We start from the raw sequence: 55834 nt of genomic DNA on the forward strand, positions 1-55834 counted from the left end.
CCTGGACGGACACGGACTTCATCGCCTCGGCCAGGAGCGCGTCCGGGGACACCTCGGGCGCGGGCGCTGTCACGGGTTCCACCGATGCCTCCTCGACGGCGCTCGGCGACGCCGATGCCGCGGAGGACGACGATACGAGGTCCGGGCCGGCGTGCGCCTGGGCGTTCACGTACACGGTCGCGGCCGCCGTACCGCCCACGAGAACGACGGAGGCCAGCGCGGTGCAGACGAACGGCCTGCGCCGGGACGGGCGGGCGCGACGGCGGATGGCTCTGTCCAGGTCCATTCCGTGATGCTGGGCGCCGGGCCTGTGCCCGTGGTTAGACCCGTGTGAAATGTGTGTCAGGGACGGCTGAGAATCCCATGAGACCTGTCAACCCGAGGTTTCCGGGGCCGCACAAGCGCAGCAGCATCCCCCCGATAGGGTCGGGGACCGTGGCGAACAAGAACATTCCCGACCCCGGCTTCTCCGACGACGACGGATCCGCCGATCCCCGGCTGACCGCGGCACTCGCCGCCTGGGCCGAGGACCGCACCGCCGTACGGCCGGTGCTGGAGGCGCTCAAGGGCGCCCGGCTGCTCGTGCCCGTCGTGGCCGTCCTCGGCGAGGTCGAGGAGGACGGGAACGGACTGCGCCACGAGAAGACCAGCGACATGGCCGTCCCCACCCTCAAGGCGGGGGGCCGCACCGCCCTGCCCGCCTTCACGTCCACGGAGTCACTGGCCCGCTGGGACCCCGAGGCCCGCCCCGTCGCCGTACCCCTGCACCAGGCCCTGCAGGCCGCCGCACACGAGAAGGCCGACACCGTCGTCCTCGACCTGGCGGGCCCGGTGCCCTACGAGCTGACCGGTTCCGCGCTCCTCGCGCTCGCCGAGGGGCGGACGGACACGGATCCCCTCGCGGACCCGGCCGTCACCGAAGCCGTACGCGCAGCCGTCGCGGCGGAGTCGGGGGTGCTCCGGGCTCATCTCGGCCCCGGGCAGGCGGACGGCACGCTGGCGCTCGTACTGGATCCGTCCGCGCCCGCGGCCGAGACCGCCCGCGCGCTCGCCGGACGGCTCGCCGCCGACGAGACACTGCGGAGGCGCCTGGTGCGCGGCCTCGACCTGGCGCTCCTGCCGCCCGGGGCGACGCCGCCGGGCGCACCCCTGTACGTACGGCAGTAGGGAGCCCCGCGCAGGTCAGCCGTAGACCGGGCCGGTGTACTTCTCGCCCGGGCCCTGGCCCGGCTCGTCCGGGACGGTCGAGGCCTCGCGGAAGGCGAGCTGGAGCGACTTGAGACCGTCGCGCAGCGGTGCCGCGTGGAAGGAGCTGATCTCGGTGGCGCTCGCGTCGAGCAGCCCGGCGAGCGCGTGCACGAGCTTGCGCGCCTCGTCCAGGTCCTTGTGCTCGTCGGTCTCCCCTTCTTCTTGCGGGGCCAGGCCGAGCTTCACGGCGGCGGCGCTCATCAGGTTGACGGCGACCGTCACGATCACCTCGACCGCCGGGACCTCGGCGATGTCGCGGGTCATGGTGTCGTAGTCGGGCGTCTGGGGAGGGGTGTCACTCATGAACCCCACGATAGGTCCCGGACGCGATCAGGCCCCAGCAGGCCTCGGTTAGCCGTTGTACGTCCGAGCTGCTAACCTTGTGTAACGACCGGCCGGACACTTACATGCCCGGCCCACAAGTGGAGGCTCCGATCTCCCACCTGACTGTCCTCCGGGACGGCGGGTCACCCGGTCAGGCGGTCACCATCGTTCCGTACGGACGATGGAGTCGCCCGAAGTGCGCCCCGCGGATCACCGCGGCGGTGCTCCGGTAATCCTTGGAGCCCCGCCTGTGTCCCGTCCGGGGCATTTTTCATGCCCTGCGGCGGTTGGTCCAACTGTCATCAGAGACATACGCGGCTGTCCGCCAGACCGCCGTGTGGTGCTACCGAGGAGGATCCATCAGCACCGAGCCCCGCATCAACGACCGGATTCGCGTTCCCGAGGTGCGACTCGTCGGGCCCAGCGGCGAGCAGGTCGGGATCGTTCCGCTTGCCAAGGCCCTGGAGCTTGCGCAGGAGTACGACCTCGACCTGGTCGAGGTGGCGGCGAGCGCTCGCCCGCCCGTCTGCAAGCTCATGGACTACGGGAAGTTCAAGTACGAGTCGGCCATGAAGGCCCGTGAGGCGCGCAAGAACCAGGCGCACACGGTCATCAAGGAAATGAAGCTCCGGCCGAAGATCGACCCGCACGACTACGACACCAAAAAGGGTCACGTCGTCCGGTTCCTCAAGCAGGGCGACAAGGTCAAGATCACGATCATGTTCCGTGGTCGCGAGCAGTCCAGGCCGGAGCTCGGCTACAGACTGCTGCAGCGGCTCGCGACGGACGTCGAGGACCTCGGGTTCATCGAGTCGAACCCGAAGCAGGACGGCCGAAACATGATCATGGTTCTCGGCCCGCACAAGAAGAAGACCGAGGCGATGGCCGAGGCCCGTGAGGCCCAGGCGGCTCGCAAGGCGGAAGCGAAGGCCAACCCGGGCAAGTCGCAGAACCACGCGGGCGACGACATCCCGGAGACCGACGAGGTCGACGAGACCGACGAGGTCGACGCCGAGACCGCCGAGGCTCCGGCCCAGGCGTCCGCCGAGGTCTAGATCCCAGGGCGAACGCCCCGGGAGCCCGGGACGAGAGTCCGGGGAGTCCCGGGACAACCGTCCAGGGATGTCAACCGATACGTATGACGTTCCACCGTGCCCGGTTTGACGACCGGGCACCGGAGCGCCACTGACGAGGAGAGAACGGCGCTATGCCGAAGAACAAGTCGCACAGCGGTGCCAGCAAGCGCTTCAAGATCACCGGCTCCGGCAAGGTGCTCCGCGAGCGTGCCGGCAAGCGCCACCTGCTCGAGCACAAGTCGTCCCGCCTGACGCGCCGCCTCACCGGCAACGCCGAGATGGCCCCGGGCGACGCCAAGAAGATCAAGAAGCTTCTCGGCAAGTGACGTATCGGCGCCTGATCGTCCGATCGCCGCGCGCCGTACGTCAGGACCGGGACCCCATCGATTTCGGGCCGTGTGAGTCCCACCACGGCCCCGCTGCAAGGAGTTAACAAGTGGCACGCGTCAAGCGGGCAGTCAACGCCCACAAGAAGCGCCGGGCGATTCTCGAGGCCGCCAAGGGCTACCGCGGTCAGCGCTCGCGCCTGTACCGCAAGGCCAAGGAGCAGGTCACCCACTCCCTGGTCTACAACTACAACGACCGCAAGAAGCGCAAGGGCGACTTCCGTCGGCTGTGGATCCAGCGCATCAACGCCGCTGCCCGCGCCAACGGCATCACCTACAACCGCTTCATCCAGGGTCTGAACGCGGCGAACATCGAGGTCGACCGCAAGATCCTCGCCGAGCTGGCCGTCAACGACGCGGGCGCGTTCACCGCGCTCGTCGAGGTCGCCCAGAAGGCGCTGCCGTCGGACGTCAACGCGCCCAGGGCTGCCGCCTGAGCCGTGCGTCGAGCCGGTCAACCGGACCCGTAGGCCCTCGGCCTACGGGTCCGGTTGCGTCTGTCGCCGTCCGTTGTCCTCCGTCTGCCGGTGGTGGTGGGTTGCTCGCGCAGTTCCCCGCGCCCCTGAGGTCCCCTCCCCAAAGGTGAGTCGCATGGTTGCCGCCCCTGAACCGATCTCCCCCAAGTCGCCCCGCGTCTCCGCCGCCCGGCGGCTCGGCAGGCGGAACTTCCGAGGGAAGGAGCGGCTGTTCCTCGCGGAGGGACCGCAGGCCGTGCGGGAGGCGGCGGCGCATCGTCCCGGCGGGACCGCCACACTGGTCGAGCTGTTCGCCACCGTCGAGGCCGCCGAGCGGTACGCCGACATCGTCGCGGACGCCCAGGACGCCGGCGCACGCGTGCACCTCGCCGCCGAGGACGTGATCGCCGACATCTCGACGACGGTCACACCGCAGGGCCTGGTCGGCGTCTGCCGCTTCCTGGACACCCCCTTCGAGGAGATCCTCAGGGCGAGGCCCAAGCTCGTCGCCGTACTCGCGCACGTGCGCGATCCCGGGAACGCCGGCACCGTGCTGCGGTGCGCGGACGCCGCCGGCGCCGAGGCCGTCGTACTGACCGACGCCTCCGTGGACCTCTACAACCCCAAGGCCGTACGGGCTTCGGTGGGTTCCCTGTTCCATCTGCCCGTCGCCGTCGGTGTGCCCGTCGAGCGAGCGGTGCGGGGCCTCAAGGACGCCGGTGTACGGATCCTGGCCGCGGACGGCGCCGGGGAGGACGACCTCGACGACGAGCTGGACAAGGGGACCATGGGCGGGCCGACCGCCTGGGTGTTCGGGAACGAGGCGTGGGGGCTTCCGGAGGAGACGCGCGCACTGACCGACGCCGTCGTGCGCGTACCCATCCACGGAAAAGCCGAGAGCCTGAACCTCGCCACCGCCGCGGCCGTATGTCTCTACGCGTCCGCCCGTGCACAGCGCGGCTCCGGAGGGTGCCGCTCCGTCACCGAGAGCTAGTAGGGTGACCTGCTCGGGGCCCACTGCCAGACGAGAGGTGGGATACGGGGATGAGTGTCGGCACGAGCGGTGCGCACCAGGCACCGCCAGCACGGGATGTGCGCGGTACGCCCGCGTCCCGGCGCGGTGACGCCGTCGAACCCGTGGCCGAGCACGAAGCCGGTCCGGGAACGGGCCTGCTCGCCGGCCTCGGAGCCGGTCTCGGCATCGACCCCGACGACCTCCCCGACGGACTCGTCATCGCCGACGAGCGCGGGCGCGTGATCTGCTTCAACGCCGCCGCGGTCCGGATCGCCGCCGTGTCCGCCGCCGACGCGCTCGGACGCCCGCTTGAACGGGCCCTCCCGTTGGAGGACCTCGAAGGGCGCGGGTGGTGGCAGGTGACCGACCCGTACGGCGGTCTCGCCATCCGGGTCGGACAGCCCGAGCGGAATCTGCTGCTCCCCGGCGGCCGCGAAGTGCTCGTCACCGCGAGGTACGTGCGCACGCACCCCACCGGCCCCGTCCAGCGCGTCGTCGTCTCGCTGCGTGACACCGAGGCCCGCCGCCGCACCGAGCGCAGCCACGCCGAGCTGATCGCCACCGTCGCCCACGAACTGCGCTCCCCGCTCACCTCCGTCAAGGGCTTCACGGCCACCCTGCTGGCCAAGTGGGAGCGTTTCACCGACGACCAGAAGAAACTCATGCTGGAGACGGTCGACGCCGACGCCAACCGCGTCACCCGGCTCATCGCCGAGCTGCTCGACATCTCACGGATCGACTCCGGGCGGCTCGAAGTGCGCCGCCAGCCCGTCGACATGGGCGCCGCCGTCGGCCGGCACATCCAGGCCTACGTCGCCTCCGGCCAGTCGGCCGACCGCTTCCTGGTGCGCATCGAGCATCCGCTGCCCGCCCTGTGGGCCGACCCCGACAAGGTCGACCAGGTCCTCAGCAACCTGATCGAAAACGCGGTGCGCCACGGCGAGGGAACGGTCACAATCGACGTCACGCCGTCGGCTTCCCCGCGTGAGGGGGAGGACGGCAGGAACGCGGCCACGTCGGTCACGGTGAGCGACGAGGGCACCGGCATCCCGGAGGAGTCCATGAAGCGCGTCTTCACCCGCTTCTGGCGGGGCAGCAAGCGCGGCGGGACGGGCCTCGGGCTCTACATCGTCAAGGGCATCGTCGAGGCCCACGGCGGCACCATCACGGTCGGCCGGGCCCCCGGCGGCGGCGCCGAGTTCCGATTTACGTTGCCCGTGAGCACCCCGGCGTACCTGCTGTAACGCCGACGAGGGCCCGCGGGCGCAGTCACCCCTCTCACCCCCGTTAGACTCGGCCTTTGGCACCTTTGCGTCCCCGTTTCATGTTTCAGGGACGATGCGCGTCCCCCGAGTCGGGACGGGGACCATCAGCCAGCCAACCGGAAGCACGGGAAGAGATGTCGGCACCGAACAAGTCGTACGACCCTGTAGAGGTCGAGGCCCTGAAACCGGAAGAGATCGAGCGCATGCGGGACGAGGCGCTCGCCGCCTTCGCGGCCGCCGGTGACCTCGACGCCCTCCAGGAGGCCAAGATCGCCCACACCGGCGGCACCTCCCCGCTGTCCCTCGCCAACCGCGAGATCGGCGCCCTGCCCCCGCACGCCAAGGCCGCCGCCGGCAAGCTCGTCGGCCAGGCCCGCGGCGCGGTGAACAAGGCGCTGGCCGGCCGGCAGGCCGAGCTGGAGGCCGACCGCGACGCCCGGGTCCTTGTCGAGGAGGCGGTGGACGTCACGCTGCCGTACGACCGCGTCCCGGCCGGCGCCCGGCACCCGCTGACCACGATGATGGAGCGGGTCGCGGACGTCTTCGTGTCCATGGGATACGAGATCGCCGAGGGCCCCGAGGTCGAGGCGGAGTGGTTCAACTTCGACGCCCTCAACTTCACGCCCGACCACCCGGCCCGGCAGATGCAGGACACCTTCTTCGTCCAGGGCCCCGAGGGCACCCAGGGCGACGAGTCCGGTGTCGTACTGCGCACGCACACCTCGCCCGTGCAGGCCCGCGCCATGCTCGACCGCGAGCCGCCGGTCTACGTCGTCTGCCCCGGGCGGGTGTTCCGCACCGACGAGCTGGACGCCACGCACACCCCGGTCTTCCACCAGATCGAGCTCCTCGCCGTCGACGAGGGTCTGACCATGGCCGACCTCAAGGGCACCCTCGACCACATGGTCCAGTCGCTCTTCGGCGCCGGCATGAAGACCCGGCTGCGTCCGAACTACTTCCCCTTCACCGAGCCGTCCGCCGAGATGGACATGCTCTGCTACGTCTGCAAGGGCGAGTCCGTCGGCAACCCCGACCGCCCCTGCCGGACCTGCTCCAGCGAGGGCTGGATCGAGCTGGGCGGCTGCGGCATGGTCAACCCGCGGGTGCTGACCGCCTGCGGCGTGGACCCGGAGAAGTACAGCGGATTCGCCTTCGGGTTCGGCATCGAGCGGATGCTGATGTTCCGCCACAGCGTCGAGGACATGCGAGACATGGTCGAGGGCGACGTCCGGTTCACCCGGCCGTTCGGGATGGAGATCTGATGCGGGTCCCGCTTTCTTGGCTGCGGGAGTACGTCGACCTGCCGGCGACTCAGACCGGGCGCGACGTCCAGGCCAAGCTCATTTCGGCAGGCCTCGAGGTCGAGACCGTCGAGCAGCTCGGCGCCGACCTCAAGGGCCCCCTCGTCGTCGGCCAGGTGCTGACCATCGAGGAACTGACGGAGTTCAAGAAGCCCATTCGCTTCTGCACCGTCGACGTCGGCACCGCCAACGGCACCGGTGAGCCCCAGGAGATCGTCTGCGGCGCCCGTAACTTCGCCGTCGGCGACAAGGTCGTCGTGGTCCTGCCGGGCGCCGTCCTGCCCGGCAACTTCGCGATCGCCGCCCGCAAGACGTACGGCAGGACCTCGCACGGCATGATCTGCTCCGGCGACGAGCTGGGCATGGGCGACGACGGCAGCGGCGGCATCATCGTCCTGCCGCCCGAGGTGGAGGTCGCCGCCGACGCCGTCGAGCTGCTCCAGCTCGTCGACGAGGTCCTCGACATCGCCGTCACGCCCGACCGGGGCTACGCGCTCTCGCTGCGCGGTGTGGCTCGCGAGGCCGCCATCGCGTACGGGCTGCCGCTGCGCGACCCGGCGCTGCTCGACGTACCGGCGCCGAACGCCTTCGGCTATCCGGTGCAGGTCTCCGACCCGTTCGGCTGCGACCGGTTCACCGCGCGCACGGTGACGGGGCTCGACCCCGAGGCCCGCTCCCCGATCTGGCTCCAGCGCCGCCTCCAGAAGGCGGGCATGCGCCCGATCTCGCTCGCCGTCGACATCACCAACTACGTGATGCTGGAGCTGGGCCAGCCGCTGCACGCGTACGACCGCACCCGCGTCCAGGGCGCGATCGGCGTGCGCCGGGCCGAGCAGGGCGAGAAGTTCACCACCCTCGACGGCGTCAAGCGCACGCTGGACGCCGAGGACCTGGTGATCACCGACGACCGTGGTCCGATCGGCCTCGCGGGCGTCATGGGCGGCGCGAACAGCGAGATCGACGACACCGAGGGCACCACCACCGAGGTCGTCATCGAGGCCGCGCACTTCGACGCGCTGTCCATCGCCCGCACCGCCCGCCGGCACAAGCTGGCCTCCGAGGCGTCCAAGCGCTTCGAGCGCGGCGTCGACCCGCAGGCCGCGTCCGCCGCGGCCCAGCGGACCGTCGACCTGCTCGTGATCCTCGCGGGCGGCACCGCCGACGCCGGGGTCACCGAGGTCATCGCGCCCTCCGCGCCCCACACCATCGCCATCCCGGCGAACCACCCGGACAAGGTGGCCGGGGTCGACTACGGCCGCGAGACCGTCGTACGCCGTCTCCAGGAGGTCGGCTGCGACGTCTATGGAAATTCTGCCGCGTGGAACGGGTCGTTGAGGGGTGGTGGTCGGGAGACGGGCGGGAAGGATGAGCTGATCGTCACCGTGCCGTCCTGGCGGCCCGACCTGACCGACCCGAACGACCTGGCGGAGGAGGTCATCCGCCTGGAGGGCTACGAGAACCTGCCCTCCACGCTGCCGAAGCCCCCGGCGGGTCTGGGCCTGACCGAGCGGCAGCGGCTGCACCGCCGCGTCGGACGTGTGCTGGCCGGCGCCGGATACGTCGAGGCGCCGAACTACCCGTTCATCGGCGAGCACGTCTTCGATCAGCTCGCGCTGGCCGCCGACGACCCGAAGCGCAGGGTCGTCAAGCTGGTCAACCCGCTCTCCGACGAGGAGCCCGCGCTCCGTACGACGCTGCTGCCGGGCCTGCTCGGCGCGCTGCGCCGCAACGACGGCCGTGGCAGCCACGACCTCGCGCTCTTCGAGACCGGCCTGGTCTTCCACCCGCGCGAGCAACTGCGCGTCGCAGGGCGGCTGCCGGTCGACCGCCGTCCCACCGACGAGGAGATCGCGTCGCTCACCGCCGCGCTCCCCGCCCAGCCCCGGCACGCCGCCGTCGTCCTCGCGGGCGCCCGCGAGCAGGCCGGCTGGTGGGGCAAGGGGCGCCCGGCCGACTGGGCCGACGCGATCGAGGCGGCGCGCTCGCTGGCCCGCGAGGCCGGGACCGAACTCCTGGTCCGCGCCGGGCAGTACGGGCCGTGGCACCCCGGCCGCTGTGCCGAGCTCGCCGTCGTCGTCGACGGTGCGGACCAGGTCGTCGGGTACGCCGGTGAGCTGCACCCCGGTGTCCTGAAGACGCTGGGACTGCCCGCGCGCACCAGCGCGATGGAGCTGGACCTGGACGTGCTGGAACAGGCGAGTACCGGCGTCCCGAAGGGTCCGAAGATCTCCACCTTCCCGGTGGCGACGCAGGACGTGGCGCTGGTCGTCGACCGGTCCGTGCCGCACGTGGACGTCGAGGCGGCGCTGCGCGAGGGCGCGGGCGAACTGCTGGAGTCCATCCGGCTCTTCGACGTCTACGAGAACAGCGAGCAGCTCGGCGAGGGCAGGAAGTCCCTGGCGTACGCGCTGCGCTTCCGTGCCGCGGACCGGACGCTGACCGTCGACGAGGCCTCCCGGGCCCGTGACGCGGCGGTCGCGCTGGCCACCGAGCGGACCGGGGCGGTCCTGCGCGGCGCCTGACCTCCCACATGAGGGCAGTTGAGGGGTACATCCGGAGCACTGGATGTACCCCTCACTCCTTCGAGTGACAAGTCCGGGCGATCTGACCCGATCGGGGCATGCGGTCGACAGAATCGGACCGGCCTCGCGCAGGCCCTCTGCGCTGGCAGGGCCTATTGGGGGGCCGATCGGCATGATTCAGATCAAGGCTGGTGGGGCTGCTCCCTGTAGGGCGACGCCCCGTACGCACGGGCGGGTGCTGGCCAGGGCGGTGCGCGGCGGAAGCCTTCGGCCGGTCAGGAGGCGCGGCCTTCGGCTCGGCCTCGGCAGGGCGGTACGACGGGTCGGCCCTCCGCCGCTGCGCAGGGCGCTGAGCATGGGGCTGCCCACCGTCTGGGGGGCGATGGCGGTCACGTACAAACTGACGTGCCCACTCGCCCAGGAGGACGGGTTCAGGGCCCGGATCGTCACCTGCGCGGTGTTCTTCGCGGTCGGAACGGGGCTGATACTCCATGTCAGAACAGCGTTGCTGCGGGAGCTGCGGCAGATCCGCAAGGTCGCGGGCGCCGCGCAGAACGTGCTGCTGCGGCCGCTGCCGCCGCGGATCGACGGGCTGAACGTCGCCGCGGCACAGCTGTCCGCGGATCGCGGCGCGATAGTCGGCGGCGACCTGTACGAGGTGATCGCCACCGAACACGGCGTACGGGTCGTCATGGGCGACGTCCGCGGGCACGGTCTCGGAGCCATCGCGACCGTCGCCGCCGTCCTCGGCAGTTTCCGCGAGGCCGCGCACGACGAGCCCGAACTCGGCCGTGTACTGAGCAGACTCGATCGGGCGCTGGCCAGGCACTTACGTGAGCGGGCCCGAGCCGAGCACCCTTCGTCCGGCCTCGACCCCGACGGCCCGGTCGGCGAGGAGTTCGTCACCCTGCTGCTCCTGGAGATTCGCCGCGACGGTGAGGTGTACGCCCTCAACTGCGGTCACCCGTGGCCGTATCTGCTGCGCAGCCATGTCGAGCCGGCCGGTGTGCGCGGTCATGTCGAGCGGCTGTCCTGCCTCGAACCCCTGCCCCCGCTGGGGCCGTTCCCGCTCCCGGCCGAGCTGCCCCTCATGCGCTGCGGTCAACTGCTGCCCGGCGAGGGGCTTTTCCTGCACACCGACGGTGTCGAGGACGCACGCGACTCGCGGGGCCGGTTCTTCCCGCTGCCGGCCGTCCTCACCGACGCCGTCCAGGTGCAGCCGGTCTCGCCCCAGGCCGTCCTGCGCGCGGTGTTCAGCCAAGTCCTGTGCCACACGGGCGGAACGCCGGCCGACGACATAGCACTGCTGGTGCTCCGCAACGACCGCAAACGCGTCCCGGCGCGACAGCCCCATTCCGTGATCCATCACATCACGTGAGCGCGGCCCCGCCGTGATCCGGCGGTGCCGTCCGCCCCGCCACGGAGTGTCGGGCAGGCAGCCGGGCGGACGGCGCGGGATCGGGCCGCCGCACTGTACGAGGGGGAGCCGGCGGCCCGGCCGGCCTCTTGCGAGGCACCTAAGTCAACCGGCAGTGAACGCTCCGCGACAGCGCGTGCACCGCACGGATGCGGGCACTCCGATCACACCCCGTGTGAATCAGTACGCACTACTCTGACGACACCGTCGGCACCGAGCCACCCGGGGGGCCTCCATGCAGCCCAACACTCTGCTCGACGCGATTCTCGACGAGGCGGGCATCTCGCACGCGGGACTCGCCGCCCACGTCAACCAGGCGGGCAGAGCCCGCGGTCTCGCGCTCAGGTACGAACACACCGCCGTCGCACGGTGGTTGAAGGGTCAGCGCCCGCGCGGCCAGGTGCCCGACCTGATCTGCGAGGTGCTCGCGGGCAGACTCCACCGGCCCGTCACGCTCGACGACATCGGTCTCGGCGTACCGGGCGAGCCGTCCACCCCGCACGGCACCACGCTCTCCGGTTTCGTCGAGCGGGCCACCGCCCTGTGGCGCTCCGACGAACAGCAGCGCCCGCACATCCTCGGCGCGCCCGCCGTCACCGGAACACCCGCCGTGATGCCGGTGTGGGAGTGGGAGAACCCGCCCGAGGACGTGGACGTCTCGCGCGGCGGACGCCACGACGTGAGCATGGCCGACATCGACATGCTCCGCGCGGCGCGTGCCCACTACGAGCAGATGTACCGCAAGGCGGGCGGCATCGCGACCCGCACCCGGATCGTCGGCTTCCTCAACTCCGAGACGGCGCCGCTGCTGCGCGGCAGCTACACCGACGCCACCGGACGCCAACTCCACCGCGCGACGGGCGGGTTGGTGGCCATCGCGGGCATCTGCGCCTACGACTCCGACGCGCACGGCCTGGCCCAGCGCTACTTCCACCAGGCGCTGCGCCTCGCGAAAGCCAGCGGGGACAGGGGACTTGGGGCGTACGTGATAGCTCTCCTGGTCAACCAGTCGCTCTTCATGCGACAGCACCGGCAGGCGGTCGCCTTCGCCGAGGCCGCACTGCGCGCCGCGGGCCGGCAGATCACTCCGGCGCTCGCCTCCGACCTCTACGCGATGCAGGCCAAGGCGTACGCGCATCTCGGTGACGGCAGCGGCGCGCTGTCCTGCATCCGGCGGGCCGAGCAGGCCGCCGACCGCATCCGGCGCGGTTACGAACCCGACGAGACCGGCTATGTCCAGCCGGGTCTGGTCAACGTGCAGGTGGCGGAGGCGTTGCTCAGCCTCGGCGACCTGGTGGCGGCCGGCGAGCACGCCGTGGCCGCCGTGGACAACCCGGCCCACGACCGGGGACGGGTGCACCGGCTCGCCATGCTCAGCCAGATCGAGCTGCGTCAGGGCAACGCCGACAAGGCGGTCGCCACCGCACTTCAGATGGCCGAACAGGCACGGGGGATGGAGTCCCAGCGGCTGCGCGACAGGCTGCGCGCGGTACGCGAACACCTGGTGGCCAGTGGGTGCGCTGGTACCTCCGAGGCCGCGGAACTCATCGACGGGGCACTGCGCGTACCGCTGTAGAACACCGAGCCGCCGCCGAACCGTGCGCCGCTGTGCGCCTGCTGTCAGAACCCGCCTGCTGCCATATTGCCATCTACTCGGCGGAAGGTGGCAGAACCGTGCAGTGGACGAACCAGAGCGAACAAACTGTGTATAAAAACCGCTGGTTCACAGTCAATCTCGCAGATGTGGAGCTGCCGGACGGGCGGCATCTCGACCACTTCTTAATCCGGCTGCGGCCCGTGGCCGTGGCTACCGTGGTGAACGCGGCCAACGAGGTGCTGCTCCTGTGGCGGCACCGTTTCATCACCGACAGCTGGGGATGGGAGCTCGCGGCGGGCGTCGTGGAGGACGGCGAGGACATCGCCGTCGCGGCGGCCCGCGAACTGGAGGAGGAGACCGGCTGGCGACCAGGACCCCTGCGCCATCTGATGTGCGTCGAGCCCTCGAACGGGCTCACCGACGCCCGGCACCACATCTTCTGGGCGGACGAAGGCGCGTACATCGGACACCCCGTTGACGACTTCGAGTCCGACCGTCGGGAATGGGTGCCCCTCAAGCTCGTCCCCGACATGGTCGCCCGCGGCGAGGTCCCGGCTGCCAACATGGCTGCCGCACTGCTGCTACTGCACCATCTCAGGCTCGGGCAGGACGCGGTGCCCTGATACACCCCTCGCGTCCTGGGACCTAGTGGCCCAGAGCCTGCCAGACCGCCACGGCCAGCGCGCCCACGGCCGCGACGACCGCGAGGGTGGGCAGGGGCCAGCGGGTGTGTTCGAGGGCGACGAGCCGTGCGCTCAGGTCGTCGAGATCTTTGGCGGTCTGGTCGTCGCGCTGGGTGAGCAGCGCCAGTCCGCCCTCGATGCGGGTGAGACCCACCTCGATGGACTGGCGTAACTCCGCGAGTTCCCTGGGTGCCACGGGATGCTCGGGGTTGGCGGTCACGAGTCCGCTCCTTTCCGTAGTCGTCTCAGCCGTTGACTGTGCACGGAAAGTCAACTCGCCTGGTGGACAGGTGGGGAGCGTGTGCGAGCGGCATATGCGGGCCCGGCGCTCACACGGTGTGTGAATCACGCGGGCCCGGCACCGAAAAGGGTGCCGGGCCCGCGTGCGTCTGACCGTGCGTAATCAGGGATACGTGTAGAAGCCCGAGCCCGACTTCCGGCCGAGGCGTCCGGCGTCGACCATGCGCAGGAGCAGCGGGGGAGCGGCGTACAGGGGTTCCTTGAACTCGTCGTACATCGAGAACGCGACCGAGGCCACGGTGTCCAGGCCGATCAGATCGGACAGCTTGAGCGGGCCCATCGGGTGGGCGCAGCCCAGCTCCATGCCGTTGTCGATGTCCTCGCGGCTCGCGATGCCCGACTCGAACATCCGGATCGCGGACAGGAGATAGGGGATCAGCAACGCGTTGACCACGAAGCCGGAGCGGTCCTGGGCGCGGATCGCGTGCTTGCCGAGGATCTTCTCGACGAGCGACTGCGCCCGGCTGAGGGTGCCTTCGGAAGTGGTGAGCGCCGGGATCAGCTCGACCAGCTTCTGCACCGGGGCCGGGTTGAAGAAGTGGATGCCGATGACCTGGTCGGGACGCGAGGTGGCGACGGCGAGCCTGACCAGTGGGATCGAGGAGGTGTTGGAGGCGAGGATCGCGTCCTGCCGGGTCACCACCTGGTCCAGCACCTGGAAGATCTCCGTCTTCACCTGCTCGTTCTCGACGACAGCCTCGATGACCAGGTCGCGGTCGGCGAACTCGCCGAGATCGGTGGTGAAGCTGAGCCGCGCCAGCGTCGCGTCCCGCTCCTCGTCGGAGATCTTCCCGCGCTCGGCCGCCTTGGAGAGGGAGTTGAAGAGCCTGGTGCGGCCTATCTCCAGGGCTTCACCGGTGGTCTCGGCCACCTTGACGTCAAGACCGGCGCGGGCGCACACCTCGGCAATGCCCGCTCCCATCTGGCCGCAGCCCACCACTCCGACGCGTTCGATGTCGGTCACATCGTCCCTTTCCGCTGATCATCGGGCCCGGCAGGTTCCCCGCTGCCCGGCGACTGCTCCGATCGTGCACGTTACTCCCAAGTATCGATGATCGATCGTGCGGGTCAGGCATGCTGTGCGAAGAGACGGTCCGTGACCGGGCGGATCCGCTGTGCGAGGGGTGCGGAGATGGGGCGACTGTCACGTCGGGGGTTCGCGCTGGGCGCGGCGGCGACACTGTCGGGGTTCGCGACGGCGGGCGACGCCGCGGCCGTTGGGCGCGAACCCCGCGCGGCCGGCCGCTCCGGGTCCCGCGCGGCCGCCGGCTCCGGACCCCGCGCGGTGGGGGAACTGCGCGGGATGTGGCTGGCGACGGTCTCCAACCGCGACTGGCCCTCGCGCTCCGGGCTGACCGCCGCCGAGCAGCGCGCCGGACTCCTCGCCCACCTCGACACGGCCGTCCGCCGTCGGCTCAACGCCGTGATGCTCCAGGTGCGCCCCACGGCCGACGCGCTGTGGCCCTCGCCGTACGAGCCGTGGTCCCAGTACCTCACGGGCGTCCAGGGCCGGAATCCCGGCTGGGACCCGCTGGGCACCGCGGTCACCGAGGCGCACGCGCGCGGCCTGGAACTGCACGCCTGGTTCAACCCGTACCGGATCGCGAACCACACCGACCCGACGAGGCTGGCGGCGAGTCACCCGGCCCGCCGGCACCCCGACTGGGTCGTCCCGTACGGGGGGAAGCTCTACTACAACCCCGGACTGCCCCAGGTCCGCGCCTTCGTCCAGGACGCGATGCTCGACGCGCTGCGACGGTACGAGATCGACGCCGTCCACTGGGACGACTACTTCTACCCGTATCCGGTCGCCGGGCAGGTCTTCGACGACGACGCCGCCTATGCGGAGTACGGCGGGGGCTTTCGGGACCGGGCGGCCTGGCGGCGCGACAACATCGACCGGCTGGTGCGGGAGACGGCGGCCCGCGTCAAGGAGATCCGGCCGGCGGCGCGCTTCGGGATCAGCCCCTTCGGGGTGTGGCGCAACGCGACGACCGACCCGCTCGGCTCGGCGACCCGGGCCGGCGTGCAGACGTACGACGATCTGCACGCCGACACCAGGAAGTGGGTCAGGGAGGGCTGGATCGACTACATCGTTCCGCAGCTCTACTGGAACATCGGCTTCGCCGCCGCCGACTACGCGAAGTTGCTGGCCTGGTGGGCGGGGGTCGCGGAGGGCAGTGGGGTGCGGCTGTATGTGGGGGAGGCCCTCTACAAGGCCGGTGACCCGGCGCAGCCCGCCGCCTGGCAGGACCCGGCCGAGCTGTCCCGGCATCTCACCCTCGCCCAGGATCATCCGCAGGTGTCCGGGCACGTGTTCTTCTCGGGCAAGGAGGTCGGGGCCGACCGGATCGGCGCCATGGCACGACTGGTCGCCGACCACTACGGGCGGTCGGCGCGGATCTCGCGCTGACGAGACCAGTGGTCGGCGGTGCCCGCACCCTGATGAGACCGGCTGTGGGCCCGGCACCGTGAGTGGAGCCTGCTCCGTACTGATGGCACCAGCGGTCGGTGGCGCCCCGTGCTGGTCTACCGGCCGGTGTCCCGGTGCCGGATCTCGGAGTCCGGGCCCGGCGAGCAGACTGCCTCGTGCCCGTCCTCGAAGCGCACGCGGTACGGGGGAGTGCCCTCGGCGCCCATGACCTCGACGATCTCCGCGATCCTGTCGTGCTGTCCGACGACCCGGCCGTGCTGCACCAGCTCATCGCCCTTGGTCGCGCGCATCTGAACGGCCTCCTCGTGCTGGACGGGAGTAGCGAGCGGTCCGTGGTCCCAAGTCTACGGCCGGTGCCGCCGGTTGGCCCGGTCCCCGCCTTGTCCGTCCGCGCCTTGTCCGTCCCAGCCTTGTCCGTCAGCCCCGGGCCCGCTGGGTGGCCGCGATACAGACCAGCACGGCCGCGGCCGTCAGGGGTGCGGCGGGCGTGAGGTGCTCGCCCAGGAGCAGTACCGACCACACCAGCGTGAGCAGCGGCTGCGCCAGCTGCAACTGGCTGGCCTTCGGGATCCCGATCGCCGCCATCCCGCGATACCAGACGACCAGGCCGACGAACTGCGACCCGGCCGCCACCCACAGCAGTCCCGTCACGCTGTGCGCGGTCAGGTGCACGGGCTCGTACGACAGCGCGACCAGCGCGCCCGGCACCGTGAGCGGCAGACACAGCACCAGTGCCCAGCCGATGACCTGCCAGCCGGGCATGACCCGGGCGAGCCTTCCGCCCTCGGTGTAGCCGGCCGCGCAGATCAGCAGCGCGCCGAAGAGATACGCGTCCGCGCTGGTCAGAGCGCCGCCGCTCTGCTGCACGGTGAACGCGATCACCGCGGCCGCGCCCGCGACCGCCGCCACCCAGAACATCCGCGAGGGCCGTGCCCCCGTACGCAGCGCAGAGAACAGCGCGGTGGTGAGCGGCAGCAGACCCACGACCACGGCCGCGTGGGCGGTGGTGGACGTCTCCAGTGCGAGCGTCGTCAGCAGCGGGAAGCCGAGCACGACGCCCGCGGCGACGACCGCGAGCCCCGCCCAGTGGCGCCTGACCGGCGCGGGCACCCGCAGCGCCAGCAGACAGCCGCCCGCGATGACCGCCGCCAGCACGCTGCGCACGGCCACCAGGGACCAGGGGCCGAAGCCCTCCAAGCCCCAGACGGTGGCGGGGAAGGTGAGCGAGAAGGCGGTCACTCCGAGGGCGGCCTGCAGAGTGCCGGAGCGATGGGCGGGCGCGGAGGGGGCTGGTCCGGACTCGGCCCGGGTGTCCGGGGCGGTCCGGGGAGACGTGTGAACCGCTATCGGGGTCTCGGCGGTAGCGCTATCCTCTGCTCTCATGCAAGAGCGTAGCAGTGTGACTGATCTGGCGAATCGCCTGCGACAGGAGCTGAATCACTACTCTCCTGATGGAAAGCTGCCTTCGAGCCGCGCGCTTGTCGAGCGGTTCCGGGTGAGCCCGGTGACCGTGTCGCGCGCGCTGGCGCAGCTCTCCGCCGAGGGGCTGGTCGTCACCCGGCCGGGGGCCGGCGCCTTCCGGGCGCGCCCGCGTACGCCCGCCGCGCCCGCCGGGGACACCTCCTGGCAGGAGGTCGCGCTCAGCGCGGACGCCGCGGCCGAACTCGTGCCGCGCACGGTGGACGCCTCCGGAGTGATGGTCTCGCTCGCCGCTCCGCCGCCCGGTGTCGTCGAGTTCAACGGCGGCTATCTGCACCCGTCCCTCCAGCCCGAGCGCGCGATGGGCGCGGCCCTGTCCAGGGCGGGCCGCCGCCCCGGTGTCTGGGGCCGGCCGCCCGTGGAGGGGATCCCGGAACTGCGGGAGTGGTTCGCGCGGGGGATCGGCGGCCCGATCACCGCCGCCGAGGTGCTCATCACGTCGGGCGGACAGTCCGCGCTCACCACCGCGCTGCGCGCGCTCGCGCCGCCCGGAGCGCCGGTCCTCGTCGAATCGCCCACGTATCCGGGCATGTTGGCGATCGCCCGCGCGGCCGGACTGCGGCCCGTGCCGGTGCCCGTGGACGCCGACGGGGTGAAGCCCGCCCTGCTCGCCGACGCCTTCAAGGCCACCGGCGCCCGGGTCTTCGTCTGCCAGCCGCTGTTCCAGAACCCGACCGGCGCCGTGCTCGCGCCCGCGCGGCGCGGCGAGGTGCTGCGGATCGCGCGCGAGGCAGGCGCGTTCGTCGTGGAGGACGACTTCGTACGCCGTCTCGTGCACGAGGACGCCGGACCGCTGCCGCGCCCGCTGGCCGCCGAGGACCTCGACGGAGTCGTCGTACACGTCGGCTCGCTGACCAAGGCGACCTCGCCGAGCTTCCGGGTGAGCGCGCTGGCCGCGCGAGGCCCCGTTCTGGAGCGGCTGCGCGCCATCCAGGTCGTCGACACCTTCTTCGTGCCGCGCCCGCTCCAGGAGGCCGCGCTCGAACTCGTGGGCTCGCCCGCCTGGCCCCGCCATCTGCGCGCCGTATCCGCCGAGTTGAGGTCCCGCCGCGACACGATGACCGGCGCGCTGCGGCAGAGTCTCCCCGAACTCGCCCTTCCCCACGTCCCGTCCGGCGGCTACCACCTGTGGGTGCGGCTTCCCGACGGCACGGGGGGCACCTCCCATGCTTTCGGCTCCGGGGGAGAGGCCGCCCTTGTCGCCGGCGCCCTGCGCGAGGGCGTGTCCGTCACCCCCGGCCGCCCCTACTTCAGCGCCGAACCACCCGCGGCCCACCTGCGGTTGAGCTTCGCGGCGGTCGCGGGGACCGAGGAGATCACGGAGGGGGTACGCAGACTGCGGGCGGCCTGCGACAGGGTGCTGGGCTGAAGCCATCGACTCGTCGGACCATCGAGCCGTCCTGCCGTCGAGTACCTGACTCCCTGACCCGGCGCGGCGAAAACCGCTCGACCCAGGGCGCCCTGAACTGCGACTCTCCCCGCATGACCGATACACAAGGCCTCCCCGAGGGCTACGAGATCTCCGTCGACTCCGGCCGCGTCGACGTCGGCCGCGTGCACCACTGGCTCTCCACCGACGCGTACTGGGCCCTCGGGCGCTCCCGTGAGAAGCAGGAGAGCGCGATCGCCGGGTCCCTCAACTTCGGTGTGTACGACGGGACATCGGGGGAGCAGGTGGCGTACGCCCGGGTGGTGACCGACGAGGCGACCTTCGCCTGGCTCTGCGACGTGTACGTCGACCCGGCGGCGCGGGGCAAGGGGCTGGGCACCGCACTGGTCACCGCGGTCCGCGGGCACCTCGAACCGCTCGGCGTACGCCGGGTGCTGCTCGCCACGCACGACGCGCACGGTGTATACGAGAAGCTCGGTTTCAAGGCGCTGGAACGCCCTGACCAGTGGATGGCGCTCATCCTGGGGTGACTCCGCGAGTACCCTCCGTGTCCCCTCTTGACCTGCGGAGTTCCAGGTTCGACGATCTCGGCATGCATGTTCGGGTCACGTTCGTCGCCGCCGCGCGCAGCTCCTCACTGCTCGCGGAACGCTTCGAGGACGACCGGCCGCTGGACCAGGAGGGTTGGGCGGAAGTGCAGCGTGCGGCCCCCGAGCTGGTGCCTCTCGCCGCGGCCGAGTTGCGCTACTGCGCGCCCACGCCGCGCAGTCGGGCCACCGGGGACGCGCTCGGTTACCGGCCGCTCGTCCAGCTCGCCCTGCGCGACTGCGACATGGGCCGGTGGCGGGGGCTCACGCTCGGCGAGGCGATGGCGCGTGAGCCCCAGGCCGTCGACAGCTGGCTCGCCGATCCGCGCTCCACGCCCCACGAGGGTGAGGCACTGCTGTCCTTCATCGGCCGCGTCGGCAACTGGCTCGACACCCGGCCCGCCGACGACGGCGGCCGTATAGTCGCCGTGGCCGAACCGTCGGTGGTCCGCGCCGCCCTTGTCTACGCGCTGAAGGCGCCGCCGTCGTCGTACTGGAACGTGGACGTGCGTCCTCTGTCGATGGTCACCATCACGGGCAGTGCGGGGCGCTGGAACCTGCGCTTCGAGGGGGCGTTCCCCTACGCCTCACGGGTGTAGTCCGTGGTGAGTACGAGGTCCTTGGCGGGACCCGCCACGCGCCACACGGTCCGCCAGCGGCGCGCGTCGAGGACGGTGAACTCGCCCCGGTAGAGGTCTGCCGAACAGGGATGGTCGGCGACATACCGCCCGGAGGTCAGGTCCAGGTTGTGGAAGGGGCGGCCGTCGGAGAACCGTACGTCCGCGGTGCCCGCGCCCTCTCCCGGCAGGAACCGCAAGGTCCGCTCGGCCGGCCGGGGAGCGCCCTGCCAGACGAAGGTGCCGGACTCGTGGTGCAGGAGACCGGGTAGCCGGTCGACGTCTCTCGGTGGACCGGCGTTTTCCGGTGGACCGGCGTTCTCGGGTGGACCGGCGTTCTCCGGCGGGGCGGAGCCCTCCGGCGGTCGGGAGTCTCCCAGCCGTCGGGAGTCCAGTGGTCGGGAGTCCAGTGTTCGGGTGTCCTCCAGCGGTCCGAAAACCGTCGTCCCCCTGAAGTGCCCCTCGGCGCCGTTCGCCAGATCGCGCACCGTGCGCTCCACCCGCCAGGCTCCGGTCAGATACGCCAGCAGGTCGGCCACTGGCCAGAACTCGCCCATCCTGTCCCGCTTTCCGTCACTTCCGATCCTGCGCGATCCATTGACGCGCTCTGGCCCCCTCCCTATCTTGCCGTTCGAAGTGCTGATCGCTGTCCGAGATGTCGAACAATTCAACACTACAGAGCCGCGGAGTATCCATGTCACGCACCCGCACCCGCTGGAGACTCGGACTCACGGCCACCGCCCTCCTGGTGGCCTCCGCAGTCGTCCCGGCACCCGCGAACGCCGAGGACGTCACCGACTACGCGATCACCGTGGATCCGGGGGCCAGGGGCGCCAGGATCGACGACACCATGTACGGCGTCTTCTTCGAGGACATCAACCGCGCCGCCGACGGCGGCCTGTACGCGGAGCTCGTGCAGAACCGCTCGTTCGAGTACAGCACCGCCGACAACCGCTCCTACACGCCCCTCACCTCCTGGGGCACCTCCGGCACCGCGCGGGCCGTGAACGACGACGGGCGTCTCAACGCCCGCAACCGCACCTATCTCGCCGTCGACAGCGGCTCAGAGGTCACCAACTCCGGTTACAACACCGGGATTTCCGTCGAGAGCGGCAAAGCGTACGACTTCTCGGTGTGGGCCCGCGCGGACACGAGAGCGCCGCTGACCGTGACCCTGCACGACGCCGACGGGGAGCTCGCCGAGGCCCGCCAGGTGACCGCGCGCGGCGGCTGGGCCAAGTACCGGGCGAAGTTCACCGCGACCCGCACCAGCACCACGGGCCGCCTCACCGTCGCGGCCGGGAGCCCGGTCGCGCTCGACATGATCTCGCTGCTGCCCCGGGACACCTACAAGGGGCACGGCCTGCGCAAGGATCTCGCCCGGAAGATCGCCGACCTCCAGCCGGGCTTCGTGCGCTTTCCGGGTGGCTGTCTCGTCAACACCGGCAGCATGGCCGGATATGACGAGGCGTCGGGCTACGAGCGTCAGCGGTCCTACCAGTGGAAGGACACCGTCGGTCCGGTCGAGCAGCGCGCGACGAACTCCAACTTCTGGGGCTACAACCAGAGTTATGGACTCGGCTACTACGAGTACTTCCAGTTCTCCGAGGACATCGGCGCGATGCCGCTGCCCGTCGTGCCCGCACTCGTCACCGGCTGCGGCCAGAACCGGGCCGTCGACGACGACGCCCTGCTCCAGCGGCACATCCAGGACACCCTCGACCTCATCGAGTTCGCCAACGGGCCCGTGACGAGCGAGTGGGGCAGGAAGCGCGCGGCGATGGGCCACCCGAGGTCCTTCCACCTCACCCACCTCGAGGTCGGTAACGAGGAGAACCTCCCCAACGAGTTCTTCGCCCGTTTCACGGAGTTCCGCGCCGCCATCGCGGCCGAGTACCCGGACATCACCGTCATCTCCAACTCCGGCCCGGACGACTCCGGTTCGACCTTCGACACGGCCTGGCAGCTCAACCGGGACGCCGACGTCGCCATGGTCGACGAGCACTACTACAACAGCCCGCAGTGGTTCCTCCAGAACAACGACCGCTACGACTCCTACGACAGGAACGGCCCCAAGGTCTTCCTCGGCGAGTACGCGTCGCTCGGCAACACCTTCAAGAACGCGCTCTCCGAAGCCGCCTACATGACCGGCCTGGAACGCAACGCGGACGTCGTGAAGCTCGCCTCGTACGCCCCGCTGCTGGCCAACGAGGACTATGTGCAGTGGCGCCCGGACCTGATCTGGTTCAACAACCACGCCTCATGGGGATCGGCCGACTACGCGGTGCAGAAGCTCTTCATGACCAACGTCGGCGACCGGGTGGTGCCGTCGAGTGCCACCGGCACACCGTCCGTCAGCGGACCGATCTCCGGCGCGGTCGGCCTGTCCACCTGGGCGACCACGGCGGCGTACGACGATGTCCGGGTGACCGGCGCGGACGGGACCGCGCTGCTCGCCGACGACTTCAGCGGTGACGTCTCCCGGTGGACGCACACGGGCACCGGGAGCTGGAGAGTCCAGGACGGGCAGTACGTGCAGAGCGACGAGGCCGCGACCAACACCATGGTCGAGGCGGGTGACCCGGCCTGGCACGACTACGACCTGCATGTGAAGGCCACCAAGAGGTCCGGCAGCGAGGGCTTCCTCGTCGCCTTCGGCGTCAAGGACACCGGGAACTACTACTGGTGGAACCTCGGCGGCTGGAACAACACCACCTCCGCGGTCGAACAGGCCGTGGACGGCGGCAAGTCGACGCTCGTGTCCAAGGCGGGGTCCATCGAGACGGGCCGCGCGTACGACATCGACATCGAGGTGAGGGGCCGTCAGGTGACGCTCATGCTCGACGGCCGGGAGTGGGGGAGCTTCACCGACGACAAACCCGCCGAGCCGTTCCGCCAGGTCGTCACGCGGGACGCAAGGACCGGTGACCTGATCGTCAAGGTCGTCAACGCCCAGGCGGTGGACGCCCGTACGGCGATCGACCTGGGCGGGGCGAAGGTGGGCCGCAGGGCCGCGGTGACCACGCTCCAGGCCGCGCCCGACGCCGTGAACACCGAGACGAGCACGGCGGTCGCACCCGTGAAGTCCACCTTCGACGGGGTGGCCGACAGGTTCACGTACACCTTCCCGGCGAACTCCGTGACGTTCCTGAGGATCGGGAAGAGGTGAGGGAGAGGGCGTGATCTGCGGGGGATGAGCTGAGGGGGATGAGGTGGCGGGCGGCTCAGGCTCAGGCGCAGGAGTGTGCCTGAGCCGCCCACACCCCCTCCGCGTCGTCCAGAGCTAGGAGCGGCGGCGGGGCTTGCCGCGCTTGGCACCCTTGGTTCCCCCGGAGCCGGCGCTCCGGGGGTTCTTGCCCGTCGCCTTGCCCGTGGCGGGCTTGCGCTTGGCGGCGCTGCCCTGCTCGGGGCGCTTCGCCTTCGCCTTGGCCGTGGCCTTCGGGTCGGCCGGGGCCGGTGAAGCGGTGCGTCCACGGGTGCTGTTGACCGTTCGCCCGCGGACGATCCCGATGAAGTCCTCCACCAGGTCGGTGGTCTTCTCCTCCGGCCACGACAGGGCGACGCGCGACTCGGGGGCGTCCGTGACGGGGCGGTAGGTGAGGTCCTTGCGGTGGTGCAGGCGGGCCAGTGACTGGGGGACGAGGAGGACTCCGATGCCGGCCGCCACCAGATCGACGCCGTCCTCCGTCGTGGCGGGCCGCTCGTTCGCCGGCTGCCCCGGCAGGCGCTCCCAGCCGAGGGAGTCGTCGAGGGGATGCAGCACGATGTCGTCGGCGAGATCGTCCGTGGACACCTCGTCGACGGCCGTCACGACATGGTCCCTGGGGACCATGACCACCGTCGTCTCGGTGTAGAGCGGGATCGCGCTGAGGTCCGTACGGTCGACCGGCAAGCGTACGAAACCGGCGTCCGCGCCGCCGTCCCGGAGTACGTCGAACACCTCCGAGGCGGATACCGCGACGAGCGTCAGGGGGACGTCCGGCAGTCGCTCGTGCCAGATCCGCACCCACTTCGAGGGCGTCACCCCCGGGACGTACGCGAGCCTGAAAGACGGGGATGCTTCGGAGCCGGTCACCACGCCAGGCTACCGGCCGTGGCCGGGGGCGGCGCACGGCGGTGGTCGGAAGGCGCGGGCCGAGAGGGCCGGCGGCACGGGCCGTGCACGCCGACGGTGCGGTCCCCGGCGGTGCGGGCTGCCGTGCTGGTCGGAGCCGGGTCGTACGCTCGTTACCCTTGACCCCATGACGTCGCACCAGAACACCCAGACGATGAAGCCGGCGACCGCGGCGAAGAAGCTGGGCGTGTACCTCGAGGCCACCCCCGCGGAGTTCCAGGAGGGCGTCGTCTCGCGTGCCGAACTGGTCGCGCTGCAGACCGACCCGCCTCAGTGGCTGCTCGACCTGCGGCGCGACGGCCCGCACCCGCGGCCGGTGGTCGCCGACAGGCTGGGCGTCTCCATCGCGGGCCTGGCGCGCGGCGGAGTCACCGAGGCACTCACCACGGAGCAGATCGAGGAACTGAGGTCGGAGAATCCCGAGTGGCTGCCGCGGGAGCGCGCCACCCAGGCCGAGGTCCGCAAGGAAGCGGCCCGCCTCGAGGAGAAGAAGGCCGACGAGGCCGCACAGTCCCGCGACACGCGTTCCTGACCTCCCTCGGCGCCGCGGGCTCGGCACGGGCCGACGAGGAACTCCGCAGGCGACCGGCCCGGACCCGCCTGCGGCTCAGCCGGCCTTGCGCGCCACGCCCCCGTAGAAGCCGATCTCGCGGGACCGGGCCGACGGCTCGGTGTCCGGGCGCCAGAACGGGACCTGGGCCAGGCCGGGTTCGACCAGCTCGAAGCCGTCGAAGAACCGCTCGATCTCGGCGCGGGAGCGCAGGTTGAGCGTGGCGGTGGCCTTGTTGTAGACGGCCCTGGCAGCGCTGCGGTCGGCGAAGTCACCCGTGGCGTGCGAGAGCACCAGGAAACTGCCCGCGGGCAGCGCGTCGCCGAGTGCGGCGATGACCTGGCCGGGCTTCTCCGCGTCGGTGAGGAAGTGGAGTACGGCGACCAGGAGCAGGCCGACCGGCTTGTCGAAGTCGATCACCCGGCGCACGTCGGGATGGTCCACGACGGCACGCGGGTCGCGCAGGTCGCTCAGGACGATGCTGTTCGCGCCCGAGTGACCGAGCAGCGCGTCGCCGTGCGCCTTCACGATCGGATCGTTGTCGACGTACGCGACGCGCACGTCCGGGGCCAGCTCCTGGGCAGTCTCGTGCACGTTCGGCGAGGTGGGCAGCCCGGTGCCGATGTCGAGGATCTGACGGACACCGCCGCGGACGAGGAAGCGGACGGCCCGCTGGAGGAAGGCCCGGTTCGCCCGCACGCCGATCCGGGCTTCCGGCGCCGCGGAGATCAGCTCGTCGGCGGCCCGCTGGTCCACCTCGTAGTTGTCCTTGCCGCCCAGCAGATAGTCGTAGATCCTCGCGGGATGCGGCCTGCTGGTGTCCATCTCGGGTTCGGCGCGGAAGCCGTCCTGTCTCACGCTGCTGCTCCTCTCGGCGACCACCACGGTCCCCATGCCCGTGAGCGGCTGACGACAGCTTCCCATATCAACTGCCGTGCTCATGCCCGTAGTTAACGGCGCCGACGGCACGGCCACCGATGGCGCGCCCGACCGGCAGGTGGGGCGGCCACTCCCATGGATTGCATAAACGTGCAACGAAACGTATAGTCATGCCATCTAGGAGGAGGGTTTCATGGCGGTACGTGCGGCGGTGGCCGGAGCGAGTGGGTACGCGGGCGGGGAACTGCTGCGACTGCTCCTGGCACACCCAGAGGTCGAGGTCGGCGCGCTGACCGGCAGCTCCAACGCGGGCCGACGCCTGGGCGGGCTCCAGCCGCATCTGCTGCCACTGGCCGGCCATGTCCTCCAGGAGACCACACCCGAGGTCCTCGCCGGTCACGACGTCGTCTTCCTCGCGCTGCCGCACGGGCAGTCGGCGGCCGTCGCCGAGCGGCTCGGCCCGGAGGTCCTCGTCGTCGACATGGGCGCCGACTTCCGGCTGAAGGACCCGGCCGACTGGGAGCGGTTCTACGGCTCCGCGCACGCCGGGACCTGGCCGTACGGCCTTCCCGAACTGCCGGGTGCGCGCGCCGCGCTGGAGGGGGCCAAACGCATCGCGGTGCCCGGCTGCTACCCGACGGCCGCCTCCCTGGCGCTCTTCCCGGCGTACGCCGCGGGTCTCGCGGAGAACGAGGCCGTGATCGTCGCCGCCTCCGGGACCTCGGGAGCCGGCAAGGCGCCCAAGGCGCACCTCCTCGGCAGCGAGGTGATGGGCTCCATGTCCCCGTACGGCGTCGGCGGCGGTCACCGGCACACCCCCGAGATCATCCAGAACCTCGGCGCCGCCGCGGGCGAGCCCGTCACCGTCTCCTTCACACCGACCCTCGCCCCGATGCCCCGCGGCATCCTCGCCACGTGCAGCGCCAGGGCGAAGGCCGGCGTCACCGCCGAGTCCGTCCGGGCCGTATACGAGAAGGCGTACGCGGACGAGCCGTTCGTGCACCTGCTGCCGGAGGGGCAGTGGCCCGCGACGGCGTCCGTCTACGGTTCCAACGCCGTTCAGGTACAGGTCGCCCTCGACGCCGCCGCGCACCGCATCATCGCGATCAGCGCCATCGACAACCTGACCAAGGGCACCGCGGGCGGGGCCGTGCAGAGCATGAACATCGCTCTCGGGCTCCCCGAGGAGCTGGGCCTTTCCACGATCGGAGTCGCACCTTGAGTGTCACGGCAGCGAAGGGATTCCAGGCCGCGGGCATCGCCGCCGGGATCAAGGAGAACGGCAACCCCGACCTGGCCCTCGTGGTCAACGAGGGACCCCGGACGGCCGCCGCCGGCGTCTTCACCTCCAACCGCGTGAAGGCCGCGCCGGTGCTGTGGTCGGAACAGGTCCTCAAGGGCGGCCGGGTGAGCGCCGTGGTTCTCAACTCCGGTGGCGCCAACGCCTGTACGGGTCCCAAGGGCTTCCAGGACACGCACGCCACCGCCGAGAAGGTCGCCGGCACCCTCGGGCTCAACGCGGCCGAGGTCGCCGTCGCCTCGACCGGCCTCATCGGCCTGCTGCTCCCGATGGACAAGCTGCTCAAGGGAGTTGAGACGGCGGCCACGGCACTGAGCGAGCACGGCGGCGAGAAGGCAGCCATAGCCATCAAGACCACCGACAGCGTCCACAAGACCTCCGTGGTCACCGGCGACGGCTGGACCGTCGGCGGCATGGCGAAGGGCGCCGGCATGCTCGCCCCCGGCCTCGCCACCATGCTGGTGGTCCTGACGACGGACGCGGACGTCGAGAGCGACGTACTGGACGCGGCCCTGCGCGCCGCCACCCGCACCACCTTCGACCGCGTCGACTCCGACGGCTGCATGTCGACCAACGACACCGTGCTGCTGCTCGCCTCCGGGGCGTCCGGAGTCGCCCCGGAACAGGGCGAGTTCGCGGAGGCGGTCCGCAGGGTCTGCGACGACCTCGGCCAGCAGCTCATCCGGGACGCCGAGGGTGCGAGCAAGGACATCAAGGTCGAGGTCGTGAACGCCGCGACCGAGGACGACGCCGTCGAGGTGGGCCGCTCCATCGCCCGCAACAACCTCCTCAAGTGCGCGATCCACGGCGAGGACCCCAACTGGGGACGGGTGCTTTCGGCGATCGGCACGACGAGGGCCGCCTTCGAACCGGACCGGCTCAACGTCGCCATCAACGGCGTCTGGGTGTGCAAGGACGGCGGCGTCGGCGAGGACCGCGAGCTCGTCGACATGCGCTACCGCGAGGTCCACATCGTCGCCGACCTCGCCTCCGGCGGCGAGACCGCCACGATCTGGACCAACGACCTCACCGCGGACTACGTCCACGAGAACAGCGCCTACAGCTCATGAACAACACGACGCGGAAGCACACCGCACTCCCCAAGGCCCAGATCCTCATCGAGGCGCTGCCCTGGCTGACCAGGCACCGCGGCAAGACCGTCGTCGTCAAGTTCGGCGGCAACGCGATGATCGACGAGGATCTGAAGGCCGCCTTCGCGCAGGACATCGTCTTCCTGCACCACGCCGGCCTCAGGCCCGTCGTCGTGCACGGCGGCGGCCCGCAGATCAGCGCCGCCCTCGACCGGCACGGCATCGTCAGCGAGTTCAAGGCGGGCCTGCGGGTCACGACCGAGGACGCCATGGACGTCGTACGCATGGTGCTGGCCGGACAGGTGCAGCGCGAGCTGGTCGGACTGCTCAACCAGTACGGGCCGCTCGCCGTCGGGATGACCGGCGAGGACGCGCACACCATCACCGCCACCAAGCACCAGCCCCGGATCGACGGCGAACTGGTCGACATCGGCCGGGTCGGCGAGATCACCGCGATCGACACCGGCGCCATCGAGGCGCTGCTCGCCGACGGCCGCATCCCGGTCGTCTCCTCGATCGCCCGCTCCCAGGACGACGGACATGTCTACAACGTCAATGCTGATACGGCGGCTGCGGCACTCGCTGCGGCGCTTGGCGCCGAAACCCTCATGGTCCTCACCGACGTCGAGGGCCTCTACGAGGACTGGCCCGACAGCGACGAGGTGATCAGCCGCCTCACCGCCACCCAGCTGGAGAAACTGCTGCCCGAGCTGGCCAGCGGCATGGTGCCGAAGATGGAGGGCTGTCTGCACGCCGTCCGCAACGGCGTCACCACGGCCCGGGTCATCGACGGTCGGGTACAGCACTCGATCCTGCTGGAGATCTTCACCGACGAGGGGATCGGCACGATGGTCGTGCCGGACGACACGACTCAGGGGGACGCGTGACCGGGACCAACGCAGAGCTCACCCAGCGCTGGCAGGGCTCGCTGATGGACAACTACGGCACCCCGCGGCTGCCGCTCGTCAGGGGCGAGGGCACCAGGCTGTGGGACGCCGACGGCAAGGAGTACCTCGACTTCGTCGGCGGCATCGCGGTCAACGCGCTCGGGCACGCCCACCCGGCGATCGTCGAGGCGGTCAGCAGGCAGATCGGCTCGCTCGGCCACGTATCCAACCTCTTCGTCGCGGAGCCGCCCGTCACGCTCGCCGAACGGCTGCTCCAGCTCTTCGGGCGAGAGGGCCGTGTCTACTTCTGCAACTCGGGCGCCGAGGCCAGCGAGGGCGCCTTCAAGATCGGGCGGCTGACCGGCCGCCGGCACATGGTGGCGACCCGGGGCGGCTTCCACGGCCGGACGATGGGCGCGCTCGCGCTCACCGGCCAGCCCGCCAAGCGGGACCCCTTCCTGCCGCTGCCCGGCGACGTCACCCACGTCCCGTACGGCGACGCGCAGGCCCTCGCCGAAGCGGTCACCCCGGACACCGCGCTGGTGATCATCGAGCCGATCCAGGGCGAGAGCGGCGTGGTCGTGCCCCCGGCCGGCTATCTGAAGGCCGCCCGCGCGATCACCGCCGCCACCGGCGCGCTGCTCGTCCTGGACGAGGTACAGACCGGGATCGGCCGCACCGGACACTGGTTCGCGTACCAGGCGCACGAGGGCGTGCTGCCCGACGTCGTCACGCTGGCGAAGGGCCTCGGCGGCGGGCTGCCGCTCGGCGCGACCGTCGCCTTCGGCCGGGCCGCCGAGCTGCTGAAGCCGGGCCACCACGGCACGACCTTCGGCGGCAACCCGGTCGTCTGCGCCGCCGGACTCGCCGTACTCGACACGATCGAGTCCGAAGGGCTCCTGGAGAACGTCAAGCGCGCCGGCGAGAAACTGCGGGACGGAATCGAGTCACTGGCACACCCGTTGATCGGCCATGTCCGGGGTGCGGGCCTGCTCCTGGGTATCGTGCTCACCGAGCCGCTCGCAGCCCAGGTGCAGCAGGCGGCTCAGGACGCCGGTCTGCTGGTCAACGCGCCCGCCCCCGATGTCGTACGGCTGATGCCACCGCTGAATCTCGGCGACGACGAAGTGGGCGCGTTTCTCCAGGCTTTGCCCGGAGTCCTCGACGCGGTCGACGGGGAAGGACGAGCCGGGGAATGAGACGACGATGAGTCAGGCGCAGGACCACGAGCACGCGGGACCCGCTGTACCGCAGACCCGCACCGCACGCCATCGCCGGATCGTGGACATCCTCAACCGGCAACCGGTGCGCTCGCAGAGCCAGTTGGCGAAGCTGCTCGCCGACGACGGGCTGATCGTCACTCAGGCGACGCTCTCCCGGGACCTGGATGAGCTGAACGCGGTGAAGATCCGCAACAACGACGGCGACCTCATCTACGCGGTACCGAGCGAGGGCGGCTTCCGTACGCCGCGCGTGCCGCTGGGGGAGTCGGCGAAGGAGGAGCGGATGCGGCGGCTGTCCGCGGAGCTGCTGATCTCCGCGGAGGTCTCGGCGAACCTCGTGGTGCTGCGTACCCCACCGGGGGCCGCGCAGTTCCTCGCCTCGGCGATCGACCAGGCCGAGCTGCACGACATTCTCGGGACGATCGCCGGGGACGACACGCTGCTGCTGATCAGCCGGGATCCCACGGGCGGCCAGGCGCTTGCCGATCACCTGCTGCGGTTGGCCCAGAACACGCACTGAGCTGTACGGAGGTGGGGGCGCGCCCTGGGTCTCCGGGGGTGCGCCGCCGCGGGTTTCCGGAGACCCCCAGACCCCCGCCGCGTGCCGGGGTGGTGGTTCCGTGCCCTTGCGGGAGTGCTCACCCGAGCCTTTGCGCGAGCCTGGGGGAGGGGCTCACCCGAGCCGTTGCGCGAGCCCGCCCGTGCATCTGACCTCGTTCCCCGCCGTGATGAGCAGGGCCTCCACGTCGGGGAGCGACTCCAGCCAGTCCAGCGCCTGCCGGGAACCCATCGCGAATGCCGCCGTCGCCCAGGCGTCCGCCCAGGTCAGGCTGGGGCCCACCACCGTCACGGCGACCAGGTCGGTGACCGCGGACTTGCCGGTGCGGGGGTCGACGATGTGCGTGCCGCGCTCGGCGGTGCCGGAGGTGGCCACGGCCAGTTCGTCGGCGCCGGCCGCGGAGACCACGGCCGCCAGGGAGCCCGGGCGGAGTGGATCCGCCACGCCGACCCGCCACGGCCGGTGCGGTCCGGGGACGCCGTACAGCTGGACGTCGCCGCCGCCGTTCACGCTGACGCCGCTGGCCCCGGCCGCGGCGAGGAGCCGGGCCGCCCGCTCGGTCGACCAGCCCTTCACCAGACCCGTCGGGTCCAGCCGGCCCTCGTACCTCGTGCTGAACCAGCCGTCGCTCAGCCGCTCCGCCTCGGCGCACAGGCCGAGTACCTCGGCGACCTCCGGATCGCACTCGTCCACCGTCAGCTCGCCGTCCGCGAGCCGCGAGATCTGGCTGTGCTCCCGGTAGGTGCTGAACACCTCGTCCACCCGGCGGAGTTGGACGACGGCTTCCCGCAACGCGCTCTGGACGGCCGCTGGTTCGCCGCCGCGCACGTCGAACGAGAAGACGGTGCCCATCACCTCCTCGACGTGGCGCAGGGTGGGCGGGGCCTCCGCCGGGTCAGGCACCGGCCTTGTCCAGGGCGGACTGGAGGGACTTCTTGTATCCGGCGCTGGTGTAGGTCGCTCCGGAGACCGCGTCGATGTCGGCGCTCTGGGTGGCTGCTGCCGCCAGGTTGAGCTGGGGTACTGCATTGCCGGTCACCTCCGTGCTGCGTCCGCCGCTGGGTGCCTGGATGGCCTCGGCCTTGATGATCGAGGTGCCGTTCAGGGTGAGGCGGACCTGGACGGGCCCGTACTGGGTCTTGACGACGTCGCCGTCGACCGTCTTGCCGTCCGGGTCGGGGGCCGCGGGCGACGCGGCTGTCCTGGACGGCGCGGGTGCCTTGGACGCCGCGGCGGACGGCTGCTGTGCCGGTGCGCTGTCGGCGGCCTGGTCGAGCGCCGACTGGAGGGACTTCTTGTATCCGGCGCTGGTGTAGGTCGCTCCGGAGACGGCGTCGATGTCGGCCGTGCCCGCGGCGACGGCGGCCTGGTTGAGTTTCGGTACGGCGTCCGCGGTGACCGTGGTGCTCTGGCCGCCGCTGGGCGCCTGGACGGCCTCGGCCTTGGTGACCTTGTCGCCGCTGAGGGTGAGACGGACCTGGACGGGCCCGTACTGGGTGTCGGCCACGCTTCCGGTGACCGTACGGGCCTGGGACGACTTGTCAGAGCTGCCGCCCTGCGGCGACTCCTGCCCCGCCGCCGGCGGCTGGACCGCTCCGCCCTGCGCCGAGGCGGAGGCCGGATCGGACCCCGGCTTCAGCGAGAGCAGCAGGACGATCCCGGACACGGTTGCGGCGGTTGCGAGCATGACACGCCTGAGAGGGTGGCTCTTCTTCATCGCTCCTGACTCCCGTCGCTCACATCTCGAACGACTCGTGATGGATGCGGCGGGCGGGTACTCCCGCGCCGCGCAGTGCTTCGTACACCTGCTGCGCGAAGCCGGGCGGCCCGCACATGAAGACGTCATGGCTCTCGATGTCCGGCAGTTTCCGGCGCAGGCTGTCCGCGGAGATGTCCGGGCGCTCCCCGTCGGGGCTGTTCACCGCGTACATCAGCCGGGCCCCGCGCTCCTTGGAGATGACCGCCAACTCGTCCCACAGGGCCAGGTCCTGGGTGCTGTTCGCCCGGTAGAGCAGGGTCAGGTCACCGGACGCGCCGGGCAGCGTCTCGAACAGCGCGCGCATCGGGGTGATGCCGACGCCGCCTGCCACCAGCAGAACCTTTCCGCGGCTGCGCTTGGCCGCCGTCAGCGCGCCGTACGGGCCCTCGGCCCAGACCCGGGTGCCGGGCTCCAGCTCGCGCAGCGCGGAGCTGTGGTCGCCGATCGCCTTCACGGTGATGCGCAGCATGTTGGGCCGGGGCGACGCCGACAGCGAGTACGGGTGGGAGCTGAGGCGCATTCCCGGCGCGAGGAAACGCCAGCGGAAGAACTGTCCGGCCTCGGCACCCATCCGGTGCAGCTTCCGCCCGCTGATCAGCACCGACACGATCCCCGGGGCCTCCTCGACGACCGCCTCGACCCGCATCCGGTGCCGCATGTTCAGCCGGACCGGCACGAACACCCGGTACCAGAGCACCAGCGCGGTCACCGTGCCGTACAGCGCGTACCAGGCGGTCGTCGCGGCCGGCTGGACCGCGAAGTCGTTGCCGGTGGTGAGCTGGTGCCAGAACGACAGGTACACGGCGGCGTAGGTGAGCAGGTGGATGTGGTACCAGGTGTCGTACGGCATCCTGCGGCGCACCGGGCCGATGGAGAGCAGACCGATGAGGAGCAGCAGTCCGGCGCCGATCGCGGCCTTGCCCATGTCGGGGAGCTGGTTCACCGAGTCGATGAACTGCTGCACGATGTCGGCGAATCCCCGGCCGGACTGGAGCGCGTAGCCGTACATCGTCAGGACGATGTGCGCGATGACCAGACAGAGCGTGTAGCGGCCGCTCATCGCGTGCCAGCGGGACACCCGGTCGGAGCCCACCCGGCGCTCCAGCGCGGGCACCCTGGCCATCTGGAGCACCACGAGCGCCATCAGATACCCGGCCAACAGACCGGTGATCCGGCCCGCGTTGACCATCCTGCTGGTGTGGTCCGCGATGGACGGCGTGTTGCTCCACCACAGCCAGATGACGCCGGCCGCGCCCGCCCAGACGGCGAGCAGCAGGGGGACGGCGGGGTTGCGGCGAGGGCGGATACGGCGCATGGTCTGGCGCCGCGCGGCGCGGCCACCGGCGATCGTGGACACGGTTCCTCCGTGGTCGTCCGTGGGGACGGGGCAAGGGGAGAGTCCCCCTTGGTCCAGAGGTACGTGGCGCGACCGCGGTGTGTTCAACGCCTGCCGAGTCCTGTGTGAACTGGTGGGACCGGCGGTAACCGACCGCCGCCCGGGTCCCCGACGACGCTCAGTACCGGGTGAGCGCGGTCGCCCCGCCCGCCGTGCCGATCGCGATGTGCGGAGCGCGTGCCGGATCGGCCCACGTCAGGATCCGCCGCATCGCCTCCCGCGGCACGGACACACAACCGGCGGTCGCCGCCCGCCCGTTGACGTGCAGGAAGATGCCCGCACCGCGCCCGCGCACCGGCCGCTGGTAGTTGAACCCGATGACGAGGCCGTACGCGTACTGCGTGCTGTACGAGATCAGGTGCTCGGACTCCGCGGCGCGGCAGTCGGCGGCGCGGGGCTCGGTCCACCGGTTGTAGGCGCGGGAGTCGTTGTCCTGGCACCACCAGGAGTTCTGGCGGACCCGCCGGTACGGGGTCCTGGTCCCGGCGGGCGCTGCCTCGATCCCGAACGCGTACGGAAGGCCGTACAGCCCGGTGGGTGTCGTGTTCGTCCCCTGTCTGCGGGAGCCGCCCTCGGTCAGTCCGTTGGCGCCGAAGCGCGCGGTCGAGGAACCGGCCTTCACCCAGTGTCCGTCGCGCCGGTCCCACCAGGTGACGGTCCCCGTCGTCGAGGACGTGCGGGCGGCCCGCGCGGTGATGAGCTGGGTGCCGCCGCCGGTGTCCGCCATCCGTTCCGGCAGGGGAGGCGGACCGCCCGGGGACAGACCCAGGGCGAGGAGGGACACGGACACGAGGAGCACGGCGGCACCGGGACGACGCATGGACCGGACGCTACGCGGAGGCGGCGGCCGGGGCAGCCCGGGTGGGCCGTCCAGGCGTCGTCCGCCGGGTGTGCACCGGGTCCGTCGCCGGTGCCGCCGGTGTTCCTAACTCGGCTGGACACCCAGCGGGTTCAGCAGGTCGGGGTTGCCCTCGAACGCGTAGAGCAGCAGATCGCTCATCCGGAAGGTGATCTGGTCCACGGCGAGGGTGGGACGCCATTCGGGGTCGCGGACGATGGAGTGCCGACTGCCCTCCATGGCCCGGTGGAAGACCTCGGCGACGATGCGGCCGCCGACCCCGGTCAGCCGCCCGTCGCCCCTGACCTCGGCCTCCCTGAGGATGTAGAACCACAGGGGCGTCTTCGTCCTGACGAACTCCAGGTCCTCGGGGCTCAGTCCGGCCAGCGAGGCGCCGCCGCTGCCGTGTTCGATCTCCTCCGGTGTGAGCCGGTCCTCCTCCTCCAGCTTGAGGAACTCCGCCATCTCCTGGCCGGTCGCCAGTTTGAGCATGTTGGCGCGGGTGAGATTCCGGAAAGCGAGATTCCGCTCGATGTCCGGGACGGTCGATCCCCGGGCGCCGAACGACCCCAGCGGGAGGTGCTTGAGCACGTCCACCAGCACGGTGTCGATCCGCTTGGCCAGGTTGAACTGGTCCGCGGGCCTCGTGAGCTCCTTGCGGCCGGTCTCGCTGAAGTCGAAGAGCCGGGGGAGATCGGCGATCCAGTTGGTCGGCAGACGCTCCGACCTGCCCGCGTCCGGGTTGTCGTCGTCGACGGGGAAGGGCTGGAAGTTACCGCTGGTCGCGGAGAAGACGAAGATCAGCCGGAGCGTCGCACGAGCGAGCGTGCCGGGGGCCTGACCGCTGTTGAACACGCGGTTCCACTCGTACTCCTCGCGGACCATGCTGTGGCCCAGCCGGAAGGCCGCCACCGAGAACTCGATGGGCATGGTGGGGGTGTCACCGGGCCGAAGGGCCCGGTAAGTGTCGTCCTGGGCGCCGGCGTCGTCCCCGTACTCGATCTTCGGGGCCACGTCGAGGTACCTGCGGCCGTGGTGGAAGACGTCGTCCACGATCCGGTCGTCGACGATCCGGGTCAGGTAGTCCGTGCGCAGCATCCACTGGTAGTGCTTGACGACCAGCTCGCGCGCGGTGTCGAAGAGCGCCGCGCTGTCCGTCCCCCGCGCGGCCAGGTCGCCGACCACCTTGTTGTGGAAGCGGATGAAGGCGCAGTGGATCTGGGCGACGGCGAGGTTCTCGTCGTTGCGGGGGTCGGGGATCAGGGCGGCCCGCCGCTCCCCGATCGAGGAGCCGATGCCGGCCCTGGGCAGGTCGAACCCGTCCAGTTCCCGCTGGGGTACGTCGTTGACGCCGTCCCCGGGGCCTCCCGACGAAATGGTCCGGCCGGTGCGCAGCCGGACTCCGTCGGGTCCGTAGAACTTCCGGTCCTGCGGCTTCCGCGGCCCGCGGCCGTACAGGCTGTCGAGGTCCAGGGCGGGCGAGCGGCCCTGGACGAGTTCGTCGACGGTGACGTCCTGCTCCAGGTCCCGGGCGGTGGCGTCGAGCGTCAGGTCGTGGTCGACGAACTGGCCCAGGTAGGTGAATCCCGCCGGAACGGCGGGGTGGGAGGAGTCCGGAGTCTCCCCAGCGGGTGTCATCGCCTCGGCGAGCGCCTCGCGCAGCGGCCTACCTGTCACCGTGGTCCCGGGCTCGGGGCCCAGACGGGAGAAGCGGAACCTGCGCAGTGCGGCGAGGGTCGACGGCGTCGAGGGCTCGACCGGGTCTTCGGTGCCCACCCCCGGATCGTTGAAGATCCCTTCGCCGACGACGTAGTAGGAGTTGCGGATATGGCGTTTGCTCTGCGGTTCGCGTGCGGCTCGGAACATGGATCCCCCATTTGTTCCTGGTGTTTCCCACCCAGCGGGCGGTCTGTGCCGAGCGTAAGGGCTCCGGGCGGCGGAAGGGAGAATTCCGTCAAATAGCCCAACAGCCTTTTATGACAAGAAGATCCGCAAAATGTCAGTACTCCGACATCACGTCACAGAGTGGCGCAAGGTTCCCGAGATGTGCGGGCTCAGGCTGGGGTGGGAGGCAGCGGCAGGGGCAGCCCGGGCAGGCCGTCGATGCTCGCCGCGATGTGGTCCTTCTTCTCGAAGTACGTGCTGAGGGAGGCGTCGTCCTCGCGCGCGAAGCGCCTGGCGTGCAGGTCGCGGTCCTCGTCGTACGACATGTAGGGCACCGCGTAGCCGCAGGTGTCGCGGATGTGCTCGGCCGTCACGACGACGATCGCGCGCAGGCCGTGCGAGGCCGGGTCGATGTCCGGGAAGCGGGCGAGCAGTTCCCCGAAGCGCGGGTCGTCCCGGAAGACGGGCTCACCGCGGCCGTGCACCCGGACGATGTTCGGCGGCCCCTGGAAGGCGCACCACATCAGGGTGATCCGGCCGTTCTCCCGAAGATGGGCGATCGTCTCGGCGTTGCTTCCCGCGAAGTCCAGGTAGGCCACGGTCAGTTCGTCCAGCACCGCGAAGGAGCCGGTGAGTCCCTTGGGCGAGAGGTTGACCGTGCCGGCCGCGGAGAGGGGAGCTGTCGCGGTGAAGAAGAGGGGCTGCGCCTCGATGAACGTACGAAGCCGACCGTCTATGCGCTCATAAGTCTTTCCCATGGCTAACGATTATTGACCAAGTTCCTTACTTTGTCTAAGGAATAATGCGGTCCGTGGCCGCCCCGGCCGATGTGTGGGGCGGCCACGGATCCGTCATCCGGTGTTCGTCACTTGTTGAGGGCGCAGGTCGCCAGGGACCCGAGGCCCTGCGGCTTGGCCGACGTGCGGCCGATAGCGATGGCGATGCGGTCGATGGTGGACGTCCGCTTGTCGGCCAGCGGGCCGAGGATCGCGTTCTGGACGAAGTTGGCGCCACCCTGGCCGACGGTGTTCACCAGCCGGGTGTTCGCCTCGGAGATCTGGGTGTTCAGCAGCGTGAGGTTCCGGTCGACCTCGGCCTGGGCGGAGGCGGGGATCGCGGGCAGGCTCGACGCGACGTCCGGGCAGGTGATCGTGCCGGCGGCGCCGGCCGCGGGCACGGGTGCGGCCGAGGTGGCCGGTGCGCTCGCCGGGGTGCTGGGCGTCGCGGCCGCGCCCCCGCCTGCCGCGTTCAGCGCGCACGGCGCGAGCGAGTCCAGGCCCACCGGCTTGGCGGCGGTGCGGCCGATCGCCGTGGCTATGCGGTTGATGGTCGCGACGCGCTTGTCCTTGAGGGGGCCGAGGATCGCGTTCTGGACGAAGTTGGGCCCGCCCTGTCCGACCGTGTCGACCAGCCGCTTGTTCGCCTCCGCGATCTGGGTGTTCAGAAGCGTGAGATTGCGGTCGACCTCGGCCTGGGCGGAGGCGGGGATCGCGGGCAGGCTCGGCGCGACGGCCGGGCAGTTCACCGTGCCGGGGGCGGCCTTCGTCGTGGCGTTCTGGCCGCCGCTTCTGGAGGTCTCGCCGGCCAGTGCCGAGCCGGCGATGATCGCTCCGGACAACACCACCGCGGAGGCGCCACCGATCAGGGCGATGCGGCGCTTGTGGTACTTCGGAAGAGCCCTGGACATGCGGATGCCTCACTCGGGTCAGGGGGTGGGGAGCCGCCCGGCGGTAGTCCGGGCGGTGTGTCTCTCGGCGTACGAACGCGGCGCCTGCGCTCGGGGAGAGGTACGGGTAAGCGGTTTCCCGTGTTCAAAGCGTGCTCGAAGAAGTTCGGACGTGGACGCGCCGCGGAAGCTCACGCGTGGACGCGTCACGGAAGTTCGGGCATGAGCGCATCAAAAAGGGGCCCCGTATTGACGAATCATGCAGAGTTCTGCATACTCATGCATGACAGCGGATGCAGTGTGAGGAGAAACCCGTGACCGAGCGCGTCGTACTCGCCTACTCGGGCGGCCTGGACACCTCCGTCGCCATCGGCTGGATCGCCGAGGAGACGGGCGCCGAGGTCATCGCGGTCGCCGTGGACGTCGGCCAGGGCGGCGAGGACCTGGACGTCATCCGCAAGCGCGCGCTCGCCTGCGGCGCGGTCGAGGCCGAGGTCGCGGACGCCAAGGACGAGTTCGCCGAGGAGTACTGCCTCCCGGCGATCAAGGCCAACGCCCTCTACATGGACCGCTATCCGCTGGTCTCCGCCCTCTCCCGGCCGGCGATCGTCAAGCACCTCGTCGCCGCCGCGCACAAGCACGGCGCCACCACGGTCGCGCACGGCTGCACCGGCAAGGGCAACGACCAGGTGCGCTTCGAGGCCGGCATCGTCGCCCTCGCCCCGGACCTCGACTGCATCGCCCCGGTCCGCGACTACGCGATGACCCGCGACAAGGCGATCGCGTTCTGCGAGCAGAAGCAGCTCCCCATCGCCACCTCCAAGAAGTCCCCGTACTCCATCGACCAGAACGTCTTCGGGCGGGCCGTCGAGACGGGCTTCCTGGAGGACATCTGGAACGCGCCGATCGAGGACGTCTACGAGTACACCTCGAACCCGGCGGAGCCGCGTGGGTCCGACGAGGTCGTCATCTCCTTCAAGGAGGGCGTTCCGGTCGCGATCGACGGCAGGCCCGTCAGCGTCCTCCAGGCCATCCAGCAGCTCAACGAGCGCGCCGGGGCCCAGGGCATCGGCCGTATCGACATGGTCGAGGACCGTCTCGTGGGCATCAAGTCCCGTGAGGTGTACGAGGCTCCGGGCGCGATCGCCCTGATCACCGCCCACCAGGAGCTGGAGAACGTCACCGTCGAGCGCGAACTCGCCCGCTACAAGCGGCAGGTGGAGCAGCGCTGGGGCGAACTGGTCTACGACGGCCAGTGGTTCTCCCCGCTCAAGCGCGCCCTGGACGGCTTCATCGACGAGGCGAACCAGCACGTCAACGGCGACATCCGGATGACCCTGCACGGTGGCCGCGCCGTCGTCACCGGCCGGCGCTCCGAGACCTCGCTCTACGACTTCGGCCTGGCGACGTACGACACGGGTGACACCTTCGACCAGGCCGCGGCCAAGGGTTTCATCGACATCTACAGCCTGTCGTCGAAGATCGCGGCGCGGCGTCAATCGCCGGTACAGCCCGACGCGGACCTGACGTAGGGCTCGTCCGTACTAGCCTGATGACCGCCTTCTCGCCCTTCGGTGGGGAGGCGGTGGCACATCAACAGCTTTGAGGAGCAACGCAAGTGAGCAGCAACAGCGGTGACGTACGGCTCTGGGGCGGACGTTTCGCCGACGGTCCCGCCGAGGCCCTGGCCAAGCTGTCCGCGTCGGTCCACTTCGACTGGCGCCTCGCGCCGTACGACATCGCCGGATCGCGTGCCCACGCCCGGGTGCTGCACAAGGCGGGCCTGCTCACCGAGGACGAGCTCACCCGCATGACCGCGGGCCTCGACCGGCTCGAAGCCGATGTCGCGGACGGCTCCTTCGTGGGCACCGTCGCCGACGAGGACGTCCATACGGCCCTGGAACGCGGCCTGCTGGAGCGCCTCGGCGTCGACCTCGGGGGCAAGCTCCGCGCGGGCCGCTCCCGCAACGACCAGGTCGCGACCCTCTTCCGGATGTACCTGCGCGACCACGCCCGCGTGATCGGCGGTCTGATCGCCGACCTGCAGGACGCCCTGGTCGGCCTGGCCGAGGCCCACCCCGACGTGGCGATGCCCGGCCGTACGCACCTCCAGCACGCCCAGCCGGTGCTGTTCGCGCACCACGTCCTCGCGCACGCCCAGTCCCTCTCCCGGGACGCCGAGCGGCTGCGCCAGTGGGACGAGCGCACCGCGGTCTCCCCGTACGGCTCGGGAGCCCTGGCCGGTTCCTCGCTCGGCCTCGACCCGGAGGCGGTGGCGAAGGACCTGGGCTTCGAGCACGGCAGCGTGGGCAACTCCATCGACGGCACGGCCTCCCGCGACTTCGTCGCCGAGTTCGCCTTCATCACCGCGATGATCGGGGTGAACCTCTCCCGGATCGCCGAGGAGATCATCATCTGGAACACGAAGGAGTTCTCCTTCGTCACCCTCCACGACGCGTTCTCCACGGGCTCCTCGATCATGCCGCAGAAGAAGAACCCGGACATCGCGGAGCTGGCGCGCGGCAAGAGCGGCCGCCTCATCGGCAACCTGACCGGGCTGATGGCGACCCTCAAGGCCCTCCCGCTCGCGTACAACCGCGACCTCCAGGAGGACAAGGAGCCGGTCTTCGACTCCTGCGACCAGCTCGAGGTCCTGCTCCCCGCCTTCACCGGCATGATGGCGACCCTGACCGTCAACCGTGAGCGCATGGAGGAGCTGGCCCCGGCCGGCTTCTCACTCGCCACCGACATCGCCGAGTGGCTGGTCAAGCAGGGCGTTCCGTTCCGCGTCGCGCACGAGGTCGCGGGCGAGTGCGTGAAGGCCGCCGAGGCCGACGGCGTCGAGCTGGACGGCCTCACCGACGAGCAGTTCGCGAAGATCTCGGCGCATCTGACGCCGGAGGTCCGGACCGTCCTCAACGTGCACGGCGCGCTCGCGTCCCGCGACGGTCGAGGCGGTACGGCCCCGAGCGCGGTCGCGATCCAACTGGCAGAGGTGAAGCAGGACGTGGCGGCCCAGCACGAGTGGGCCACGGCCAAGAAGAAGCGGTAGGGCAACGCCCTTCAGGGGCGCGGGGAACTGCGCGACAGGCCACAGCGATCCCGCACCCGCCGAAGCACGGTACGAACCGAGCTCTCAGGCGAAGCCAAAGGGCATCGCGGGTTACGTTGGTCGGAGCCGACCGAACGGAGCCCGCGATGCCCTTCGCCCGCCTCGCCGCAGCCACCACGCCCACTGCCCACATCGGGCTGGGCCTGGCCGCCGTGGGCCGCCCCGGCTACATCAACCTCGGCCGGGACGACGACCTCGGAGAGAACCGCGGCGTCGACACGCTGCGCACCCGCACCCACGAACTCCTCGACGCCGCCCACGCCCAGGGCGTGCGCTACTTCGACGTGGCACGCTCCTACGGCCGCGCCGAGGAGTTCCTCGCCGACTGGCTGCACGGCCGGCCCGACATCGACGACGTCGTGATCGGCAGCAAGTGGGGCTACACCTACACGGCGGGCTGGCGGATCGACGCCGAGGCGCACGAGGTCAAGGACCACGGCGTCGGCACGTACGAGAAGCAGCGCGCCGAGAGTGCCGAGCTGCTCGGCGACAGGCTCGACCTCTACCAGATCCACTCGGTGACCCCGGACAGTCCGGCCCTCACCGACAAGGAACTGCACGCCAGGCTGGCCGACGCGGCCGCCCAGGGGCTCTCGGTCGGCTTCTCCACCAGCGGGCCCGCCCAGTCCGACGCGATCCGCGCCGCGCTGGCCGTCACGGTCGACGGCGAGCCGCTCTTCCGTACCGTCCAGGCCACGTACAACGCGCTGGAGACCTCGGCCGGGCCCGCGCTCGCCGAGGCCCGCGACGCCGGACTCGCCGTGATCGTCAAGGAGGGCATGGCCAACGGACGCCTCGCCGCCGGGCACGCGCCGGGCGCGGTGCGGGACATCGCCGGGGAGACCGGGCTCGGCGCCGACGCGATCGCCCTCGCGCTCGTCCTGCGGCAGCCCTGGACCACCGTCGTCCTCTCCGGCGCGGCCACCGTCAACCAGCTCGCCTCGAACCTGCACGCGGCGGTCTTCGACCTCGACGAGGACCAGCTTGCCCGCCTCGACGCGCTGGCGGAGGAGCCGGCGGTCTACTGGGAGCGACGCGGGCAGCTGCCCTGGCACTGAGAACCTCTCCGAGTCACCGTTGGTGAGACGCACATGTTTCTGATGAGACAGAGATGTCTCATGTGGTTTATGGTTGTCTCATGGCCGTCGACCGTGAACACGTGCTGCGCAGCGCAGCCGCCCTGCTCACCCGGAAATCCACCGCCACCATGGACGAGGTCGCCAAGGCGGCCGGGATCAGCCGGGCCACGCTGCACCGCCAGTTCGCGGGGCGGGACGCGCTCGTGCGGGCCCTCGAAGCGCTCGGCATCGCGGAGTGCGAGGCCGCCCTGGACGCGGCCCGCCTCGACGAGGGGCCCGCGCGTGAGGCCGTACGCAGGCTGGTGACCGAGATCCAGCCCGCCGCCGGGCTCCTTGCCTTCCTCTACGGAGAGAACCAGCTCTGGGAAGGCGACCAGGACGACGGCTGGCTGCGGCTCGACACCCGGATCGGCGCGCTGTTCGTCCGCGGCCAGCAAGGCGGCGAGTTCCGCATCGACCTCAGCCCGGTCTGGCTCACCGAGGCGCTCTACGGGCTGATCGCCTCCTGCGCCTGGGCGGCCCAGGACGGCCGGGTCGCCGCCAACGACTTCACGCACATGATCGTCGAGCTGCTGCTCGGCGGCGCACTACGGAGAGAGGATTCATGACCAGCACCCTGCGGCCGGCATCCGTGGCGGAGGTGGAGAAGCGCCCGGGCCGCTGGCTGGCGCTCTGCGTCCTCGTCCTGGCCGTGCTGCTGGTGGCCGTCGACGCGACCGTCCTCGGCCTGGCCACCCCGTACATCAGCGAGGACCTGAAGCCGTCCGGGACGCAGCTCCTGTGGATCGGTGACGTCTACTCCTTCGTGATCGCGGGCCTGCTCGTCTCCATGGGCAGTCTCGGTGACCGCATCGGCCGCAAGAAGCTGCTGCTGATCGGCGCCACGGCGTTCGGCGCGATATCCGTGCTCAACGCCTACGCGACGACGCCCGAACTGATGATCGCGGCACGGGCGTTGCTCGGTGTCGCGGGCGCGACCCTGATGCCCGCGACGCTCGCCCTGATCCGCAACCTCTTCCACGACCCCCGCGAACGCAGCCTCGCCGTCGGCATCTGGGGTGCGACCGCCTCCGCCGGTACCGCGGTCGGCCCCGTGGTCGGCGGCTTCCTGCTCGAACACTTCTGGTGGGGTTCGGTCTTCCTGATCAACCTGCCCGTGATGGCCGTTCTCGTCCTCGTCGGCATCAAGCTGCTGCCGGAGTCCCGCACCCCGAACCCCGGCCCGTGGGACCTGACCAGTGTGGCCCTCTCCTTCGTCGGCATGATCGCCGTCGTGTACGCGGTGAAGGAGGCCGCCATGCAGGGGATCTCCTGGCAGCCGTTGGCCACGGCCCTGCTGGGCGCGGGCGCCCTGTACTGGTTCGTCCGGCGCCAACTCACGCTGCCCTCACCGCTGCTGGACATGCGGCTGTTCCGTCACCGCGGCTTCTCCGGGGCGGTGCTCGCCGACCTGTTCACCATTCTCGGCCTGTCCGGGCTGGTCTTCTTTCTCTCGCAGTACCTGCAACTCGTGCAGGGCAGGGGCCCGTTGGAGGCCGGACTCGCCGAACTGCCCGCCGCGATCGGCGCGGTGGTGGCGGGTCTGATCGCCGGTACGGTCGCGCGGCGGTTCTCGGTGCGTGCCGTGGTCTCCGGCGGCCTCGCCGGGGTCGGCCTGGCGCTCGCCGCGCTCACCCTGCTGAGCCAGTCCACCGGTTATCCGCTGCTCGGCGGCGCGCTGCTGGTCGTCGGCGTCGGCGCCGGATTCTCCTTCACCGTCACGGCCGACGTGATCCTCTCCAGTGTGCCCAAGGAGCAGGCGGGCGCCGCGTCCGCGGTGTCCGAGACGGCGTACGAACTCGGTGCCGCCCTCGGTATCGCCCTCCTCGGCTCGATCGTGACCAGCGTCTACGCGGGCTTCACCGGACCCGCCGGCACACCGGCCGAGGCCCATGAATCCCTGGGCGGCGCCGTCGAGTCGGCGGCCGAACTGCCCGCGGACACGGCGGCGGCCCTGATGGACTCGGCCCGCACCGCGTTCGTGGACGGGCTCACGCTCGCCGCGGGCATCGGAGCGGTGGTGCTGCTCGGCACGGCGGTGGCGGCCTGGTTCCTGCTGCGGGGGCAGAAGCTGGAGGAGAGTGCCGCGGAGGTGACCTCCTCCGGTCGAACGGCAGACCGGTACAGGCACTGAGCACGGGTTGGCCCTCACCTGATGGTCTCGGCTCCGTACCCGGCGTTGTCCCTCGGGCTCGCGGCTGACCACGGACCCGAGGTCCCGCCGGAGCGCCTTACGCCGCCTTGACCTTCGTCGCGTACATGTCCACGTACTCCTGGCCGGACAGCCGCATGACCTCGGTCATCACGGAGTCGGTCACGGCCCGCAGGACATAGCGGTCGCGGTCCATCCCCTCGTACCGCGAGAACTCCATCGCCTTGCCGAAGCGGACCGTGACCCGGCCCGGGCGCGGGATGCCGGAGCCGCCGGGCTGGATCTTGTCCGTGCCGATGATGGCGAACGGGACGATGGGCGCGCCGGTCATCATCGCGAGGCGGGCGATGCCCGTGCGGCCCCGGTAGAGCCGGCCGTCGGGGGAGCGGGTGCCCTCCGGGTAGATGCTGAAGACCTTGCCCTCCTCCAGCACCCGGCGGCCGGTCATCAGCGCCGCGACTCCGCCGCGCCCGCCGTCCCGGTCGACCGGGATCATGCCGCAGCCGGTGAAGAACCAGGCCATCAGGCGGCCTTTGAGGCCCTTGCCGGTGACGTACTCGTCCTTGCCGATGAAGAAGACCTGGCGGTCGCAGAACAGCGGCATGATCATCGAATCGATGAACGTGAGGTGGTTGCCGGCCAGGATCACCGGACCCTCGCCCGGAATGTTCTCCGCACCCTCCACCCGTGGGCGGAACATCAGGCGCATGATCGGTCCGAGCACTGCCTTGATGAGCGCGAAGCGGGACAACGGGCCCTCCGGTGTCAAGGGATTCGATATGAGTATGTGCAGGTGAGGACGATACTCGCGGCCCCCGGGGTAATGCACATCGGGTTCACTGACTGGATACGCACTGTTGACGTACGTTTACCTGCGGGAGCGTGCCGGTGAGCCGCCCTCAGACGGCCGGAGCGATGTGACGGAACTCGCGCGCGGCACCCGCGACCGTTCGTCGCACGGCACCCGTGACCGTCCGTCGCGCCGCATCCGGCGACCGTCGGTGGCAGTTCTCCACGCCGCCGCCGTGCGAGTACCCGGCACAGCGGGTTCGAAGCCGCAGACCGACGGGCCGTCAGCACGCTTGTCCCGTACGACACGCAGGGGCACCCGTGTGTTCCGCCGCAGGTCTCCCTCCCGTCACGCAAGGGAACTTACGATCGACCCGCTTTGACAGGCGCGGGGGCACTACAGCGGGAGTAGTCATGGGAGCGCAGGAGTCGAACGGACAGGAACGGGGCACCGCGCGGCGGACGCTGCTCGGAGCCGCGGCGCTCGGGGCGGGCGGAGCGGTCCTCGGACTGCCCACCGCGGCCCGCGCGGACGCGCGGCGGTCGGGGGGCGGCTACCGGAGCCTGCCCAAGCCGACGATCATCGGACACCGCGGGGCCAGCGGATACCGGCCGGAGCACACCTTCGGGTCCTACCAGCTGGCCCTCGACCTCGGCGCGGACGTCGTCGAGGCGGGCGACCTGGTGCCCACCAAGGACGGTCACCTCGTCTGCCGTCACGAGCCGGAGATCGGCGGCACCACGGACGTCACGGACCACCCGGAGTTCGCCGGCCGTAAGACCACGAAGAGCCTCGACGGGGTCGCCACCACCGGCTGGTTCACGGAGGACTTCACACTCGCCGAGCTGAAGACCCTGCGGGCGGTCGAGCGCATCCCCGCCAACCGGCCGCACAACACCCTCTACAACGGACGCTGGGAGATCCCCACGTTCGAGGAGGTGCTCAAGTGGCAGGACGAGCAGACCCGCAAGCGCGGCAAGCAGGTCTGGATCTACCCCGAGCTCAAGCACCCCACCTACTTCCGGGCGCTCGGCCTCGGCACCGAGGAGAGGCTCGCCAAGCTGCTGCGCAAGGCCGGCAAGGACAAGAAGAACTCGCCGGTCATCATCCAGTCCTTCGAGCCGACCAGCATCCAGCGCATGAACAAGCTCGTCGACAACCCGCTCGCGGTGCTGCTCTCCGCCGCGAACACCCGGCCCTGGGACTTCGTCGCGACCGGTGACCCGCGCACCGTCGCCGACCTCGTCACCCCCAAGGGCCTCAAGGAGATCGCCTCCTACGCCCAGGGGATCGGCCCTACGCTCGACCTGATCATCCCGAAGGACGCGAGCGGCAACTTCACCAAGCCGACCACGCTGGTCAAGGACGCGCACGCGCAGGGCCTGATCCTGCACCCCTACACGATGCGCAACGAGAACCCCTTCCTGCCGCCGGCCTACCGCAAGGGCACCGACGCGGACGCCTACGGCGACGTCTTCGGCGTCTTCAAGGTCTACTTCGAGACGGGCATCGACGGCGTCTTCACCGACAACGCCGACACCGGGGTGCTCGCCCGCGCGGACTTCGTCAACGGATGACCCCGCCACCCCGGTTGGGGTGACAGACGGCCGCCCCGGCAACCACCGCCGGGGCGGCCGCGTCGTGCCGCATATGACACAAGACATGGTTGCCACCCTGCGTCCGCTGCTCGCCGCCGAGGCCTCGGCGGAGGCATATGCGTCCGGCGCCGAACAGGGCGACCTGGAACAGGCCGTCTGGCTGCGCCTCCTGGAGCGCCTCGACACGGACGGCCCGCCTGTCGACCCCCAGGGATGGCTGCGCCGCGCGGTCCGCTCCGAGGCCCGCCGCAGCCGCCGTACGGCCCGCGTCGAACAGCCGTACGCCGCCGATCCCGTCGACGACCGCGGCACCGGCCCCGAACAGCTGGCGATGACCGCCGCCCGCCGCCGCGCCCTGCACGACGCGGTACGCCGCCTGCCCGGCCGCTGCCCGAGCCTGCTGGCGGCGCTGCTCTCGCCCAAGGACCTCACCTACCGGGAGATCGCGGGGGAGTTGGGTATCTCACAGGGCAGTCTGGGTCCGGAACGTTCCCGATGTCTGGGATGTCTGCGGCGATTGCTGACGCCGGAGGTTGCGGCCGGGGAACCACGGGGATAGGAGTGAGGACGACCGGTGGAACAGGTGAGCGGGAGGCGTGCACACATGGGCATGAGCGTGACCATCTCGGCGGCGACCACGCAGGACGCCGAGCAGATCCTCAAGCTTCAGTACCTCTGCTACCAGAGCGAGGCCGAGCTGTACGGCGACTACGGCATCGAGCCGCTCACCCAGCCGCTCGACTCCCTGAGGGCGGAGCTGGCCGGGGGCACGGTTCTGGTGGCCCGGCTCGGGGACGAGGTGGTGGCCTCGGTCCGCGGCGCCGTGGACCCCGACGGCACCGCCCGTATCAACAAGCTCATCGTCCACCCGCGCATGCAGCGCCACGGGCTGGGCGGACGGCTGCTCGCCGCGATCGAGGCCAGGCTCGGCGCGGACGGCGCGGCCAAGTCCTACGAGCTCTTCACCGGCCACCGCAGCGACCGCAACCTGCGGCTCTACCGCAAACACGGTTACGCGCAGATCTCCACGCAACGCGTGGACGAGCGGCTCACCCTGGTGACCCTGGCGAAGGGCGCCGAGGCAGGCGCCTTCGTGGCCAGCGCGTAAGCGCTCCGCTGTAGGTCCGGTGCGCTACCTGGTCCGGAGCGTCACCTGCGGGTCCGTCGTGGCCGGCCGCGCGGTTCCCCGCACCCCCTCGGAGCGCAGCCGATCCGGACCTCCCCGGCCCCGCTCAGCGGCCGGCGGTCACCGAGCGGTCGTACGGGCGGCCTTGCGGAGCCAGTACATCGCCGAGACCGGCAGCAGCACCGGGATGAACAGATAGCCCATCCCGTAGTCCGACCACACCGTGGCGTCGGGGAAGGCGGACGGCTCCACCAGCGTCCAGGTCCCGACGATCAGCACGCCCGCGAGCTCGGCGGCGCAGCACACCAGCGCCGCCCTGCGGGCCCTCTCGCCGCCCCGGACGAGCGAGTACGTGATGAAGCCGTAGACGAGCCCCGCGATCGCGGAGAGCGAGTAGGCGAGCGGGGCCTTGTCGAACTCCGTCGAGATCTGCACGGCGCTGCGCGAGACCGCGCCGACGACCATCACGCCGTACAGCCAGACCAGCAGGATGCCCGGACCGCCGATGAGCCGTGTCCGCTTCCTCTCCTGGTCCACGGCCCCGTCGTTCCCTTGGTCCACGGTCCCGTTCTCCTCCGCGGCCGTCATCTCAGCCTCCCCAGATGTCATAGAGCCGCACTTCGAGAACGGCCAGGACGATGCCGCCCGCGGCCACGGTGATCGACCCCCAGCGGGTCCGCTCCGCCAGCGACATGAAGCCCGCGGCCGGGATGCACGCGAAGGCGCCGATCAGATACGCCACGAAGATCGTCGTGCCCTGGTCCGGCTGCTCGCCGCGAGCCAGCTGGACGATGCCGATCACCAGCTGGATCACGGCGAGCAGCGAGACCACGGCCATGCCGATGAAGTGCCAGTCCTTGGTCGGCTGGTCCCGGTAGGCGGCCCAGCCGCACCAGGCGGCGAGCGCGAGCGCGGCGACGGCGGTCGCGACCGTCAGGGCATCAAGCATGCCGCGACCCTATTACGGCCCAAAAGGCCCGCCGCTCCCGCCCCCGGGGTGGCCCGTAGGGTCGAAGGCATGACGATCCATGCTGAAGCCCTCCTCTTCGACAACGACGGCACGCTCGTCTCCTCCCTGGAGTCCGTGAACCGCTGCTGGAGGCGCTGGTACGAGGAGTACGGCATCACCGCCGAGGACTTCGCCCGGATCGAACTGCACGGCCGCCCCGCCGCCGAGATAGCCGCCGACCTGCTGCCCGCCGACGTCGTCCCCGAGGCCCTCGCGCGCATCGAGCAGCTCGAGGTCGACGACGTACCTGGCGGGGTCCTGCTGCTTCCCAGGACGGCCGCGTTCCTCGCCTCCCTCCCCGCCGAGCGCTGGGCCGTCGTCACCTCCGCCACCCGGCGGCTGGCCGAGGCGCGGCTCGCCGAGGCCGGCATCCGCCCCAAGACACTGGTGACCGCCGACGACATCACCCGCGGCAAGCCCGACCCCGAGCCCTACCTCCTCGCCGCCCGCGAACTGGGCGTCGACCCGGCCCGCTGCGTGGTTTTCGAGGACGCTCCGGCCGGCCTCCAGGCGGGCCGCGCCGCCGGGATGACCACCGTGGCGTTGGCCACAACCCACCGGTCCGACGAGCTGGACGCCGACCTCGTGGTCGAGGACCTCTCCGCCTTGTCCGCGCTGGTCACGGAGCACGGAGTGGAGGTCTCCGTCCGAGGCTGAGAGGTGTCCACCGCTGTCCGGAGTCCGGACAGCGGGGGTGGCTCCCACCTGTGTGTCTGCTTTACTTGATCCCATGACCACGACGAGCAGCCGCATCCTTGCGACCGAGGCGACCATGACGCCCGGTGCTCGTTGTATGTGTCGAATGTGCGCCTGCTAGAGGGCCCCCGCACCACCCGAGCCTCGCGCCCCGAAGCGAGTCGGCGCGCCCTGCCCGTCCCCCGGACGTGAGTGGCGCCGCACCGCGCACACGATTCCTCTGAATTCCCGGCTGCCATCGCCACCGCGAGAACCGTGCCGCGTTCCCGACCGAATGCACCCGTGCCCGGCGCACACCCACGCCCCGCACTCGACAGTGACGGAAACCCCAGTGATCACGACCAAGGACCTGCACAAGGTCTATCGTTCGCGCGGCCGTGAGGTCACCGCCCTCGACGGCGTCGATCTGCACGTCCGCGAAGGCGAGGTGTACGGCGTCATCGGCCAGTCCGGCGCCGGCAAGTCCTCGCTCATCCGCTGCGTCAACCTCCTGGAGCGCCCCACGTCCGGCACGGTCACCGTCGCCGGGCAGGACCTCACCGCGCTCGCAGGCCGGGGGCCCCGCGCGGGCCGGGAGCTCCGCAGGGCCCGCAGCCACATCGGGATGGTCTTCCAGCACTTCAACCTGCTGTCCTCGCGCACCGTCCAGGACAACGTCGAACTGCCGCTGGAGATTCTCGGCGTCTCCGGCAAGGAGCGCTCCCGCAAGGCGCTCGACCTGCTCGACCTGGTCGGTCTCACCGACAAGGCCAAGTCCTACCCGGCGCAGCTCTCCGGCGGCCAGAAGCAGCGCGTCGGCATCGCCCGCGCCCTGGCCGGCGACCCGAAGGTGCTGCTCTCCGACGAGGCGACCAGCGCCCTCGACCCGGAGACCACCCGCTCCATCCTCCAACTGCTGCGCGACCTGAACCGGCAGCTGGGGCTGACCGTCCTGCTCATCACGCACGAGATGGACGTCGTCAAGACCATCTGCGACTCGGCCGCCCTCATGGAGAACGGCAGGATCGTCGAGTCCGGCACGGTCGGCGAGCTGCTCGCCACCCCCGGCTCCGAGCTGGCCGCCGCGCTCTTCCCGGTCAGCGGTGACCCGTCGGGCGACGACCGCACCGTCATCGACGTCACCTTCCACGGCGAGGCCGCGACCCGGCCCGTCATCTCGCAGCTCTCCCGCACCTACAACATCGACATCTCGATCCTCGGCGCCGCGATGGACACCGTCGCGGGCAAACAGGTCGGCCGGATGCGCATCGAACTGCCCGGCCCCTACGAGGAGAACGTCGTGCCGATCGGGTTCCTGCGTGAGCAGGGGCTGCAGATCGACGTCCAGGGCCAGGCGCCCGTACTGCTGAAGGATGGTGCCAAGTGACCTGGTCGGAGATGCAGCCGCTGCTGTCCCAGGCGTGTTGGGACACCTTCTACATGGTGGGCTGGTCCACGCTCATCGCCGTCGTCGGCGGGCTCCCGCTCGGCATCCTGCTCGTCCTCACCGACCGCGGCGGCCTGCTCCAGAACGTCCTGGCGAACAGGGTGATCGGGCAGATCGTGAACATCGCCCGCTCCATGCCGTTCATCATCCTGATGGTCGCGCTGATGAGCTTCACCCGCTGGCTCACCGGGTCGACGATCGGCCGCGAGGCCGCCATCGTGCCGCTCGCGATCGGGGCGATCCCCTTCTTCGCGCGCCTCGTCGAGACGGCTGTCCGCGAAGTGGACGGCGGACTCGTCGAGGCCGTGCAGTCGATGGGCGGCAACACCTGGACCGTCGTCCGCAAGGTCCTCGTACCGGAGTCCCTGCCGTCGCTGATCTCCTCGGCGACCACCACGATCGTCGCCCTCATCGGCTACTCGGCGATGGCGGGCACCGTCGGCGCCGGAGGCCTCGGCGACATCGCGATCCGGTACGGCTACCAGCGGTTCGAGACCGAACTGATGTGGATCACCGTGGGCATCCTCGCGGTGGTCATCTCGGTCATCCAGTTCGCCGGCGACTTCGCCGCGCGCGGCCTGCACCGGCGCGGCGGACAGTCCGGGGCCGGACCCCGGCTGAGGCTGCTGAAGGCCAAGGAGCCCGCCACCGCGGACGTCGGCTAGGCCGCCCGAATACCTCCTCACCCACCCGCAGATCTCCCCGTACACCCGACACGGGGACGCTTCACCCACATGGAAAGGCACTTTTCGTGCGTAACGCCACCAAGATCACCACCGCCGTCCTCGCAGCCGGAGCCCTCACCCTCGGCCTGACCGCTTGCGGCTCGGACAAGGACTCCGCCTCCGACACCAGCGGTCCGCTGGTCGTCGCCGCCAGCCCGGTCCCGCACGCCGAGATCCTCGACTACGTCAAGGACAACCTGGCGAAGAAGGCGGGACTCGACCTGGAGGTCAAGGAGTTCACCGACTACGTCACGCCGAACACGGCGACCGAGGACGGGTCCGTGGGCGCCAACTACTTCCAGAACCAGCCCTACCTGGACGACTTCAACAAGAAGAACGGCACCCACATCGTGCCCGTCGTCACGGTGCACCTGGAGCCCCTCGGCCTGTACTCCAGCAAGGCCAAGAGCGCGGACGACCTGAAGAGCGGTGCGACGATCGCCGTCCCGAACGACTCGGTCAACGAGGCGCGGGCGCTCAAGCTGCTCGCCGCCAACGGGATCATCACGCTCAAGGACGGCGTGGGCAACGAGGCGACCCCCTCGGACATCACCAAGAACCCGAAGAACCTCAAGTTCAAGGAGCTGGAGGCGGCGCAGACCCCGCGCTCCCTCGAGGACGTCGACGCCGCGGTGATCAACGGCAACTACGCGATCGAGGCCGACCTCTCGCCCGCCGAGGACGCCCTCGTCCTGGAGTCCGCGACGGACAACCCGTACGGCAACTTCCTCGCCGTCAAGGACGGCAACGAGGACGACCCGCGCGTCAAGAAGCTCGCGAAGCTCCTCACCTCGCCCGAGGTCAAGAAGTTCATCGAGGACAAGTACGAGGGTTCCGTCATCCCGTCGTTCTGACCGGGCGACCGGAGACGCAGGGGGCAGTCGAAATGCGTAAGCACGTCATATCCGCGATCGGTTCCGCCGTGGTCCTCGGCCTCGGCCCGACCGCCTGTGGTTCGGGCTCCGGGTCCGGCAGCGGCGGCGACGACGCACTGGTCGTCGGCGCCACCGCGGTACCGGCCGGCGAGGTCCTGTCGTACATCAAGCAGGATCTCGCCGAGAAGGCGGGACTCGACCTGGAGATCCGGGAGTTCACGGACTACGTGCTGCCGAACACCGCGCTCCAGGAGGGCTCGCTCGACGCGAACCTCTACCAGAACCAGCCCTTCCTGGACGACTTCAACAAGTCCAAGGGCACGGACCTGGTGTCGGTGGTCAAGCCGTATCTGCCGCCCATGGGCGTGTACTCGAAGAAGGCCGGGGACGTCACCGAGCTCGCCGACGGAGCCACCGTCGCGGTGCCCAACGACGTCACCAACGAGGGCCGCGCCCTGAAGCTCCTCGCCGCCGAGGGAGTCATCACGCTCAAGGACGGGGCGGGAACGGCCGCGTCCCCCGCGGACATCACGGCCAACCCGAAGCACCTGACGTTCAAGGAGCTGGAGCCCGCCCAACTGCCCCGCTCGCTCGACGACGTGGCGGCCGCGGTCATCAACAACAACTACGCCCAGGACGCGGGGCTCAGCCCCGCCACCGACGCGATCCTCCTGGAGTCCGCGAAGGACAACCCCTACGCGAACCTCCTGGCGGTCAGGAAGGGCGACGAGGACGACCCGCGGGTCGAGAAGCTCGCGGAGCTCCTGACCTCGCCGGAGGTCAGGAAGTTCATCGAGGACAAGTACAAGGGCTCGGTCCTGCCCGTCACTTCGGGCTGACGGTCCTCGTCACCGCCAGGGGTCCACTCCGCTACCGGGAGTGGACCCCGTGGTGTGTCCCGGTGGTTTCATGCTGCATGCTGGGCAGTTCAGCGGACCCGACGGTTATCCCGGGCCCGAGGTTCCCGAAGGTTACGGAGCGGCGCATGACGAGCACCTTCCCCGACATCTCCATCAGCACGGAGCGGTTGGTCCTGCGCGCGCTCGAGGACGACGACGTACCCGCCCTGACCGAGATGATGAACGACGAGATGGTGGCGGCCTGGACAGCGGTGCCCCAGCCCTACACCGAGGACGGCGCCCGCTCCTGGATCACCGACTACGCGCCCGCCGAACGCGAGGCGGGCCGCGGACTCGACCTGGCCGTCACCGAGTTCCTCACCCAGCGCCTTGTCGGCATCATCCAGCTCGCCAAGACGAACTGGCACGTACGGTCCACCGAGATGTCCTACATCATCGCCCCCTGGGCCCGCGGTGAGGGCTACGCCTCCGAGGCCGCGCTCGCCACCGCCCAATGGCTCTTCCGCGACCAGAAGTTCGAGCGCGTCGAACTGCGTACGGCCGCCGACAACACCGCCTCGCAGCAGGTCGCCCAGAAGATCGGCTGCATCAGCGAGGGTGTCCTGCGGGGCGCCTGCATAGCGCGCACCCGTACCGAGGACGGCGGCTGGACCGACGTACGCACCGACTACATCGTGTGGAGCCTGCTGCCGGAGGATCTCGACGGCCTCGGTGAGCAGTTCGCCGACAGCGGTTTCACGTCGCTCTCCGACTGGAACTGAACATTCTCCTGCTGGAACCGAAAACGGGGAGTCCGCCGAGCGAAAACGGGGGAGACCCCGGAGCGGGCCCTGACTACGTCGGTTCCGGAGCCGCCGGCCTGGATCCGCGGGACCGCTCCCGCCCTCGGAGCCCGTCGGAGCGCCGTCGAGCGACACCGGATACCCTCACGGAGCCTGCCCTCGGGCCTGCCCCTGACGACCCGCGAAATCCTTTCTGGTCTGGAGACTGACGACGATGGCCGACCGGGTCACGGTGATCGGCTGGGACGGCTCGCCACTGACCGCCGCGGCGCGCTCGGCTCTCGGCGCCGCGACACTGGTGGCCGGCACGGCCCACCACCTCGCACTCCCCGAGGTGCCCGCGAACGCCGAACGCATCCGCCTCGGCAGCGTCGCCCTGGCGGCCCGCCGGATCGCGGGCCACCGGGGCAGCGCCGTCGTCCTCGCCGACGGCGACCCGGGCTTCTTCGGCGTCGTACGCACCCTGCGGGGCCCCGAGTTCGGCCTGGAGGTCGAGGTCGTCCCCGCCGTCTCCTCGGTGGCCACCGCGTTCGCCCGCGCCGGAATGGCCTGGGACGACGCACATGTGGTCGTCGCCCACGCCCGCACCCTGCGACGAGCGGTGAACGTGTGCCGCGCCCACACCAAGGTCGCCGTCCTCACCTCGCCGGGCGCGGGCCCCGCCGAACTCGGCCTCCTCATGGACGGAGTGCACCGCACCTTCGTCATCTGCGAGGAACTCGGCACCGCGAACGAGCAGGTCACGATGCTCACCTCCGACAAAGCGGCCGACCACACCTGGCGGGACCCGAACGTCGTCATCGTCATCGGCGGCTACGTGGCCACGGTGGAGGGCGGCGGCTGGATCGCGGGACGCGAGCCGGGTGCGGGACCGCGCGGCTGGGCGCTGCCCGCGAAGGCGTACGGCGGCGCACTCGGCGAAGGCGAAACGGATCTGCTGCGCGCCGCCCAACTCGCCCGCCTGGGACCGCGCCTCGGAGACCTCGTCTGGGACATCGGCTCGGGCAGCGGCGCCTTCGCCACCGAGGCGGCCCGCACCGGGGCGGCCGTCATCGCGGTCGACCGCGACCCCGGCTCCTGCGCCCGCACCGAGGACTCCGCGCGCCGCTTCGGCGTCCAGATGCAGATCGTGCACGGCACCGCCCCGCACGTCCTGGAAGATCTCCCCGAACCCGACGTCGTACGGGTCGGGGGCGGCGGAGTCGCGGTGGTCTCGGCGGTCGCCGACCGCCGGCCGCAGTGCATCGTCACGCACGCCTCGACCCGCGACGCCGCGGAGCTCATCGGCCGGCACCTGACGGAGCACGGATACCAGGTCGAATG

General features: G+C 70.7%; 56 protein-coding genes (2 of these 56 only partly in view). 37 read left to right on the forward strand and 19 right to left on the reverse strand.

Annotated features, from left to right (window positions below):
- Positions 1-286 carry the beginning of a serine hydrolase gene (locus ACIBLC_RS16775; RefSeq protein WP_399211687.1) on the reverse strand. 659 nt of this gene lie to the left of the window's left edge, so 286 of the gene's 945 nt are visible here — the first part of the coding sequence; it begins with the start codon at positions 284-286; the stop codon falls past the left edge of the window.
- Positions 287-435: 149 nt separating this feature from the next.
- Here ACIBLC_RS16775 and ACIBLC_RS16780 point away from each other — a divergent pair, with 149 nt between their 5' ends.
- Entirely contained in the window at positions 436-1167 is a 732-nt protein-coding gene (locus ACIBLC_RS16780; RefSeq protein WP_399211688.1) for an SseB family protein, read from the forward strand.
- A 15-nt stretch (positions 1168-1182) separates the two neighbouring features.
- Here ACIBLC_RS16780 and ACIBLC_RS16785 read toward each other — a convergent pair whose 3' ends face one another.
- Positions 1183-1551, reverse strand: a complete 369-nt coding sequence (locus tag ACIBLC_RS16785) for a DUF1844 domain-containing protein (protein WP_399211689.1) — start codon at positions 1549-1551, stop codon at positions 1183-1185.
- Positions 1552-1907: 356 nt separating this feature from the next.
- On the opposite strand from ACIBLC_RS16785, the gene infC reads away from it, so the two are divergent.
- The 10 genes from infC to ACIBLC_RS16835 all read left to right on the forward strand — a co-directional run bounded on the left by infC (position 1908) and on the right by ACIBLC_RS16835 (position 13229).
- Positions 1908-2627 (forward strand): translation initiation factor IF-3, encoded by a 720-nt coding sequence (infC, locus tag ACIBLC_RS16790; RefSeq protein WP_399211817.1) that lies wholly within the window; start codon positions 1908-1910, stop codon positions 2625-2627.
- A gap of 152 nt (positions 2628-2779) precedes the next feature.
- Positions 2780-2974: a 50S ribosomal protein L35 gene (rpmI, locus tag ACIBLC_RS16795; RefSeq protein WP_003947156.1), complete on the forward strand. Its 195-nt coding sequence runs from the start codon at positions 2780-2782 to the stop codon at positions 2972-2974.
- Positions 2975-3084: 110 nt separating this feature from the next.
- Positions 3085-3471, forward strand: coding sequence for a 50S ribosomal protein L20 (rplT, locus tag ACIBLC_RS16800; protein WP_399211690.1), 387 nt, complete (start codon positions 3085-3087; stop codon positions 3469-3471).
- Positions 3472-3625: 154 nt separating this feature from the next.
- Positions 3626-4483, forward strand: a complete 858-nt coding sequence (locus ACIBLC_RS16805; RefSeq protein ID WP_399211691.1) for a TrmH family RNA methyltransferase — start codon at positions 3626-3628, stop codon at positions 4481-4483.
- A gap of 50 nt (positions 4484-4533) precedes the next feature.
- Entirely contained in the window at positions 4534-5748 is a 1215-nt protein-coding gene (locus ACIBLC_RS16810) for an ATP-binding protein (protein ID WP_399211692.1), read from the forward strand.
- A gap of 155 nt (positions 5749-5903) precedes the next feature.
- Positions 5904-7031 (forward strand): phenylalanine--tRNA ligase subunit alpha, encoded by a 1128-nt coding sequence (gene pheS, locus ACIBLC_RS16815; protein WP_399211693.1) that lies wholly within the window; start codon positions 5904-5906, stop codon positions 7029-7031.
- Positions 7031-9592, forward strand: coding sequence for a phenylalanine--tRNA ligase subunit beta (pheT, locus tag ACIBLC_RS16820; RefSeq protein WP_399211694.1), 2562 nt, complete (start codon positions 7031-7033; stop codon positions 9590-9592). The genes pheS and pheT overlap by 1 nt, the downstream gene beginning before the upstream one ends.
- A gap of 355 nt (positions 9593-9947) precedes the next feature.
- Positions 9948-10970, forward strand: coding sequence for a PP2C family protein-serine/threonine phosphatase (locus ACIBLC_RS16825; RefSeq protein ID WP_399211695.1), 1023 nt, complete (start codon positions 9948-9950; stop codon positions 10968-10970).
- Between the two features lie 274 nt (positions 10971-11244).
- Positions 11245-12585, forward strand: coding sequence for a transcriptional regulator (locus tag ACIBLC_RS16830; protein WP_399211696.1), 1341 nt, complete (start codon positions 11245-11247; stop codon positions 12583-12585).
- Between the two features lie 98 nt (positions 12586-12683).
- Positions 12684-13229 (forward strand): NUDIX hydrolase, encoded by a 546-nt coding sequence (locus ACIBLC_RS16835; RefSeq protein WP_399211697.1) that lies wholly within the window; start codon positions 12684-12686, stop codon positions 13227-13229.
- Positions 13230-13251: 22 nt separating this feature from the next.
- Here the strand turns inward: ACIBLC_RS16835 and ACIBLC_RS16840 are convergent, their stop codons facing one another.
- Positions 13252-13509 (reverse strand): hypothetical protein, encoded by a 258-nt coding sequence (locus ACIBLC_RS16840; RefSeq protein ID WP_365434556.1) that lies wholly within the window; start codon positions 13507-13509, stop codon positions 13252-13254.
- Between the two features lie 183 nt (positions 13510-13692).
- Positions 13693-14553: a 3-hydroxybutyryl-CoA dehydrogenase gene (locus tag ACIBLC_RS16845; protein WP_399211698.1), complete on the reverse strand. Its 861-nt coding sequence runs from the start codon at positions 14551-14553 to the stop codon at positions 13693-13695.
- Between the two features lie 168 nt (positions 14554-14721).
- Between ACIBLC_RS16845 and ACIBLC_RS16850 the strand changes: the two genes are divergently transcribed.
- Positions 14722-16002: a glycoside hydrolase family 10 protein gene (locus ACIBLC_RS16850; protein ID WP_399211699.1), complete on the forward strand. Its 1281-nt coding sequence runs from the start codon at positions 14722-14724 to the stop codon at positions 16000-16002.
- A 116-nt stretch (positions 16003-16118) separates the two neighbouring features.
- Here ACIBLC_RS16850 and ACIBLC_RS16855 read toward each other — a convergent pair whose 3' ends face one another.
- A complete protein-coding gene (locus ACIBLC_RS16855; RefSeq protein ID WP_399211700.1) occupies positions 16119-16313 on the reverse strand; it encodes a DUF1918 domain-containing protein in 195 nt (64 codons plus the stop codon).
- Between the two features lie 127 nt (positions 16314-16440).
- Positions 16441-17406, reverse strand: coding sequence for a DMT family transporter (locus tag ACIBLC_RS16860; protein WP_399211702.1), 966 nt, complete (start codon positions 17404-17406; stop codon positions 16441-16443).
- Between ACIBLC_RS16860 and ACIBLC_RS16865 the strand changes: the two genes are divergently transcribed.
- The 3 genes from ACIBLC_RS16865 to ACIBLC_RS16875 all read left to right on the forward strand — a co-directional run bounded on the left by ACIBLC_RS16865 (position 17405) and on the right by ACIBLC_RS16875 (position 20078).
- Positions 17405-18871, forward strand: a complete 1467-nt coding sequence (locus ACIBLC_RS16865) for a PLP-dependent aminotransferase family protein (protein ID WP_399211703.1) — start codon at positions 17405-17407, stop codon at positions 18869-18871. The two genes, ACIBLC_RS16860 and ACIBLC_RS16865, sit on opposite strands and share 2 nt — an antisense overlap.
- 113 nt (positions 18872-18984) lie before the next feature.
- Entirely contained in the window at positions 18985-19422 is a 438-nt protein-coding gene (locus ACIBLC_RS16870) for a GNAT family N-acetyltransferase (protein WP_399211704.1), read from the forward strand.
- 62 nt (positions 19423-19484) lie between these two features.
- Entirely contained in the window at positions 19485-20078 is a 594-nt protein-coding gene (locus ACIBLC_RS16875; protein WP_399211705.1) for a histidine phosphatase family protein, read from the forward strand.
- On the opposite strand, the gene ACIBLC_RS16880 is transcribed toward ACIBLC_RS16875, so the two are convergent.
- The gene (locus tag ACIBLC_RS16880; RefSeq protein ID WP_399211706.1) at positions 20060-20653 is read right to left on the reverse strand and encodes a DUF6314 family protein; all 594 of its coding nucleotides are present in this window, start codon (positions 20651-20653) and stop codon (positions 20060-20062) included. The two genes, ACIBLC_RS16875 and ACIBLC_RS16880, sit on opposite strands and share 19 nt — an antisense overlap.
- Before the next feature lie 137 nt (positions 20654-20790).
- Here ACIBLC_RS16880 and ACIBLC_RS16885 point away from each other — a divergent pair, with 137 nt between their 5' ends.
- Complete coding sequence (locus ACIBLC_RS16885) at positions 20791-23265, forward strand: alpha-L-arabinofuranosidase C-terminal domain-containing protein (RefSeq protein WP_399211707.1); 2475 nt, start codon at positions 20791-20793, stop codon at positions 23263-23265.
- A gap of 114 nt (positions 23266-23379) precedes the next feature.
- Here ACIBLC_RS16885 and ACIBLC_RS16890 read toward each other — a convergent pair whose 3' ends face one another.
- The gene (locus tag ACIBLC_RS16890; protein ID WP_399211708.1) at positions 23380-24171 is read right to left on the reverse strand and encodes a LysR family substrate-binding domain-containing protein; all 792 of its coding nucleotides are present in this window, start codon (positions 24169-24171) and stop codon (positions 23380-23382) included.
- A gap of 166 nt (positions 24172-24337) precedes the next feature.
- On the opposite strand from ACIBLC_RS16890, the gene ACIBLC_RS16895 reads away from it, so the two are divergent.
- Positions 24338-24742 carry a DUF5997 family protein gene (locus ACIBLC_RS16895; RefSeq protein ID WP_399211709.1) on the forward strand — a complete coding sequence of 135 codons (405 nt, stop codon included), beginning with the start codon at positions 24338-24340 and terminating at the stop codon, positions 24740-24742.
- A gap of 75 nt (positions 24743-24817) precedes the next feature.
- Here the strand turns inward: ACIBLC_RS16895 and ACIBLC_RS16900 are convergent, their stop codons facing one another.
- A complete protein-coding gene (locus ACIBLC_RS16900; protein ID WP_399211710.1) occupies positions 24818-25618 on the reverse strand; it encodes an SAM-dependent methyltransferase in 801 nt (266 codons plus the stop codon).
- 214 nt (positions 25619-25832) lie between these two features.
- Here ACIBLC_RS16900 and argC point away from each other — a divergent pair, with 214 nt between their 5' ends.
- The 5 genes from argC to ACIBLC_RS16925 are packed head-to-tail and all read left to right on the forward strand — an operon-like array spanning position 25833 to position 30660.
- Positions 25833-26861, forward strand: coding sequence for an N-acetyl-gamma-glutamyl-phosphate reductase (gene argC, locus ACIBLC_RS16905; protein ID WP_399211711.1), 1029 nt, complete (start codon positions 25833-25835; stop codon positions 26859-26861).
- Positions 26858-28009 carry a bifunctional glutamate N-acetyltransferase/amino-acid acetyltransferase ArgJ gene (gene argJ / locus ACIBLC_RS16910; protein ID WP_399211712.1) on the forward strand — a complete coding sequence of 384 codons (1152 nt, stop codon included), beginning with the start codon at positions 26858-26860 and terminating at the stop codon, positions 28007-28009. Before argC ends, argJ begins: the two co-directional genes overlap by 4 nt.
- Positions 28006-28917, forward strand: coding sequence for an acetylglutamate kinase (gene argB / locus ACIBLC_RS16915; RefSeq protein WP_399211713.1), 912 nt, complete (start codon positions 28006-28008; stop codon positions 28915-28917). Before argJ ends, argB begins: the two co-directional genes overlap by 4 nt.
- A complete protein-coding gene (locus tag ACIBLC_RS16920) occupies positions 28914-30116 on the forward strand; it encodes an acetylornithine transaminase (RefSeq protein ID WP_399211714.1) in 1203 nt (400 codons plus the stop codon). The genes argB and ACIBLC_RS16920 overlap by 4 nt, the downstream gene beginning before the upstream one ends.
- Positions 30117-30123: 7 nt before the next feature.
- Complete coding sequence (locus ACIBLC_RS16925) at positions 30124-30660, forward strand: arginine repressor (protein WP_387181295.1); 537 nt, start codon at positions 30124-30126, stop codon at positions 30658-30660.
- Positions 30661-30813: 153 nt separating this feature from the next.
- Here ACIBLC_RS16925 and ACIBLC_RS16930 read toward each other — a convergent pair whose 3' ends face one another.
- From ACIBLC_RS16930 to ACIBLC_RS16960, 7 genes are all read right to left on the reverse strand, one after another.
- Entirely contained in the window at positions 30814-31551 is a 738-nt protein-coding gene (locus tag ACIBLC_RS16930; protein ID WP_399211818.1) for an FAD:protein FMN transferase, read from the reverse strand.
- Between the two features lie 43 nt (positions 31552-31594).
- Complete coding sequence (locus ACIBLC_RS16935; RefSeq protein WP_399211715.1) at positions 31595-32416, reverse strand: FMN-binding protein; 822 nt, start codon at positions 32414-32416, stop codon at positions 31595-31597.
- A gap of 19 nt (positions 32417-32435) precedes the next feature.
- On the reverse strand, positions 32436-33773 hold the full coding sequence (locus tag ACIBLC_RS16940; RefSeq protein ID WP_399211819.1) for a ferric reductase-like transmembrane domain-containing protein: 1338 nt from the start codon (positions 33771-33773) through the stop codon (positions 32436-32438).
- A 199-nt stretch (positions 33774-33972) separates the two neighbouring features.
- A complete protein-coding gene (locus ACIBLC_RS16945; protein WP_399211716.1) occupies positions 33973-34674 on the reverse strand; it encodes a L,D-transpeptidase in 702 nt (233 codons plus the stop codon).
- A 105-nt stretch (positions 34675-34779) separates the two neighbouring features.
- Complete coding sequence (locus ACIBLC_RS16950; RefSeq protein WP_399211717.1) at positions 34780-36558, reverse strand: heme peroxidase family protein; 1779 nt, start codon at positions 36556-36558, stop codon at positions 34780-34782.
- Positions 36559-36746: 188 nt separating this feature from the next.
- Entirely contained in the window at positions 36747-37334 is a 588-nt protein-coding gene (locus ACIBLC_RS16955; RefSeq protein ID WP_399211718.1) for a pyridoxamine 5'-phosphate oxidase family protein, read from the reverse strand.
- A gap of 107 nt (positions 37335-37441) precedes the next feature.
- A complete protein-coding gene (locus ACIBLC_RS16960; protein WP_399211719.1) occupies positions 37442-38263 on the reverse strand; it encodes a hypothetical protein in 822 nt (273 codons plus the stop codon).
- Positions 38264-38556: 293 nt separating this feature from the next.
- On the opposite strand from ACIBLC_RS16960, the gene ACIBLC_RS16965 reads away from it, so the two are divergent.
- From ACIBLC_RS16965 to ACIBLC_RS16985, 5 genes are all read left to right on the forward strand, one after another.
- Positions 38557-39774: an argininosuccinate synthase gene (locus ACIBLC_RS16965; RefSeq protein WP_399211720.1), complete on the forward strand. Its 1218-nt coding sequence runs from the start codon at positions 38557-38559 to the stop codon at positions 39772-39774.
- A gap of 86 nt (positions 39775-39860) precedes the next feature.
- Entirely contained in the window at positions 39861-41294 is a 1434-nt protein-coding gene (gene argH / locus ACIBLC_RS16970; RefSeq protein WP_399211721.1) for an argininosuccinate lyase, read from the forward strand.
- 146 nt (positions 41295-41440) lie between these two features.
- Positions 41441-42412 carry an aldo/keto reductase gene (locus ACIBLC_RS16975; protein WP_399211722.1) on the forward strand — a complete coding sequence of 324 codons (972 nt, stop codon included), beginning with the start codon at positions 41441-41443 and terminating at the stop codon, positions 42410-42412.
- Positions 42413-42492: 80 nt separating this feature from the next.
- Positions 42493-43041, forward strand: coding sequence for a TetR/AcrR family transcriptional regulator (locus ACIBLC_RS16980; RefSeq protein ID WP_399211723.1), 549 nt, complete (start codon positions 42493-42495; stop codon positions 43039-43041).
- Positions 43038-44606: an MFS transporter gene (locus ACIBLC_RS16985; RefSeq protein WP_399211724.1), complete on the forward strand. Its 1569-nt coding sequence runs from the start codon at positions 43038-43040 to the stop codon at positions 44604-44606. Before ACIBLC_RS16980 ends, ACIBLC_RS16985 begins: the two co-directional genes overlap by 4 nt.
- A 97-nt stretch (positions 44607-44703) precedes the next feature.
- Here ACIBLC_RS16985 and ACIBLC_RS16990 read toward each other — a convergent pair whose 3' ends face one another.
- A complete protein-coding gene (locus ACIBLC_RS16990) occupies positions 44704-45333 on the reverse strand; it encodes a lysophospholipid acyltransferase family protein (protein ID WP_399211821.1) in 630 nt (209 codons plus the stop codon).
- A 494-nt stretch (positions 45334-45827) separates the two neighbouring features.
- Between ACIBLC_RS16990 and ACIBLC_RS16995 the strand changes: the two genes are divergently transcribed.
- From ACIBLC_RS16995 to ACIBLC_RS17005, 3 genes are all read left to right on the forward strand, one after another.
- Positions 45828-46991: a glycerophosphodiester phosphodiesterase gene (locus ACIBLC_RS16995; protein ID WP_399211725.1), complete on the forward strand. Its 1164-nt coding sequence runs from the start codon at positions 45828-45830 to the stop codon at positions 46989-46991.
- 73 nt (positions 46992-47064) lie between these two features.
- Positions 47065-47571 carry an RNA polymerase sigma factor gene (locus ACIBLC_RS17000; RefSeq protein ID WP_399211726.1) on the forward strand — a complete coding sequence of 169 codons (507 nt, stop codon included), beginning with the start codon at positions 47065-47067 and terminating at the stop codon, positions 47569-47571.
- Positions 47572-47616: 45 nt separating this feature from the next.
- On the forward strand, positions 47617-48120 hold the full coding sequence (locus ACIBLC_RS17005) for a GNAT family N-acetyltransferase (RefSeq protein ID WP_399211727.1): 504 nt from the start codon (positions 47617-47619) through the stop codon (positions 48118-48120).
- Positions 48121-48258: 138 nt separating this feature from the next.
- Here ACIBLC_RS17005 and ACIBLC_RS17010 read toward each other — a convergent pair whose 3' ends face one another.
- Both ACIBLC_RS17010 and ACIBLC_RS17015 read right to left on the reverse strand, forming a co-directional pair.
- On the reverse strand, positions 48259-48726 hold the full coding sequence (locus tag ACIBLC_RS17010) for a hypothetical protein (RefSeq protein ID WP_399211728.1): 468 nt from the start codon (positions 48724-48726) through the stop codon (positions 48259-48261).
- A gap of 1 nt (position 48727) precedes the next feature.
- Positions 48728-49087, reverse strand: coding sequence for a hypothetical protein (locus ACIBLC_RS17015; protein ID WP_399211729.1), 360 nt, complete (start codon positions 49085-49087; stop codon positions 48728-48730).
- A gap of 69 nt (positions 49088-49156) precedes the next feature.
- Between ACIBLC_RS17015 and ACIBLC_RS17020 the strand changes: the two genes are divergently transcribed.
- The 7 genes from ACIBLC_RS17020 to cbiE all read left to right on the forward strand — a co-directional run.
- Positions 49157-49804, forward strand: coding sequence for an HAD family hydrolase (locus tag ACIBLC_RS17020; protein WP_399211730.1), 648 nt, complete (start codon positions 49157-49159; stop codon positions 49802-49804).
- A gap of 313 nt (positions 49805-50117) precedes the next feature.
- A complete protein-coding gene (locus ACIBLC_RS17025) occupies positions 50118-51209 on the forward strand; it encodes a methionine ABC transporter ATP-binding protein (protein WP_399211731.1) in 1092 nt (363 codons plus the stop codon).
- Complete coding sequence (locus ACIBLC_RS17030) at positions 51206-51934, forward strand: methionine ABC transporter permease (RefSeq protein ID WP_399211732.1); 729 nt, start codon at positions 51206-51208, stop codon at positions 51932-51934. The genes ACIBLC_RS17025 and ACIBLC_RS17030 overlap by 4 nt, the downstream gene beginning before the upstream one ends.
- 86 nt (positions 51935-52020) lie before the next feature.
- Positions 52021-52848: a MetQ/NlpA family ABC transporter substrate-binding protein gene (locus ACIBLC_RS17035; protein WP_399211733.1), complete on the forward strand. Its 828-nt coding sequence runs from the start codon at positions 52021-52023 to the stop codon at positions 52846-52848.
- A 32-nt stretch (positions 52849-52880) separates the two neighbouring features.
- Complete coding sequence (locus tag ACIBLC_RS17040) at positions 52881-53708, forward strand: MetQ/NlpA family ABC transporter substrate-binding protein (RefSeq protein WP_399211734.1); 828 nt, start codon at positions 52881-52883, stop codon at positions 53706-53708.
- A gap of 146 nt (positions 53709-53854) precedes the next feature.
- A complete protein-coding gene (locus tag ACIBLC_RS17045; protein ID WP_399211735.1) occupies positions 53855-54490 on the forward strand; it encodes a GNAT family N-acetyltransferase in 636 nt (211 codons plus the stop codon).
- A gap of 235 nt (positions 54491-54725) precedes the next feature.
- A protein-coding gene (gene cbiE / locus ACIBLC_RS17050) for a precorrin-6y C5,15-methyltransferase (decarboxylating) subunit CbiE (protein ID WP_399211736.1) crosses the window boundary here: on the forward strand, positions 54726-55834 show its 5' portion. Its footprint extends 112 nt past the window's final position; only the first 1109 of its 1221 coding nucleotides appear in the window; it begins with the start codon at positions 54726-54728; the stop codon falls past the right edge of the window.

It is taken from the genome of Streptomyces sp. NPDC050535 (assembly GCF_044457665.1).
In the GTDB taxonomy this organism is placed as follows: domain Bacteria; phylum Actinomycetota; class Actinomycetes; order Streptomycetales; family Streptomycetaceae; genus Streptomyces.

Excerpts from the sequence above, each read along its gene's own strand:
- ACIBLC_RS16785 (WP_399211689.1), bottom strand. The coding sequence starts at position 1,551 with ATGAGTGACACCCCTCCCCAGACGCCCGACTACGACACCATGACCCGC.
- rpmI (WP_003947156.1), top strand. The coding sequence starts at position 2,780 with ATGCCGAAGAACAAGTCGCACAGCGGTGCCAGCAAGCGCTTCAAGATC.
- ACIBLC_RS16805 (WP_399211691.1), top strand. The coding sequence starts at position 3,626 with ATGGTTGCCGCCCCTGAACCGATCTCCCCCAAGTCGCCCCGCGTCTCC.
- ACIBLC_RS16810 (WP_399211692.1), top strand. The coding sequence starts at position 4,534 with ATGAGTGTCGGCACGAGCGGTGCGCACCAGGCACCGCCAGCACGGGAT.
- pheS (WP_399211693.1), top strand. The coding sequence starts at position 5,904 with ATGTCGGCACCGAACAAGTCGTACGACCCTGTAGAGGTCGAGGCCCTG.
- pheT (WP_399211694.1), top strand. The coding sequence starts at position 7,031 with ATGCGGGTCCCGCTTTCTTGGCTGCGGGAGTACGTCGACCTGCCGGCG.
- ACIBLC_RS16825 (WP_399211695.1), top strand. The coding sequence starts at position 9,948 with ATGGGGCTGCCCACCGTCTGGGGGGCGATGGCGGTCACGTACAAACTG.
- ACIBLC_RS16830 (WP_399211696.1), top strand. The coding sequence starts at position 11,245 with ATGCAGCCCAACACTCTGCTCGACGCGATTCTCGACGAGGCGGGCATC.
- ACIBLC_RS16850 (WP_399211699.1), top strand. The coding sequence starts at position 14,722 with ATGGGGCGACTGTCACGTCGGGGGTTCGCGCTGGGCGCGGCGGCGACA.
- ACIBLC_RS16855 (WP_399211700.1), bottom strand. The coding sequence starts at position 16,313 with ATGCGCGCGACCAAGGGCGATGAGCTGGTGCAGCACGGCCGGGTCGTC.
- ACIBLC_RS16865 (WP_399211703.1), top strand. The coding sequence starts at position 17,405 with ATGCAAGAGCGTAGCAGTGTGACTGATCTGGCGAATCGCCTGCGACAG.
- ACIBLC_RS16860 (WP_399211702.1), bottom strand. The coding sequence starts at position 17,406 with ATGAGAGCAGAGGATAGCGCTACCGCCGAGACCCCGATAGCGGTTCAC.
- ACIBLC_RS16870 (WP_399211704.1), top strand. The coding sequence starts at position 18,985 with ATGACCGATACACAAGGCCTCCCCGAGGGCTACGAGATCTCCGTCGAC.
- ACIBLC_RS16875 (WP_399211705.1), top strand. The coding sequence starts at position 19,485 with ATGCATGTTCGGGTCACGTTCGTCGCCGCCGCGCGCAGCTCCTCACTG.
- ACIBLC_RS16880 (WP_399211706.1), bottom strand. The coding sequence starts at position 20,653 with ATGGGCGAGTTCTGGCCAGTGGCCGACCTGCTGGCGTATCTGACCGGA.
- ACIBLC_RS16885 (WP_399211707.1), top strand. The coding sequence starts at position 20,791 with ATGTCACGCACCCGCACCCGCTGGAGACTCGGACTCACGGCCACCGCC.
- ACIBLC_RS16895 (WP_399211709.1), top strand. The coding sequence starts at position 24,338 with ATGACGTCGCACCAGAACACCCAGACGATGAAGCCGGCGACCGCGGCG.
- argC (WP_399211711.1), top strand. The coding sequence starts at position 25,833 with ATGGCGGTACGTGCGGCGGTGGCCGGAGCGAGTGGGTACGCGGGCGGG.
- argB (WP_399211713.1), top strand. The coding sequence starts at position 28,006 with ATGAACAACACGACGCGGAAGCACACCGCACTCCCCAAGGCCCAGATC.
- ACIBLC_RS16925 (WP_387181295.1), top strand. The coding sequence starts at position 30,124 with ATGAGTCAGGCGCAGGACCACGAGCACGCGGGACCCGCTGTACCGCAG.
- ACIBLC_RS16930 (WP_399211818.1), bottom strand. The coding sequence starts at position 31,551 with ATGGGCACCGTCTTCTCGTTCGACGTGCGCGGCGGCGAACCAGCGGCC.
- ACIBLC_RS16935 (WP_399211715.1), bottom strand. The coding sequence starts at position 32,416 with ATGAAGAAGAGCCACCCTCTCAGGCGTGTCATGCTCGCAACCGCCGCA.
- ACIBLC_RS16940 (WP_399211819.1), bottom strand. The coding sequence starts at position 33,773 with ATGCGCCGTATCCGCCCTCGCCGCAACCCCGCCGTCCCCCTGCTGCTC.
- ACIBLC_RS16945 (WP_399211716.1), bottom strand. The coding sequence starts at position 34,674 with ATGCGTCGTCCCGGTGCCGCCGTGCTCCTCGTGTCCGTGTCCCTCCTC.
- ACIBLC_RS16950 (WP_399211717.1), bottom strand. The coding sequence starts at position 36,558 with ATGTTCCGAGCCGCACGCGAACCGCAGAGCAAACGCCATATCCGCAAC.
- ACIBLC_RS16955 (WP_399211718.1), bottom strand. The coding sequence starts at position 37,334 with ATGGGAAAGACTTATGAGCGCATAGACGGTCGGCTTCGTACGTTCATC.
- ACIBLC_RS16960 (WP_399211719.1), bottom strand. The coding sequence starts at position 38,263 with ATGTCCAGGGCTCTTCCGAAGTACCACAAGCGCCGCATCGCCCTGATC.
- ACIBLC_RS16975 (WP_399211722.1), top strand. The coding sequence starts at position 41,441 with ATGCCCTTCGCCCGCCTCGCCGCAGCCACCACGCCCACTGCCCACATC.
- ACIBLC_RS16980 (WP_399211723.1), top strand. The coding sequence starts at position 42,493 with ATGGCCGTCGACCGTGAACACGTGCTGCGCAGCGCAGCCGCCCTGCTC.
- ACIBLC_RS16985 (WP_399211724.1), top strand. The coding sequence starts at position 43,038 with ATGACCAGCACCCTGCGGCCGGCATCCGTGGCGGAGGTGGAGAAGCGC.
- ACIBLC_RS16990 (WP_399211821.1), bottom strand. The coding sequence starts at position 45,333 with ATGCGCCTGATGTTCCGCCCACGGGTGGAGGGTGCGGAGAACATTCCG.
- ACIBLC_RS16995 (WP_399211725.1), top strand. The coding sequence starts at position 45,828 with ATGGGAGCGCAGGAGTCGAACGGACAGGAACGGGGCACCGCGCGGCGG.
- ACIBLC_RS17000 (WP_399211726.1), top strand. The coding sequence starts at position 47,065 with ATGACACAAGACATGGTTGCCACCCTGCGTCCGCTGCTCGCCGCCGAG.
- ACIBLC_RS17005 (WP_399211727.1), top strand. The coding sequence starts at position 47,617 with ATGGGCATGAGCGTGACCATCTCGGCGGCGACCACGCAGGACGCCGAG.
- ACIBLC_RS17010 (WP_399211728.1), bottom strand. The coding sequence starts at position 48,726 with ATGACGGCCGCGGAGGAGAACGGGACCGTGGACCAAGGGAACGACGGG.
- ACIBLC_RS17015 (WP_399211729.1), bottom strand. The coding sequence starts at position 49,087 with ATGCTTGATGCCCTGACGGTCGCGACCGCCGTCGCCGCGCTCGCGCTC.
- ACIBLC_RS17020 (WP_399211730.1), top strand. The coding sequence starts at position 49,157 with ATGACGATCCATGCTGAAGCCCTCCTCTTCGACAACGACGGCACGCTC.
- ACIBLC_RS17025 (WP_399211731.1), top strand. The coding sequence starts at position 50,118 with ATGCACCCGTGCCCGGCGCACACCCACGCCCCGCACTCGACAGTGACG.
- ACIBLC_RS17040 (WP_399211734.1), top strand. The coding sequence starts at position 52,881 with ATGCGTAAGCACGTCATATCCGCGATCGGTTCCGCCGTGGTCCTCGGC.
- ACIBLC_RS17045 (WP_399211735.1), top strand. The coding sequence starts at position 53,855 with ATGACGAGCACCTTCCCCGACATCTCCATCAGCACGGAGCGGTTGGTC.